55 protein-coding genes and 1 other RNA gene (2 of these 56 only partly in view) are annotated in these 54654 nt (G+C 64.6%); 34 read left to right on the top strand and 22 right to left on the bottom strand.

The genetic code is table 11. From position 1 onward, the window contains the following. From D7325_RS16785 to yacG, 4 genes are all read left to right on the top strand, one after another. A protein-coding gene (locus D7325_RS16785) for a type II secretion system F family protein (protein WP_120997601.1) crosses the window boundary here: on the top strand, positions 1 to 622 show its 3' portion. It extends 596 nt beyond the left edge of the window; only the last 622 of its 1218 coding nucleotides appear in the window; the start codon falls outside the window, past its left edge; it ends in the stop codon at positions 620 to 622. Positions 623 to 624: 2 nt separating this feature from the next. Beyond that, a complete protein-coding gene (locus tag D7325_RS16790; RefSeq protein ID WP_120997602.1) occupies positions 625 to 1497 on the top strand; it encodes a prepilin peptidase in 873 nt (290 codons plus the stop codon). A 62-nt stretch (positions 1498 to 1559) separates the two neighbouring features. Next, positions 1560 to 2168 (top strand): dephospho-CoA kinase, encoded by a 609-nt coding sequence (gene coaE / locus D7325_RS16795; RefSeq protein WP_120997603.1) that lies wholly within the window; start codon positions 1560 to 1562, stop codon positions 2166 to 2168. Continuing rightward, positions 2168 to 2362, top strand: coding sequence for a DNA gyrase inhibitor YacG (yacG, locus tag D7325_RS16800; RefSeq protein ID WP_120997604.1), 195 nt, complete (start codon positions 2168 to 2170; stop codon positions 2360 to 2362). Before coaE ends, yacG begins: the two co-directional genes overlap by 1 nt. An 11-nt stretch (positions 2363 to 2373) precedes the next feature. Here yacG and D7325_RS16805 read toward each other — a convergent pair whose 3' ends face one another. Further along, positions 2374 to 3048 carry an energy-coupling factor ABC transporter permease gene (locus D7325_RS16805; protein ID WP_120997605.1) on the bottom strand — a complete coding sequence of 225 codons (675 nt, stop codon included), beginning with the start codon at positions 3046 to 3048 and terminating at the stop codon, positions 2374 to 2376. A gap of 59 nt (positions 3049 to 3107) precedes the next feature. After that, entirely contained in the window at positions 3108 to 4145 is a 1038-nt protein-coding gene (locus D7325_RS16810; RefSeq protein ID WP_120997606.1) for an NADP(H)-dependent aldo-keto reductase, read from the bottom strand. 332 nt (positions 4146 to 4477) lie between these two features. Between D7325_RS16810 and rplM the strand changes: the two genes are divergently transcribed. The 7 genes from rplM (at position 4478) to D7325_RS16845 (ending at position 9342) form a co-directional block, all read left to right on the top strand. Continuing rightward, a complete protein-coding gene (rplM, locus tag D7325_RS16815) occupies positions 4478 to 4906 on the top strand; it encodes a 50S ribosomal protein L13 (RefSeq protein ID WP_120997607.1) in 429 nt (142 codons plus the stop codon). A gap of 14 nt (positions 4907 to 4920) precedes the next feature. After that, positions 4921 to 5313, top strand: coding sequence for a 30S ribosomal protein S9 (gene rpsI / locus D7325_RS16820; RefSeq protein WP_120997608.1), 393 nt, complete (start codon positions 4921 to 4923; stop codon positions 5311 to 5313). A gap of 298 nt (positions 5314 to 5611) precedes the next feature. Next, on the top strand, positions 5612 to 6205 hold the full coding sequence (petA, locus tag D7325_RS16825; RefSeq protein WP_120997609.1) for a ubiquinol-cytochrome c reductase iron-sulfur subunit: 594 nt from the start codon (positions 5612 to 5614) through the stop codon (positions 6203 to 6205). Further along, positions 6205 to 7416 (top strand): cytochrome b, encoded by a 1212-nt coding sequence (locus D7325_RS16830; protein ID WP_120997610.1) that lies wholly within the window; start codon positions 6205 to 6207, stop codon positions 7414 to 7416. The genes petA and D7325_RS16830 overlap by 1 nt, the downstream gene beginning before the upstream one ends. Further along, positions 7416 to 8198 (top strand): cytochrome c1, encoded by a 783-nt coding sequence (locus D7325_RS16835; protein ID WP_120997611.1) that lies wholly within the window; start codon positions 7416 to 7418, stop codon positions 8196 to 8198. Before D7325_RS16830 ends, D7325_RS16835 begins: the two co-directional genes overlap by 1 nt. 113 nt (positions 8199 to 8311) lie before the next feature. Then, positions 8312 to 8929: a glutathione S-transferase N-terminal domain-containing protein gene (locus D7325_RS16840; protein WP_120997612.1), complete on the top strand. Its 618-nt coding sequence runs from the start codon at positions 8312 to 8314 to the stop codon at positions 8927 to 8929. 14 nt (positions 8930 to 8943) lie between these two features. Continuing rightward, positions 8944 to 9342, top strand: coding sequence for a ClpXP protease specificity-enhancing factor (locus D7325_RS16845; protein WP_120997613.1), 399 nt, complete (start codon positions 8944 to 8946; stop codon positions 9340 to 9342). Between the two features lie 16 nt (positions 9343 to 9358). On the opposite strand, the gene D7325_RS16850 is transcribed toward D7325_RS16845, so the two are convergent. The 4 genes from D7325_RS16850 to D7325_RS16865 all read right to left on the bottom strand — a co-directional run bounded on the left by D7325_RS16850 (position 9359) and on the right by D7325_RS16865 (position 12800). Then, positions 9359 to 9940: a BON domain-containing protein gene (locus D7325_RS16850; protein ID WP_120997614.1), complete on the bottom strand. Its 582-nt coding sequence runs from the start codon at positions 9938 to 9940 to the stop codon at positions 9359 to 9361. Continuing rightward, a complete protein-coding gene (locus D7325_RS16855; RefSeq protein WP_120997615.1) occupies positions 9937 to 10530 on the bottom strand; it encodes a phosphoheptose isomerase in 594 nt (197 codons plus the stop codon). The genes D7325_RS16850 and D7325_RS16855 overlap by 4 nt, the downstream gene beginning before the upstream one ends. An 85-nt stretch (positions 10531 to 10615) precedes the next feature. Next, entirely contained in the window at positions 10616 to 10984 is a 369-nt protein-coding gene (locus D7325_RS16860; protein ID WP_120997616.1) for a YraN family protein, read from the bottom strand. Next, on the bottom strand, positions 10971 to 12800 hold the full coding sequence (locus D7325_RS16865) for a penicillin-binding protein activator (RefSeq protein ID WP_120997617.1): 1830 nt from the start codon (positions 12798 to 12800) through the stop codon (positions 10971 to 10973). Before D7325_RS16865 ends, D7325_RS16860 begins: the two co-directional genes overlap by 14 nt. A 90-nt stretch (positions 12801 to 12890) precedes the next feature. Here D7325_RS16865 and rsmI point away from each other — a divergent pair, with 90 nt between their 5' ends. The 18 genes from rsmI to lpxC all read left to right on the top strand — a co-directional run bounded on the left by rsmI (position 12891) and on the right by lpxC (position 32222). Then, positions 12891 to 13784 (top strand): 16S rRNA (cytidine(1402)-2'-O)-methyltransferase, encoded by an 894-nt coding sequence (rsmI, locus tag D7325_RS16870; protein WP_120997618.1) that lies wholly within the window; start codon positions 12891 to 12893, stop codon positions 13782 to 13784. 56 nt (positions 13785 to 13840) lie between these two features. After that, positions 13841 to 14196: RNase P RNA component class A (rnpB, locus tag D7325_RS16875), an RNA gene on the top strand. A gap of 302 nt (positions 14197 to 14498) precedes the next feature. Further along, positions 14499 to 14954: a division/cell wall cluster transcriptional repressor MraZ gene (gene mraZ, locus D7325_RS16880; protein WP_120997619.1), complete on the top strand. Its 456-nt coding sequence runs from the start codon at positions 14499 to 14501 to the stop codon at positions 14952 to 14954. Then, positions 14951 to 15898, top strand: a complete 948-nt coding sequence (gene rsmH, locus D7325_RS16885; RefSeq protein ID WP_120997620.1) for a 16S rRNA (cytosine(1402)-N(4))-methyltransferase RsmH — start codon at positions 14951 to 14953, stop codon at positions 15896 to 15898. The genes mraZ and rsmH overlap by 4 nt, the downstream gene beginning before the upstream one ends. After that, positions 15895 to 16182, top strand: a complete 288-nt coding sequence (gene ftsL, locus D7325_RS16890; protein ID WP_120997621.1) for a cell division protein FtsL — start codon at positions 15895 to 15897, stop codon at positions 16180 to 16182. Before rsmH ends, ftsL begins: the two co-directional genes overlap by 4 nt. Next, positions 16179 to 17915 carry a peptidoglycan D,D-transpeptidase FtsI family protein gene (locus tag D7325_RS16895; protein WP_120997622.1) on the top strand — a complete coding sequence of 579 codons (1737 nt, stop codon included), beginning with the start codon at positions 16179 to 16181 and terminating at the stop codon, positions 17913 to 17915. Before ftsL ends, D7325_RS16895 begins: the two co-directional genes overlap by 4 nt. After that, the gene (locus D7325_RS16900) at positions 17915 to 19378 is read left to right on the top strand and encodes a UDP-N-acetylmuramoyl-L-alanyl-D-glutamate--2,6-diaminopimelate ligase (RefSeq protein ID WP_120997623.1); all 1464 of its coding nucleotides are present in this window, start codon (positions 17915 to 17917) and stop codon (positions 19376 to 19378) included. Before D7325_RS16895 ends, D7325_RS16900 begins: the two co-directional genes overlap by 1 nt. Continuing rightward, complete coding sequence (locus D7325_RS16905; RefSeq protein WP_120997624.1) at positions 19371 to 20744, top strand: UDP-N-acetylmuramoyl-tripeptide--D-alanyl-D-alanine ligase; 1374 nt, start codon at positions 19371 to 19373, stop codon at positions 20742 to 20744. The genes D7325_RS16900 and D7325_RS16905 overlap by 8 nt, the downstream gene beginning before the upstream one ends. Next, complete coding sequence (mraY, locus tag D7325_RS16910) at positions 20744 to 21826, top strand: phospho-N-acetylmuramoyl-pentapeptide-transferase (RefSeq protein WP_120997625.1); 1083 nt, start codon at positions 20744 to 20746, stop codon at positions 21824 to 21826. Before D7325_RS16905 ends, mraY begins: the two co-directional genes overlap by 1 nt. Positions 21827 to 21832: 6 nt before the next feature. Further along, positions 21833 to 23176 (top strand): UDP-N-acetylmuramoyl-L-alanine--D-glutamate ligase, encoded by a 1344-nt coding sequence (gene murD, locus D7325_RS16915; RefSeq protein ID WP_120997626.1) that lies wholly within the window; start codon positions 21833 to 21835, stop codon positions 23174 to 23176. After that, positions 23176 to 24390 carry a putative lipid II flippase FtsW gene (gene ftsW, locus D7325_RS16920; RefSeq protein ID WP_120997688.1) on the top strand — a complete coding sequence of 405 codons (1215 nt, stop codon included), beginning with the start codon at positions 23176 to 23178 and terminating at the stop codon, positions 24388 to 24390. Before murD ends, ftsW begins: the two co-directional genes overlap by 1 nt. After that, entirely contained in the window at positions 24380 to 25450 is a 1071-nt protein-coding gene (gene murG / locus D7325_RS16925) for an undecaprenyldiphospho-muramoylpentapeptide beta-N-acetylglucosaminyltransferase (RefSeq protein ID WP_120997627.1), read from the top strand. Before ftsW ends, murG begins: the two co-directional genes overlap by 11 nt. Further along, on the top strand, positions 25443 to 26897 hold the full coding sequence (gene murC, locus D7325_RS16930) for a UDP-N-acetylmuramate--L-alanine ligase (protein ID WP_120997628.1): 1455 nt from the start codon (positions 25443 to 25445) through the stop codon (positions 26895 to 26897). The genes murG and murC overlap by 8 nt, the downstream gene beginning before the upstream one ends. Continuing rightward, positions 26897 to 27841 carry a D-alanine--D-alanine ligase gene (locus D7325_RS16935; protein ID WP_120997629.1) on the top strand — a complete coding sequence of 315 codons (945 nt, stop codon included), beginning with the start codon at positions 26897 to 26899 and terminating at the stop codon, positions 27839 to 27841. Before murC ends, D7325_RS16935 begins: the two co-directional genes overlap by 1 nt. A 1-nt stretch (position 27842) precedes the next feature. Further along, positions 27843 to 28703, top strand: coding sequence for a cell division protein FtsQ/DivIB (locus D7325_RS16940; RefSeq protein ID WP_120997630.1), 861 nt, complete (start codon positions 27843 to 27845; stop codon positions 28701 to 28703). A 13-nt stretch (positions 28704 to 28716) separates the two neighbouring features. Then, positions 28717 to 29964 carry a cell division protein FtsA gene (gene ftsA, locus D7325_RS16945; protein ID WP_120997631.1) on the top strand — a complete coding sequence of 416 codons (1248 nt, stop codon included), beginning with the start codon at positions 28717 to 28719 and terminating at the stop codon, positions 29962 to 29964. Between the two features lie 48 nt (positions 29965 to 30012). After that, positions 30013 to 31197: a cell division protein FtsZ gene (gene ftsZ / locus D7325_RS16950; protein ID WP_120997632.1), complete on the top strand. Its 1185-nt coding sequence runs from the start codon at positions 30013 to 30015 to the stop codon at positions 31195 to 31197. A gap of 113 nt (positions 31198 to 31310) precedes the next feature. Then, entirely contained in the window at positions 31311 to 32222 is a 912-nt protein-coding gene (gene lpxC / locus D7325_RS16955; RefSeq protein WP_120997633.1) for a UDP-3-O-acyl-N-acetylglucosamine deacetylase, read from the top strand. Between the two features lie 65 nt (positions 32223 to 32287). Here lpxC and D7325_RS16960 read toward each other — a convergent pair whose 3' ends face one another. Beyond that, positions 32288 to 32821 (bottom strand): ferritin-like domain-containing protein, encoded by a 534-nt coding sequence (locus D7325_RS16960; RefSeq protein WP_120997634.1) that lies wholly within the window; start codon positions 32819 to 32821, stop codon positions 32288 to 32290. 91 nt (positions 32822 to 32912) lie between these two features. Continuing rightward, entirely contained in the window at positions 32913 to 33302 is a 390-nt protein-coding gene (locus tag D7325_RS16965) for a Rho termination factor N-terminal domain-containing protein (protein WP_120997635.1), read from the bottom strand. Positions 33303 to 33641: 339 nt separating this feature from the next. Here D7325_RS16965 and rfbD point away from each other — a divergent pair, with 339 nt between their 5' ends. Both rfbD and D7325_RS16975 read left to right on the top strand, forming a co-directional pair. Continuing rightward, positions 33642 to 34565: a dTDP-4-dehydrorhamnose reductase gene (gene rfbD / locus D7325_RS16970; RefSeq protein ID WP_120997636.1), complete on the top strand. Its 924-nt coding sequence runs from the start codon at positions 33642 to 33644 to the stop codon at positions 34563 to 34565. Between the two features lie 128 nt (positions 34566 to 34693). Next, positions 34694 to 35596 carry an AEC family transporter gene (locus D7325_RS16975; RefSeq protein WP_120997637.1) on the top strand — a complete coding sequence of 301 codons (903 nt, stop codon included), beginning with the start codon at positions 34694 to 34696 and terminating at the stop codon, positions 35594 to 35596. A 180-nt stretch (positions 35597 to 35776) separates the two neighbouring features. On the opposite strand, the gene D7325_RS16980 is transcribed toward D7325_RS16975, so the two are convergent. Both D7325_RS16980 and D7325_RS16985 read right to left on the bottom strand, forming a co-directional pair. Next, the gene (locus D7325_RS16980) at positions 35777 to 36499 is read right to left on the bottom strand and encodes a VC0807 family protein (RefSeq protein ID WP_120997689.1); all 723 of its coding nucleotides are present in this window, start codon (positions 36497 to 36499) and stop codon (positions 35777 to 35779) included. A gap of 76 nt (positions 36500 to 36575) precedes the next feature. Then, positions 36576 to 37523, bottom strand: a complete 948-nt coding sequence (locus D7325_RS16985; RefSeq protein WP_120997638.1) for a lysylphosphatidylglycerol synthase transmembrane domain-containing protein — start codon at positions 37521 to 37523, stop codon at positions 36576 to 36578. Positions 37524 to 37708: 185 nt separating this feature from the next. Between D7325_RS16985 and D7325_RS16990 the strand changes: the two genes are divergently transcribed. Further along, positions 37709 to 38974 carry a cytochrome P450 gene (locus tag D7325_RS16990; protein ID WP_120997639.1) on the top strand — a complete coding sequence of 422 codons (1266 nt, stop codon included), beginning with the start codon at positions 37709 to 37711 and terminating at the stop codon, positions 38972 to 38974. On the opposite strand, the gene D7325_RS16995 is transcribed toward D7325_RS16990, so the two are convergent. The 12 genes from D7325_RS16995 to D7325_RS17050 form a co-directional block, all read right to left on the bottom strand. Then, complete coding sequence (locus D7325_RS16995; protein WP_120997640.1) at positions 38971 to 41739, bottom strand: hybrid sensor histidine kinase/response regulator; 2769 nt, start codon at positions 41737 to 41739, stop codon at positions 38971 to 38973. The two genes, D7325_RS16990 and D7325_RS16995, sit on opposite strands and share 4 nt — an antisense overlap. 114 nt (positions 41740 to 41853) lie before the next feature. Beyond that, entirely contained in the window at positions 41854 to 43143 is a 1290-nt protein-coding gene (gene purD / locus D7325_RS17000) for a phosphoribosylamine--glycine ligase (protein ID WP_120997641.1), read from the bottom strand. Positions 43144 to 43220: 77 nt separating this feature from the next. Then, positions 43221 to 44825, bottom strand: a complete 1605-nt coding sequence (gene purH, locus D7325_RS17005) for a bifunctional phosphoribosylaminoimidazolecarboxamide formyltransferase/IMP cyclohydrolase (RefSeq protein WP_120997642.1) — start codon at positions 44823 to 44825, stop codon at positions 43221 to 43223. Positions 44826 to 44895: 70 nt separating this feature from the next. Continuing rightward, positions 44896 to 45213 carry a DNA-binding transcriptional regulator Fis gene (fis, locus tag D7325_RS17010; RefSeq protein WP_120997643.1) on the bottom strand — a complete coding sequence of 106 codons (318 nt, stop codon included), beginning with the start codon at positions 45211 to 45213 and terminating at the stop codon, positions 44896 to 44898. Then, on the bottom strand, positions 45210 to 46223 hold the full coding sequence (gene dusB, locus D7325_RS17015) for a tRNA dihydrouridine synthase DusB (RefSeq protein ID WP_120997644.1): 1014 nt from the start codon (positions 46221 to 46223) through the stop codon (positions 45210 to 45212). Before dusB ends, fis begins: the two co-directional genes overlap by 4 nt. Positions 46224 to 46370: 147 nt before the next feature. Beyond that, a complete protein-coding gene (locus tag D7325_RS17020) occupies positions 46371 to 47522 on the bottom strand; it encodes a DUF3426 domain-containing protein (RefSeq protein ID WP_120997645.1) in 1152 nt (383 codons plus the stop codon). 64 nt (positions 47523 to 47586) lie between these two features. Next, a complete protein-coding gene (prmA, locus tag D7325_RS17025) occupies positions 47587 to 48468 on the bottom strand; it encodes a 50S ribosomal protein L11 methyltransferase (protein ID WP_120997646.1) in 882 nt (293 codons plus the stop codon). Positions 48469 to 48573: 105 nt separating this feature from the next. Beyond that, the gene (accC, locus tag D7325_RS17030) at positions 48574 to 49923 is read right to left on the bottom strand and encodes an acetyl-CoA carboxylase biotin carboxylase subunit (protein ID WP_120997647.1); all 1350 of its coding nucleotides are present in this window, start codon (positions 49921 to 49923) and stop codon (positions 48574 to 48576) included. A gap of 17 nt (positions 49924 to 49940) precedes the next feature. Then, positions 49941 to 50405: an acetyl-CoA carboxylase biotin carboxyl carrier protein gene (gene accB / locus D7325_RS17035; protein WP_120997648.1), complete on the bottom strand. Its 465-nt coding sequence runs from the start codon at positions 50403 to 50405 to the stop codon at positions 49941 to 49943. A gap of 83 nt (positions 50406 to 50488) precedes the next feature. After that, positions 50489 to 50932 (bottom strand): type II 3-dehydroquinate dehydratase, encoded by a 444-nt coding sequence (gene aroQ / locus D7325_RS17040; RefSeq protein WP_120997649.1) that lies wholly within the window; start codon positions 50930 to 50932, stop codon positions 50489 to 50491. Between the two features lie 173 nt (positions 50933 to 51105). Then, a complete protein-coding gene (locus D7325_RS17045; protein ID WP_120997650.1) occupies positions 51106 to 52896 on the bottom strand; it encodes a protein-disulfide reductase DsbD in 1791 nt (596 codons plus the stop codon). A gap of 62 nt (positions 52897 to 52958) precedes the next feature. Continuing rightward, positions 52959 to 53294, bottom strand: a complete 336-nt coding sequence (locus D7325_RS17050; RefSeq protein WP_120997651.1) for a Rieske (2Fe-2S) protein — start codon at positions 53292 to 53294, stop codon at positions 52959 to 52961. Positions 53295 to 53417: 123 nt separating this feature from the next. Here D7325_RS17050 and D7325_RS17055 point away from each other — a divergent pair, with 123 nt between their 5' ends. Next, a complete protein-coding gene (locus D7325_RS17055) occupies positions 53418 to 54464 on the top strand; it encodes a FecCD family ABC transporter permease (RefSeq protein WP_120997652.1) in 1047 nt (348 codons plus the stop codon). After that, positions 54458 to 54654 carry the beginning of a heme ABC transporter ATP-binding protein gene (locus D7325_RS17060; protein WP_120997653.1) on the top strand. It continues 571 nt past the right edge of the window, so 197 of the gene's 768 nt are visible here — the first part of the coding sequence; it begins with the start codon at positions 54458 to 54460; its stop codon lies off the right edge, out of view. The genes D7325_RS17055 and D7325_RS17060 overlap by 7 nt, the downstream gene beginning before the upstream one ends.

Below are 54654 nucleotides of genomic sequence, written 5' to 3' on the forward strand. Positions count from 1 at the left end.
GTTCGCCAACTTCGGTGCCGAGCTGCCGGCCTTTACGCTGATGGTTATCCATCTGTCCGAGCTGCTTCAGGAATGGTGGCTGATGGTGCTCGTGGGGCTTATCGGCGCGGGCTTCGCGTTCAGGCAGCTCCACCAGCGATCCGAGAAGTTTCGCAATTCGTTCGACCGTACGCTCCTGAAGCTGCCGATCGTGGGCGACATTCTCTACAAGTCCGCGGTCGCCCGTTTCGCGCGGACCTTGTCGACCACCTTTGCCGCGGGCGTCCCGCTGGTCGATGCGCTCGATTCGGTCGCCGGCGCCACCGGCAACGTGGTCTTCCGCACGGCGACCAACAAGATCAAGGGCGATGTCTCGAGTGGCATGCAGCTCAATTTCTCGATGCGCACGACCAACACCTTCCCGACGATGGCCGTGCAGATGACGGCCATTGGCGAGGAATCCGGCTCGCTGGACGAAATGTTGGCGAAGGTGGCGACCTTCTATGAGGACGAAGTGGACAACATGGTCGACGGCCTGACCGCTCTGATGGAGCCCATGATCATGGCGGTGCTGGGTGTGCTGGTTGGTGGCCTGATCATCGCGATGTACCTGCCGATCTTCCAGTTGGGGTCCGTGGTCTGACGATGTCGATTCCTCATTACCTGGCCAGCGCACCGCTGGCCTTTGTTTTATGTGTGGCCCTGCTTGGGTTGCTGGTCGGCAGCTTTCTCAATGTGGTGGTGTATCGCCTGCCGATCATGATGAAGCGTGACTGGCGCAAGCAGGCGCGCGAATACCTCGAGTTGCCTGCCGAGCCGGATGAGGCGGTGTTCAACCTGGTCCTGCCCAATTCGCGTTGCCCGTCCTGCGGTCATGCCATTCGGGCGTGGGAGAACATTCCGCTCGTGAGCTGGCTGATGCTTCGCGGGCGCTGTTCTTCCTGCAAGGCGCCCATCAGCACGCGTTACCCCATCGTCGAGCTGGTATGTGCGGTGCTGTCGGGGTATGTCGCTTGGCACTTCGGCATGGGTTGGCCGACGGCAGCGGTATTGCTGCTGACCTGGGGCTTGCTCGCCATGAGCCTCATCGATGCGGATCATCAGCTGCTGCCCGACGTGTTGGTGTTGCCGCTCTTGTGGCTGGGGTTGATCGTCAACGCCTTCGGCTTTTTCGCCTCGCTCGAAAACGCGCTCTGGGGCGCTGTAGCCGGCTATCTGAGTCTGTGGTCCGTCTATTGGCTGTTCCGGATGGTCACGGGCAAGGAGGGCATGGGGTACGGGGATTTCAAGCTGCTGGCGATGCTCGGCGCGTGGGGCGGCTGGCAGGTTTTGCCGCTGACGATCCTGCTGTCATCGCTCGTTGGTGCCATTCTGGGCACGATCATGCTGCGGCTGAGAAACGCCGACGGTGGAACGCCGATTCCTTTCGGTCCCTACCTGGCGATCGCCGGCTGGATCGCACTTCTCTGGGGCGATCAGATCACGGCGTCCTACCTGCAGTTTGCCGGGTTTCGCTAGCTGGGTTGCAATGGGGCGCCTGGGCGCGTTAGATGGCGCCTTTTAGGCTGGCTGCATTGCATATGAAACCTTGGGTTCTGGGGCTGACCGGCGGGATCGGCAGTGGCAAAAGCGCGGTTGCCACATGCTTTGCCGAGCTTGGCGTGCTTGCCGTCGATGCCGACCAGGTCGCCCGATTCGTGGTGGAGCCCGGCCAGCCGGCGCTGGCCGAGATCGCCGGTCGGTATGGTCCGGACATCCTGCTGGCCGATGGTCGTCTCGATCGTGCGGCGCTTCGGCAGCGCATTTTCCAATCGGCCGAAGAACGCAAGTGGCTCGAGCAGCTACTGCATCCTCTGATAGGTGCCGAAGTTTCGGCGCGACTTGCCCGGGCAGTTTCGCCCTACGCCATTCTCGAATCGCCATTGTTGATCGAATCGGGTCAGTTTCGAACGGTCGATCGCGTGCTGGTGGTCGATGCGCCGGAGGCTCTGCAACTGGCTCGTGCCATGTCGCGGGACGAGGCAGGGGAGGCGCAGATCGCCGCCATCATGCGGACCCAGGCCAGTCGGGACGAGCGGTTGAGACATGCCGACGACGTCCTGGTCAATGACGGTGACCTTGGCTCGCTGCGCGCGAAGGTCGAGCGCTTACATCGATTTTATTTGTCGCTGAAAGGAGAGGCTCGCTAATGCCGTTGCACGTTGAATGCCCTACTTGCGGCGCTCCGGTCGTCTGGGAAGCGCAAAGCAAGTTTCGACCCTTCTGCTCCCATCGGTGTCGCTTGATCGACCTGGGGGCCTGGGCGGCCGAAGAGCATCGGATCCCGGTCGAGGATGCGGTGCCCGATTGGGCGGACGACGAGTCCGGCCCGCAGAGCCACTGACCTACAACGACTCAGTCTTTCCAGGGTGCTTGCAGGTACCGGGTGCGATTGAAGGTTTCCAGCCACTCGGGCCTGAATACCACCAGCGCGGTGACGGCGGTGCCGTTGATGAAGGCCTCGGGGAACATGACGAGCCAGAGATAGCCCCAGAATTGCGACAGCCACGGGGGCATCGGGTAACGGTCATCAAGCAGCAACAGGCCGAGCGAGGCCAGCACGCAACCGAGCGCCGCCAATGCGGCCGGGAAGAATCCGGAGCAGAAGATATAGACGAACAGGTTTCGCGGCTGGGCGCGTTCGACGGCCAGGGCGCAGCATTCCGTCACGATGACCGGAATGAGCACCAGGACCAGGCCGTTGACGCCAATCGCCCAGAGGTCCTGATGACCCGTCGCGAAGAGACCCAATTGGGCAATGAAGGCCGCCAGGATCGCGAGCGGCCAGTCCAGCAGCAACGTGACGGCCGTCAAACCGATGAAGTGGAACGACAGCCCGGAGTCGAAATCGCGGCGGATCAGCCACAGCAGAAATATCGCCAGGGTCGCGCCGAATAGCAGGTGCTGGCGCCGCGTATCGCTGAAGAGTTCAAGCCAGGGCGTGCGCGAGGCCGCCCACGCCAGGGCGAGGGCATAGCAGATCCAGCCTGTCACGAGGCTGAGCGGTGAAAGCAGATGGTCGGCGATCACGGTAATCCCCAGGTGTCTCGGTTGAGACGTCTGTCAAAGCGGCAGGTTCGCCGCGTGCGTCAGGGAGCGGGATTAGGTTGGTCGGTGTGGATGGCTTCGATGGCTGCCAGCAGCGTTTCGGAGAGCTCCACATCAATGCTGGCCAGGTTCTCGTCGAGCTGTTCCAGCGAGGTGGCGCCGATGATGTTGCTGGTGACGAAGGGTTGGCGTGTTACGAAGGCCAAGGCCATCTGCGCCGGGCTTAGCCCATGCTCATGAGCGAGTGCTACGTAGCGCGCGCATGCGGCTTCCGCCTGCGGTTGGCTGTATCGCTTGAAGCGGCTGAACAGGCTGAGGCGAGCCCCTTCGGGGCGTGCGCCCTTGTCGTATTTGCCCGTCAGCATGCCGAATGCAAGCGGTGAGTAGGCCAGCAGACCGCATTGCTCACGGATGGCCATTTCCGCCAGTCCGATTTCGAAGGTGCGGTTGAGCAGGTTGTAGGGATTCTGAATGCTGGCGACGCGTGGCCAGCCACGCGTCTCGGCAAGTCGAAGGTAGGTCGCCAGGCCCCAGGGTGTTTCGTTCGATAGACCGATATGCCGAATCTTGCCGACCCGCACGAGGCCATCGAGCGCCTCGAGGGTGTCTTCAAGTGGCGTGAAGGACTCTTCGTTGTGCTGGTAGCCCAGTCGTCCGAAAAAGTTGGTGCTGCGTTCGGGCCAATGAAGCTGATAGAGATCGATATAGTCAGTGCCGAGGCGGCGCAGGCTGCCCTCGACGGCCTCCTGTAGTTGCCTGCGGTCAAACTTGGGATGGCCGTTGCGGATGTAGTCGATGCCGTTGCCTGGTCCGGCCGCCTTGGTGGCGAGGACCCACTCGTTGCGTGTGCCGCGATTGCGGAAATAGGCGCCGATGATGCGTTCGGTTGCCGTGTAGGTTTCCTGTCGCGGCGGAACGGGATACATCTCGGCGGTATCGACGAAGTTGATGCCGGCCGCCCTGGCGCGATCCATCTGGGCGAATGCCTCCGCCTCGTCGTTCTGCTCGCCCCACGTCATGGTGCCGAGGCAGAGCGCACTGACGGCAAGATCGGTTTGGCCAAGACGGCGCTTTTGCATAGGAACCTCCACGAACGATCGATGGCTAACGATAGCCGGCTAATGGATTTGGCGAAACCCTGGTGATGTCGGCCCGTCGCGCTGTTCAAAGCCATTGATTTGCAGGGATCGGTTGATTTTCTGGGGGAACAGGGCATAATCCCGCGGCTTCGACGGGTCGCCTAGCCCGTCGCTCAGGTAGGGGATGCCTAGCCTACCGAACTCGCCGTAGCGGACGCGCTGACCCGAGCCCCCGACAGTGTCTGTTTCCGGCCGTCCTGGCCTTGCTAGGGCAAGCACCATTCAGTAAGATTCGCCGTCTTATTTTCAGGCGGCCCCTGAGGCTATAACGAATGAAGACTTTTACTGCTAAACCGGAAACCGTAAAGCGCGACTGGTATGTCGTCGACGCTGCCGGTCAGACTCTGGGTCGTCTGGCCACCGAAATTGCCAGCCGCCTGCGTGGCAAGCACAAGCCTGAATACACTCCGCACGTGGACACTGGCGACTACATCGTCGTGATCAATGCCGAGCAGGTTCGTGTCACGGGTGCCAAGACCACTGACAAGATGTACTACTCGCACTCCGGGTTCCCGGGTGGGATCAAGTCGATCAACTTCGAAAAGCTGATCGCACGTGCTCCTGAGCGTGTCATCGAAACCGCGGTGAAGGGCATGCTGCCCAAGAATCCGCTGGGTCGCGACATGTATCGCAAGCTGAAGGTGTACAAGGGTGCCGCTCACCCGCATGCCGCTCAGCAGCCCCAAGAACTCAAGATTTAACGGAATAGTTCATTATGTCGGCGACTCAAAATTACGGCACTGGCCGTCGCAAGACTGCAACCGCTCGGGTGTTCCTGCGTCCGGGTACAGGCAAGATCTCTATCAACAACCGTAATCTCGATCAGTTCTTCGGTCGCGAAACGGCTCGCATGGTTGTCCGTCAGCCGCTCGAGCTGACCGAAACCACCGAGAAGTTCGATGTTTACGTGACCGTTCTGGGCGGCGGCGTGAGCGGACAGGCTGGGGCGATCCGTCACGGCATCACTCGCGCACTGATCGAATACGACGAGAGCTTCCGCAGCTCGCTGCGTCGCGCTGGTTATGTAACGCGCGATGCGCGTGAAGTTGAGCGTAAGAAAGTGGGCCTGCGTAAAGCGCGTAAGCGTCCGCAGTACTCCAAGCGTTAATCGCGATTGCGAAAAAAGCCCGGCCAATGCCGGGCTTTTTTTTGCGTTGTTTTCCGGTCGCCCAATGTCGGTGACGGCTGCCTGAATCGGCCGGCAATTTTGCAATCCATAATGCTCATGCGACAGCGTGTCGCGTGCGCAAGCCCTGTATCTGCGGGTCTCCCGGCCCTTTGTGTCAGGGTATTACCTTGTCAGAAAAGGGGGTTTTCTTTACCATTTGGCGAATTTTTTCGCGGCCTTTTTTCTAGTGGTACATGCCTGCAATGCGGGCCATAAGAAGCTGATGGGAGACGACTTAATGAGCAATGACGGCGTGAATGCTGGCCGGCGTCGCTTCCTGGTAGCCGCTACTTCGGTAGTGGGCGCTGCAGGAGCGGTGGGTGCCGCGGTCCCGTTCGTGGGGTCATGGTTCCCTAGTGCCAAGGCCAAGGCGGCCGGTGCACCGGTGAAGGTAAATATCAGCAAGATCGAGCCGGGCCAGCAGATGATCGCCGAATGGCGTGGTCAGCCGGTGTTCATCGTGCGCCGTACCGAGGAGACGCTGGCGAATCTGGAGAAGCTCGCCGACGTGGTCGCCGATCCGACCTCCGAGGCTTCGGTGCAGCCGTCCTACGTCGATCCTCGTGTTCGTTCCATCAAGCCTGAAATCCTCATTCTGGTAGGGCTCTGTACGCACCTCGGCTGCTCGCCGTCTTTCCGTCCCGAAGTGGCGCCTGCTGATCTCGGCCCCGATTGGCTCGGCGGTTATTTCTGCCCATGCCACGGTTCGAAATACGATCTGGCTGGCCGCGTTTACAAGGCGCAGCCTGCGCCATTGAATCTCCCGGTGCCGCCTCACATGTACGAGACCGACAACGTGGTGATCATCGGTGTTGATCAGGAGAGCGCATGATGAGCAAGTTCATGGAATGGGTTGACGCCCGCTTCCCCGCCACGAAGATGTGGGAAGACCACCTGAGCAAGTATTACGCGCCGAAGAATTTCAACGTTCTGTATTTCTTTGGTTCGCTCGCATTGCTCGTACTGGTCAACCAGATCATTACCGGCATCTGGCTGACCATGAGTTTCGAGCCGTCGGCCGAAGGTGCGTTCGCTTCCGTCGAATACATCATGCGTGATGTGGAGTTTGGCTGGATCATCCGATACCTGCACTCGACGGGCGCCTCTGCGTTCTTCGTCGTCGTGTATCTGCATATGTTCCGTGGCTTGCTCTATGGCTCCTACCAGAAGCCTCGCGAGTTGGTCTGGATCTTCGGCATGATGATCTACCTGGCCCTGATGGCCGAGGCCTTCATGGGCTATCTGTTGCCGTGGGGCCAGATGTCCTACTGGGGCGCCCAGGTGATCATCTCGTTGTTCGGTGCGATCCCGGTGATCGGTGAAGACCTCACCCAGTGGATTCGCGGCGACTACCTGATCTCGGGCATCACCCTGAACCGCTTCTTTGCGCTGCATGTGATCGCGCTGCCCATCGTCTTGCTTGGCCTGGTCGTGCTGCACATTCTCGCCTTGCATGAAGTAGGTTCGAACAACCCGCTGGGTGTGGACATCAAGAAGGCGAAGGATGAGACGGGCAAGCCGCTGGACGGCATTCCGTTCCACCCTTACTACACGGTCAAGGACATCGTCGGTGTCGTCGTCTTCCTGTTCGTGTTCTGTGCGATCGTGTTCTTCTTCCCGGAGATGGGCGGTTACTTCCTTGAGAAGCCCAACTTCGAGATGGCTAACCCGTTCAAGACCCCTGAACATATCGCGCCGGTCTGGTACTTCACGCCGTTCTACGCAATTCTGCGTGCCGTTCCCGACAAGCTTTTGGGTGTCATCGCGATGGGTGCGGCAATCGCTGTGCTGTTCGTGATCCCATGGCTGGATCGCAGCCCCGTCAAATCGATGCGCTACAAGGGCTGGATGAGCAAGCTGGCTTTGCTGGTCTTCTGCGTATCCTTCGTGATTCTCGGCGTTCTCGGCGTTCTGTCACCCACACCTGGTCGTACCTTGCTGTCGCAGGTGTGTACCGTACTGTACTTCGCCTACTTCATTCTGATGCCGTTCTATACAAGGCTCGAGAAGACCAAAGCAGTTCCGGAAAGGGTGATTGGCTGATGAAAAAACAATTGGCTGCATTAATACTGGCAGTGCTTCCGGCGTTCACCTTCGCCGCAGGCGGTCATGGTGTCGAGCTGGATCACGTGGAGATCGACCTGACCGACAAGGCCGCGATGCAGGACGGCCTGAGAACGTTCGCCAACTACTGCATGGGCTGCCATAGCGCCCAGTTCCAGCGGTACGAGCGCGTTGCTGACGATCTGGGCATCCCCCACGAAATCATGATGGAGAATGTCGTGTTCACCGGTGCGAAGATCGGTGATCACATGAAGATCGGCATGAAGCCGGAGGATGGCAAGACCTGGTTCGGTGCGGCGCCACCGGACCTGACCCTGGTTGCCCGGGTACGCGGTACCGATTGGCTGTACTCGTATCTGCGTGCGTTCTACGAGGATCCGACGCGTCCATACGGCGTCAACAATCGCGTGTTCCCGAACGTCGGCATGCCACACGTGCTCGCCCCGCTGCAGGGACGGCAGGTGGTGGGTTGCAAGCAGGTGCAAGTCGTCGAGGATGGACGCAAGCAGTTCGATCCTCTGACGGGAACGCCGATCACGCATGAAGCATGCGACCAGCTGACGGTGCTCCCGAATACGGGAGAGCTGTCCGAGGCGGAGTACGACGAGAAGGTCAAGAATCTGGTTACCTTCCTTGCCTACTCGGCCAATCCGGTCAAGCTCGAAAGCCAGCGCATCGGCACCTATGTGCTGCTGTTCCTTGCCTTCTTCTTCGTATTCGCCTATTTGCTCAAGCGCGAATACTGGAAGGACGTGCACTAACGTACTTCGGTGTCATAAACACGCGCCCAACTGGGCGCGTGTTTTTTTATCGCCAAATCAATGTCCAATCCCTGGCTGGGGTCCCCCCGTTGCCACCATCGAGGAGGTCCTGCGTGGCAGCCGTGAATTGCCTGCGTTGCTACTCCGATCCAGCCGACCATTATTCGCATCGGATTCGTTTGGCCCTTGCCGAAAAGGGTGTGGCCGTCGATATCGTGGATGTCGACCCGTCAGTTGTTTCTCCACGCCTGGCGGAGCTCAACCCCTATTCGACCTTGCCAACCCTGGTGGATCGCGACCTCGTGCTCTACGAGCCGACCGTCGTGATGGAGTATCTCGAAGAACGTTATCCGCATCCGGCGTTACTGCCGGCCTATCCCGTAGCGCGTGCCAATACGAGGTTGCTGGCGCACAGGGTTCAGCGCGATTGGTGCTCCCTCGTCGACCGAATCCAGTCGATGCGCAAGGGGGAGTCTGCGGCCGCGCAGGCGCGAAAGGAGCTGCGCGAAAGCCTGAGTGGTGTGGCGCCCCTGTTCGCGGAGAAACCGTTTTTCCTGAGCGATGAGGTCAGTCTGATCGATTGTTGCCTCTTGCCTATTCTGTGGCGTTTGCCGAGTCTAGGAATCGAGTTGCCCAAAGGCGCCAAGCCGCTCCTCGATTACATGGAGCGCAACTTCGTCCGTGAGCCGTTTCAGGCCAGTCTTTCATCTGCAGAGCGCGCGATGCGCTAAGAGAGGTCCGCCGCATGATTTCCAGTCGTCCCTATCTCGTGCGAGCCCTTTATGAGTGGATCGTGGACAACGACTGCACGCCGCATCTGTTGGTCGATGCGGAATATCCCGGTGTCCAGGTCCCCGACGGCTTCGCAACGGAGGGGCAGATCGTGCTGAACGTATCGCCCAGTGCCGTCCGTGCGCTCGAAATGAAGAACGAGGCGGTAAGCTTCGAGGGTCGATTTGGCGGCGTTTCGCATTCGCTGCATATCCCGTCATCCGCCGTCATGGCGATTTATGCGCGGGAAAACGGGCAGGGGATGGTGTTTGAGACGGAGACTTCGCCGCCGTCGGGCGATCATCCGGGTGGAGCGGAGGGCGAGGGTGCCTCCAAGCCGGCCGGGCGGCCGAGCCTGAAGGTCGTCAAATAGCGGAAGCGGCCTGGCGTCAGTCGATGTACTCGAAGAGTTTGACGATGCGCTGAACGCCGCCGACGCTTTGGGCGATCGATGCGGCGCGGTTGCCTTCTTCCTGCGTCACCAAACCCATCAGGTAGACGATGCCGTTTTCGGTGATGACCTTGATGCGGCTGCCCGGTACGGTGCTGTCGGCCAGCATCTGCGCCTTGATCTTGGTCGTTAGCCAGGTGTCGTTGCTGCGAGCCAGTGCCGATGACGGCGGCAGCACCTGAAGCTCGTTATGGACGCGCTTCACCCGTTGGATCGTACTGGCCACCTTGGCGGCGAGGTCCTTGAGTTCCTGGCGGGGAACCTGGCCGGTCAGCAGCACGACGCCGTTGTAACTGGCGACCACGATATGAGCGTTCTGATCGAGATCGGGATGGGCCTTGGCGATGTTGACCGCGGCCTTGGTCTCGATCAGCGAATCATCGATCTTGCTGCCGATCGTCCGGGTTCCCTGGTTTTGGTCGAGCGGGGCGTCTCGCGTCGCAGTCAATACGGAGCTGCAGCCGGTCAGGGCCAGTAGCGCCGCGACGATCGGGACGAGCGCAAGTTTCAACGGTTTCATTCCTCCCCTCCGAAAAGCTGGTTATCGATCAGGTCGCACAGGCAGTGAATGGTCAGGAGGTGAACCTCCTGGATGCGCGCGGTGCTCTTGGCGGGAACGCGGATCTCGACGTCTTCCGGTAGCAGGAGCGAGGCCATCCCGCCGCCGTTCCGGCCTGTGAGGGCGACGACCGCCATCTCTCGATCGTGGGCCGCCTGGATCGCCTGTATGACGTTGGCCGAGTTGCCACTGGTCGAGATGGCGAGCAGGACGTCACCCGGTCGTCCGAGCGCGCGTATTTGCTTGGAGAAAATCTCGTTGTAGCTGTAATCGTTGGCGATCGAGGTCACGGTCGAGCTATCGGTCGTCAGCGCGATAGCGGGAAGGCTCGGGCGCTCGCGCTCGAAGCGATTCAGCAGCTCCGAGGAAAAATGCTGTGCATCGCCCGCCGATCCACCATTACCACAGGTGAGAATCTTGCCTTCGGACAGAAGCGCGTTGACCATCACCTGGCCCGCCTGCTCGATGAAGGGGGCGAGTACGTTCATCGATTGCTGCTTGGTTTCGATACTGGCTTGGAAGAGCTGTCGAATTCGGGATTGCATATCCATCGTCGGAATAACCCTGTCAGTAGGCGACTGTTGGAACGGATGCGGATGCTGGCGTCTGCCGTGCGCCTCGGGGATTGCCGCCGCGTTAGCTATCGAACGCGTTCTTGATCCACTCGATGGCGGGGTGCTCGGCGATTGGGCCGATAGCGATGACATCGAAGCGACAAGGGCTTTTCGACCAGCGTTTCTCCTGCTGTAGAAAACATTCGGCCGTGTTGATCAGCTTGTGCTGTTTGCGGCGGTCGATGCTGGCAGCCGCCCCGCCCCAGGCGGAGTGGCTGCGGTAGCGAACTTCGACGAATACTACTGTATCGCCATCAAGCATGACCAGATCGAGCTCGCCGGTGCGGGCGAGCCAGTTTCTGGCGATCAGCCGCAGCCCGGCGATTTTCAGGTGCGATAGCGCATGGTCTTCAGCTGTACGACCCTTGCTTTGCCGGTCACCGAACAACATCGACCGTATCCGCTTGCAGCGGTACTGCTTGGCCGTTGCGGAACTGAGCCCACGGCAGATCGCGTTCGACGCGGCGGCCCGGTGTCAGGCTAAGGCTGCCCGACAGGCCATCCAGCTCACTTTCCGGAATGGCGACGAGTTGAGGAAGGCGTGAGGCGAGCAGGTAGGCATCGGCACCCATCGCATAGAGTCGACCCAGGCTGCCGACGGCCGCAGGCCATTGAGCGACTGCCGCCTGTCGCAGCGAATTCTGCGCATCGAGCAGCCAAGGAGTCTCGGCGAAGTAAACGCCCTCGAGGTCCAGGTACTGACTGCGGTTGTCGTTCGCAGCGTGGAGGTGCGAGGTCCCGTAGACGGGGAGGTCTGCAGCGTACTGGAACACAAGGGTCGGCTTGACCTGCTGGGCCTGTTGTGGCGTCGCGGCGAGGAAGAGGAAGTCGGCGTCGCGGCGACGCGACGGCTGGGTATCGAGTTCCTGGCCGGTGGTGGATTCGAGTCGATCGGTCCGTGCCTCGCTGGCGCGCAGGTCAAGCAATTCGGCGATCTGACCGGCCAGTTCGACGGGTTCCGCCAGCGGTTCGGCTGCGATCACGGTTCCCCCCAGCCGGGTCCACTCTTGCTGAAATGCATCAAGGACGCGTGCCCCCCAATCGCCGCGCGGGGCCAGCGCGATCGCGTTACGGTGGCCATCGGCCCAAGCCTGGCGGGCGGCATCACGCGCCTCGTCCTCGGCGGCCAGCCCGAACTGATAGAGCTGCTCGGGGGTGTTTTGGCCGGTATCGCCGTAATTCAGCGCCAGCGTCGGAATCGGCAGCGACGGCCGCTCCGCGAGCTGTTTGACCAGCTCCTTTTCCAGCGGACCGACAACGAGCTGCACCTTGGCGGCTTCGGCGTCACGATAGAAGGCATCCAGCGACGTCAGCCGGCTGCTGTCATACAGCGTGATCTTGGGGAGCGGCTGCACGCCCTGGTCGCGTGCCTGGTAATGCGCGGCCAAAAACCCATCCCTGAGCGCCCGCGCGACGCCTGCCAGCTGTCCGTTCAGCGGCAACAGCAGTGCGATGTGGTTGAGTGGCTCCGCGGCGAGTTCGAGCAGCTTGGCGAGCGGCTCGGGAAGGGTTTTCGCTGCTGGGTGATTGGGATGTTGCTGCCGCCAGGTATTGATGGCGCTCTGCTGCACGCTCAGGGTGCCGGCTTGTTGCACGGTCGCCGCGAGGTTGAGCCAGCCGGCAAGGTCCGCCTCGGCACCAGCCAGATGGGATTGCGGGTCGGGCAGTGCCGAGGCCAGCGCCCAGATGGCTTCATGATTGGCGGTCGCCTGGCTGCCGCCGAGCAGCGGAGCGATGAAAATGCGCTCGCGCAGCGCCTCTATCGGCTGGCCGGCGGCTTCGAGGGCCTTTGCGCGGGTTAGTTGGGAGCGCACTTGTTGCTCTACCGGCAGCTCGGATAGCCGCGCGAACGCCGGATGGTCGAAGGCAGCGACCGCTTGTTCCGGCTTGCCGTCAGCCAGTGCGAGCTCGGCGCCAAGTGTCTGGAAGAATATCTGCTGGGCCGGCGGCAGCTGGGTGACGTCGACCTGGCCGAGGATGTCTCGTGCGTGGGCCAGATCGCCGCGCTGGTAGGCCTGGTCGGCGGCGGCCAGGCGCAAAAGCGCTGCCTCCTCGGGTTCGCTCGTGGCGGCCTGCTCGAGCAACTGCTGAATCGTTGCCTGCGGCGTGCGAGGCAGCTCGCCCAGCGTCGAGGACGGCGAGCTGGCGCACGCTGCGAGAAGAGTCGCCAGGAAAACGATAAGGAATGGGCGCAAGCAAGCCGGCATTGACTGATTCCTGAGGCTGAGACAGATCGGGTTGATTGTACCCATGGCGCCAGGCAGTGGCGCGCAGTCGGGATGATGAAACGGGCTACAATGCGCGTTTTGCGCGAAGGTATCGCTGTGACTGTATCCGACACCGTGAATTCCAGCTTCGGTACGCTCTTCGTCGTGGCGACGCCGATTGGGAATCTCGACGACATCACGGCCCGGGCGTTGCGCATTCTGGGCGAGGTGTCGCTCATCGCGGCCGAAGATACCCGCCATTCGGCGCGCCTTCTCCAGCACTTCGGAATCGGCACGCCACTGGCCGCCTGTCACGAGCACAACGAGCGCGCCGACGGCGGCCGTTTTCTCGCGCGCCTGGCTGCGGGAGAAGACATCGCGTTGATTTCCGATGCCGGGACCCCCTTGATTTCAGATCCCGGTTTTCACCTGGTCAGGCAGGCCAGGGCCGCGGGTGTGCGGGTGACTCCGGTGCCAGGTGCCTGTGCAGCGGTGGCGGCCCTGTCGGCCGCCGGCCTGCCGTCGGATCGCTTCAGCTTCGAGGGCTTCCTGCCCGCCAAGCGTGCGGGCCGTCGCACGCGGCTGGAAACATTGCGCGAAGAGGCGCGGACGATGGTGTTCTACGAAGCCCCCCACCGCATCCTTGAATGCTTGCAGGACATGGCGGAGTTGTTTGGTGCGGAGCGCCAGGCCGTGCTGGCTCGGGAAATCACCAAGACATTCGAGACGATAAAAGGCCTGCCGCTGGCTGAATTGGCCCTCTGGGTCTCGCAGGACGAGAACCAGCAGCGCGGTGAGTGCGTCGTGCTGGTCGCCGGCCATCAGCCCTCATCCGAGGATGAGCTCGATGCCGAGGCGATCAAGGTTCTCGATCTCTTGCTCGCCGAGCTGCCGATCAAGCGAGCCGCCGCACTGGCGGCGCAGATCACGGGGGCGCGCAAGAACCGGCTCTACGAGCTGGCGCTGTCGCGTAAACCGCAGTAACCGGCGTCACCGCGAGGGTTGCTGCCTGTGGATGAGGTCTCTATCCTGTGCGCCGGAGAGTCGATCGGACAGTCGCTGTTTCCTTCGTTCGCGAAGGGAAGGGAGGAAAGTCCGGGCTCCGCAGGGCAGAGTGCCAGGTAACGCCTGGGAGGCGCGAGCCTACGGAAAGTGCCACAGAAAATAACCGCCTAAGCGCTTCGGCGCCGGTAAGGGTGAAAAGGTGCGGTAAGAGCGCACCGCACGGCTGGCAACAGTCCGTGGCTAGGTAAACCCCACTCGGAGCAAGACCAAATAGGGATCCATTGGCGTGGCCCGCGCTGGATCCGGGTAGGTTGCTAGAGGCGGCCAGTGATGGTCGTCGTAGAGGAATGGCTGTCCTCGACAGAACCCGGCTTACAGATCGACTCTCCGACCCCTTCTTTTTTTCTGCTTACCCCGTCGCGTTAGCACAAAACAATCTTTCTCTTAAGGTTTCACTTTAAGTGTGTGCTGCTAGTGCAGGCGCCAGCTTGCAAGTTGTTCGGCGTAACCCTCCTTCCGCTGCCTCCGTTCGTCAAAAACATCGCTAAATCACCGTCGGATAAGGCTTTTCCACCCCCCGTGGCGCCTTGACGGTGTCGTGGGCGCATTTCTATAGTGTGCCCCAGTGGCATGAAGTGGTGAAAAGTGGGTCGTTATGGGCATGGATAGCTAGTTTTCAGGGGAAGCGCAGCCGTGTTTCGCGGAGCAAACGCCATCAGTCTCGACGCCAAAGGGCGCCTCGCGATGCCGAGTCGGTATCGCGATGAGCTCGTTTCGCGTTGCGATGGCCAGCTCATCATCACGATCGATGCCGTCGATCGCTGCCTCTGCATCTATCCGCTGTCCGAATGGGAAGTCATCGAAGCCAAGTTGCGTCAGTTGCCGTCGTTCAGCGAAGAGGCCCGTCGCCTGCAGCGTGTGCTGATCGGCAACGCGGTCGATCTGGAGCTGGATGGCAGCGGCCGGTTGCTGGTGCCGCCGCGGTTGCGGGAATACGCCGGCCTCGATAAGCGGGCAATGCTCGTTGGCCAACTGAACAAATTTCAATTGTGGAACGAGGACGACTGGAACGCGCTTGCCGAGGCGGACCTAGCGGCCATCAAACAACCCGGCGGTCTGCCGGACGAACTGCGCGACCTTATTCTGTGAATCCGAACAGCGAGCTGGCCCATGTCACCGTATTGCTCGACGAAGCCGTCGATGCGCTCGAGGTGCGTCCGGATGGTCGCTATATGGATGGAACCTTCGGTCGAGGAGGGCACAGCCGGCTATTGTTGCGCAGGCTCGGACCTGAAGGGCGCTTGCTGGGATTCGACAAGGACCCGCAAGCCATCGAGACGGGTGAAACGCTGGCGGCCGAAGACGGCCGCTTCGTTATTGTGCAACGCAGCTTTGCCGAGCTGGCCGACGAAGCGCGCCAGCGCGGTTGGATGGGCACGGTAAGCGGCGTGCTGCTGGATCTCGGCGTGTCTTCACCGCAGCTGGACGATCCCTTGCGGGGTTTCAGCTTCACCCATGACGGTCCGCTGGACATGCGGATGGACCCGTCGCGCGGCGTCAGCGTGGCCGAGTGGCTTGCCGGCGCGAGCGAGGACGAAATCACCCACGTCTTGCAGACCTATGGCGAAGAGCGTTTTGCGCGGCGCATGGCCCGGGCGGTTATCCAGCGTCGCGCCGAGCGGCCGTTCGAGCGCACGACCGACCTGTCCGCCGTGCTGGCCCAGGCGAATCCGGCCTGGGAAAAGGGCAAAAACCCGGCGACTCGCGCCTTTCAGGGGCTGCGCATCTTCATCAACGACGAACTGGGCGATCTCGAGCGGGGCCTGGAGGCCGCGCTCGACGTGCTCGACGTGGGCGGGCGGCTGGCGGTCATCAGTTTCCATTCGCTGGAGGATCGTATCGTCAAGCAATTCATGCGGCGCCACGCCAAAGGCGAAGCGGACAAGCTGCCGCGCGATCTGCCGATCATCCCGCCTGCGTTCCAGCCGCGCCTGAAGCTCCTTGGCAAGCCTCGGTATGCCTCGGCCGACGAGGTGAAAGGCAATCCGCGGGCGCGCAGCGCCGTGATGCGCGTTGCGGAGAAGTTGGCATGAAAGCCGCCGCAAGCCTGCCGCGCGGAGCGCTGCTCATGCTGGTTCTGTTCCTGATCGTCCTGGTGTCGGCGATCGGCGTCGCCTATGTCGCGCACTGGAACCGTCAGTTGCTCAACGAGCTGTATTCGGAGCTCAGCACGCGCGACAAGGCGCAGGCCGAATGGGGCCGGCTGATTCTCGAGCAGAGCACCTGGACCGCGCATAGCCGAATCGAAACGCTCGCCCGCGAACAGCTTGGGATGCACGTTCCGCAACCGGCGGACGTCAGGCTGGTGGCGCCATGATCCGTCTTGAAGGCGCGCTTTATCCGTGGCGTTTCCGGGTCGTGCTGGCGCTGCTGGCGGCAATGGTCGGCGCGATCGGCTGGCGCATCGTGGACCTGCAGGTCATCGATCAGGATTTCCTCAAGGAGCAGGGCGATGCGCGCAGCGTGCGGCATATCCCGATCCCGGCACACCGCGGCCTGATGACAGACCGTAACGGCGAGCCGCTGGCCGTCAGTACGCCGGTGAAAACGCTGTGGGCCAATCCGAAGGAGCTGCTTGGCGCCAAGGCGCGCCTGCCGGAGCTGGCCAACGCGCTGGACACCGATCTGGCGGCGCTGTCGAAGCGCCTCGAACAGCAAGCCGAACGGGAGTTCATGTACCTGGAGCGTGGACTGACGCCGGAACAGGGCGAGCAGGTGCTGGCTCTTGGCATCCCCGGCGTTTACGGCCTCGAGGAGTTTCGTCGGTTCTACCCGGCGGGCGAAGTCGCGGCTCACGTGGTCGGCTTCACGGATATCGACGATCGCGGGCGGGAGGGCATGGAGCTCTCCTACGATGAATGGCTGGCGGGCGTGCCGGGCAAGCGGCAGGTGTTGAAGGATCGCCGGGGGCGGCTGATCAAGGATGTCCAGGTCGTCAAGAATGCCAAGGCCGGCAAGCCGTTGGCCCTGTCGATCGACCTGCGGCTGCAATACCTGGCGCATCGCGAGCTGCGAAACGCGCTCGCCGAATTCGGCGCCAAGGCCGGCAGCCTCGTCATGGTCGACGTGAAGACCGGCGAAGTGTTGGCGATGGTCAACCACCCGACGTACAACCCGAACAACCGTAGCAACCTGCAACCGGCCGCAATGCGCAACCGGGCCATGATCGACGTGTTCGAGCCAGGCTCGACGATGAAGCCCTTCTCCATGAGCGCCGCCTTGGCGAGCGGTCGCTGGCAGCCGGACGACAAGGTCGACGTGCATCCGGGTTGGCTGCGCATCGGTCGCTACACCATTCGTGACGTTTCGCGCGTGAAAGATGGCGTGCTGGACCTGACCGGCATTCTCATCAAGTCGAGCAACGTCGGCATGAGCAAGATCGCCTTCGATATCGGCGGCGAGGCCATCTATTCGGTCATGCAGCGTGTCGGCCTGGGGCAAGGCACGGGGCTCGGCTTTCCCGGTGAACGGGTCGGAAAGCTGCCCAACCACCGCGAATGGCGTAAGGCGGAGACGGCCACGCTGTCTTACGGCTACGGCCTGTCGGTGACCGCGGTTCAACTGGCCCATGCCTACTCCGTGCTCGCCAACGACGGGCAGAGCGTGCCGCTTTCGCTCTTGCGCCTGGAGAACGCGCCGGAGCCTACCCAGGTGATGTCCAAGGACGTCGCCGAGACGCTGCAAGGCATGCTGCAACAAGTGGTCGAAGCGCCCGGCGGCGTCTATCGGGCCCAGGTACCCGGCTATCACGTGGCCGGCAAGAGCGGCACGGCACGCAAGGCGTCGGTCGGCTCCAAGGGTTACACCGAACATGCCTATCGCTCGATGTTCGCCGGCTTCGCCCCGATGAGCGATCCGCGCATCGCGCTGGTCGTGGTCATCGATGAACCGAGCAAGGGCGGCTACTACGGTGGTCTGGTCTCGGCGCCGGTGTTCTCGAAGGTGATGGCGGGTGCGCTGCGCTTGATGAACATCGCGCCCGACAACCTGCCCCCGCCGGCCGAGACGCAAACGGTCGCACTGCCGGAAGCCAAAGGAGGGCGCAGCTGATGCCGATGCCGCTGAATCAGTTGCTGCCGCAAGCGGAAAGCGACGTGTTGATCCGGGAACTGACGCTGGATAGCCGCAAGGTCAGGCCGGGCGATCTGTTCCTGGCGGTGCCCGGCACCCAGCAGGACGGCCGCGTGCATATTGCCGACGCCCTGGCACGCGGGGCCGCTGCCGTCGCCTACGAAGCCGAAGGGGCGGACGTCCCGCGTGACGACGTGGCCGCGCTGATACCGGTGCGCCGGTTGGCAGGCCAGCTGTCGGCGATCGCTGGCCGCTTCTATGGTGAGCCGAGCCGTAGCTTGCGGCTCGTCGGCGTGACCGGAACCAACGGAAAGACCAGCGTAAGCCAGCTTGTCGCCCAGGCGCTGGGCCAGCTCGGCGAGCGCTGCGGCATCATCGGCACGCTTGGCACCGGGTTCTATGGCGAACTCGCACAAGGGCGTCACACCACGCCGGATGCCATAGGCGTCCAGGCGACGCTCGCCGGCCTGAAAGCCGAGGGCGCGCGCGCGGTGGCCATGGAGGTGTCTTCGCACGGTCTCGAGCAGGGCCGCGTCGCGGCGCTCAATTTCATGGTCGCGGTGTTCACCAACCTCTCGCGCGACCATCTCGATTATCACGGCACCATGCAAGCCTACGCCGCGGCCAAGAGCCGGTTGTTCGAAATGCCCGGCTTGCGCGCCCGGGTCATCAACCTCGACGACGCCTTCGGCCGCGAGCTGGCCGGTCGCGATGCCGAGGGACGGCTGATCACCTACAGCCTCGAGCGGACCGACGCGCATTTCCACTGCACCGCCATCACGCTCGGCGACGATGGCATCCAGGCCCGCCTGGTGACGCCGCAGGGCGAGCGCGCCTTGCGCAGCCGCCTGATCGGTCGCTTCAACCTGAGCAACGTACTGGCCGCTGTATGCGCCTTGATCGGAATGGGCTATCCGCAGGACGAAATCCTCGCGGTTCTGCCCGCCCTGCAGGGCCCCGAGGGGCGCATGCAGCGGCTCGGCGGAGAGGGCAAGCCGCTCGTCGTCATCGACTATGCGCATACCCCCGACGCCCTCGACAAGGTGTTGCAGGCGCTGCGGCCGCATGTCCAGCGCGAGCTGCGCTGCGTGTTCGGGTGTGGCGGCGATCGTGATCGCGGCAAGCGACCGCTCATGGGCGCCGTAGCCGAGCGCCTGGCTGATCGTCTGTTCATCACCGACGACAATCCGCGCGGCGAACGGCCCGCCAGCATCCTGGACGACATCCGCGCAGGCCTCTCCAGCCCGGCGGACGCCCGGCTCGTCGAAGGGCGCGCCCAGGCCATCGCCGAAGCGATCGGCACCGCGGCTGCCGGTGATGTGGTGCTGCTCGCTGGAAAGGGTCACGAGGACTATCAGGAGGTCGAGGGCGTGAGGCATCCGTTTTCCGATATCGAAGAGGCCCGTCGGGCGCTCGCGTCCTGGGGGAAGGACCATGCTTGAAGCCTGGCAGCTCAGCCATGTCGCCGGCCCGCTCGGTGGCCGTTTGGCCGGTACCGATGCCACGTTCACGGCGGTCGGAACGGACAGCCGGACCGTTCGCCCGGGCGACCTGTTCGTCGCCCTGACGGGGCCGCGCTTCGATGGCCATGACTATCTGGCCGACGTCGCGAGCAAGGGCGCGGTAGCGGCGCTGGTCGAGCGCGCCTGCCCGGAGGTCGCCATCGCGCAGCTGGTGGTGCCGGATACGCGCGTGGCGCTCGGCCAGTTGGGTGCGTTGAATCGCGATGCGTTCGCCGGGTCGATCGCCGCCATCACCGGCTCGAGTGGCAAGACCAGCGTGAAGGAACTGCTGGCGAGCATCCTGCGCGCTGCATTTGGCGAGCGGACGGTACTCGCGACGCGTGGCAATCTGAACAACGAGCTCGGCGTGCCCCTGACGTTGCTCGAGCTTGCGCCAACGCACCGCGCGGCGGTGATCGAACTCGGCGCATCACGCGTTGGCGAGATCGCCTACACCGTCGGGCTGACCCGCCCGCACGTGGCGCTCATCAATAACGCCGGTAGCGCCCACGTCGGCGAATTCGGCGGGCCGGAGAAGATCGTCGAAGCCAAGGGCGAGATTCTCGACGGCCTGGCCGCCGATGGCGTCGCGGTGTTGAACCGGGATGACCCGGCGTTCGATACCTGGAAAGCCCGCGCGGGCGGCCGAAAGCTCGTGAGCTTCGGCCTGGAGAGCCCGCTGGCCGACTTCTACGCCGGGTCCATCGCCTATGACCTGCGCGGCTGCCCGAACTTCACGCTCATGGGCTCGGCCGGCTCCGCGCGCGTCCAGCTCAACCTGCTGGGTCGGCACAACGTCGCCAATGCGCTGGCCGCGGCCGCCGCCGCCCATGCGCTGAACGTGTCGATCGACCATATCGTCAGCGGGCTCGAGTCGCTCCAGCCTGTCAAAGGGCGTGCCGTGGCCGAGATGACAGCCGGTGGCGTGCGCCTGATCGATGACAGCTACAACGCCAATCCCGCTTCGATGTGCGCAGCGGTCGATGTGCTCGCCGGATTCACCGGGCGCCGCGTGTTGGCGCTGGGCGACATGGGCGAACTGGGTGAATGGGCCGAGCAGGGCCACCGTGACGTCGGCGCCTACGCCACGGGCAAGGTCGATGCGCTCTATGCCGTCGGTCCGCTGATGCGCCATGCGGTCGAGGCGTTCGGAGCCGGCGGTCGCCATTTCACCGATCAATCGATGCTGATCGCCGCGCTCCAAGCCGAGCGGGGCGCTACCACCATTCTCGTCAAAGGCTCTCGGAGCGCTGCCATGGACAAGGTCGTTGCCGCCCTGCGCACGCCAGTCGCGGAGAAAGACTGATGCTCTTGTTGCTGGCCGGTTACCTACAGCAATTTCACACCGGGTTCTCGGTGTTCCAGTACCTGACCCTGCGCGGCATTCTCGGCGTGCTGACGGCGCTCGCGTTGGCGCTCTGCCTCGGCCCCTGGATGATCCGCACGCTCCAGATTCGCCAGATCGGCCAGGCCGTCCGCAATGACGGCCCGCAATCGCATCTGTCGAAAAAGGGCACGCCGACGATGGGCGGCGCGCTCATCCTCTCCGCGATCACCATCAGCACCTTGCTCTGGGCCGACCTGTCCAACCGCTACGTCTGGGTGGTGCTGGCGGTGACGCTGCTGTTCGGCGCCATCGGCTGGGTCGACGACTACCGCAAGGTGATCGAGAAGAACTCGCGGGGCCTTCCGAGTCGCTGGAAATACTTCTGGCAATCGGTGTTCGGCCTGGCGGCAGCCATCTTCCTTTATATGACCGCCGAGGCACCGGTCGAGACGACCTTCATCGTGCCGCTGCTCAAGACCGTGGAAGTCCAGCTCGGCCTTGGGTTCATCGTGCTGACCTACTTCGTGATCGTCGGATCGAGCAATGCGGTCAACCTCACCGACGGCCTCGACGGCCTGGCCATTCTGCCGACGGTGATGGTCGGCGGTGCGCTCGGCATCTTCTGTTACCTGTCCGGCAACGCCAATTTCTCGGACTACCTGCTGATCCCGTACGTCGCCGGCGCGGGCGAGCTGATCGTTTTCTGCGGCGCCCTGATCGGCGCCGGGCTGGGCTTCCTCTGGTTCAACACCTACCCGGCGCAGGTCTTCATGGGCGATGTCGGCGCGCTGGCGCTGGGCGCGGCACTGGGCACCATCGCCGTGATCGTCCGCCAGGAGATCGTGCTGTTCATCATGGGCGGCGTCTTCGTCATGGAGACCCTCTCGGTGATGATCCAGGTCGCGTCGTTCAAGCTGACCGGCAAGCGCGTGTTCCGTATGGCGCCGATCCACCACCATTTCGAACTCAAGGGCTGGCCTGAGCCGCGCGTGATCGTCCGTTTCTGGATCATCACCGTGATTCTCGTCCTGGTCGGCCTTGCCACCCTGAAGCTGAGGTAACAGAGCGTGCTGATCGCATCCGACCAGTTCCGCATCGTCGTCGGGCTCGGCAAGAGCGGGATGTCGCTGGTTCGCCATCTGGCGGATCGCGGCTTGCCGTTCGCCGTGGCCGACACGCGTGCGAATCCGCCGGAACTGGCGACCCTGCGGCGTGATTTTCCGCAGGTCGAGGTTCGGTGCGGCGAGCTGGATGCCGACTTCCTGGCGCGTGCATCGGAGCTTCTGGTCAGCCCGGGGCTGGCGCTCAGCACGCGCGCGATCGCCGAGGCGGCCGCGCGCGGCGTGGCGATTTCAGGCGACATTCAGTTGTTCGCGCGCTTGGCCAAGGCGCCGATCGTGGCGATCACCGGCTCCAACGCCAAGAGCACCGTGACGACACTGGTCGGCGAGATGGCGCGTGCCGCCGGACGCCGGGTCGCGGTTGGCGGCAACCTCGGCACGCCGGCGCTGGATCTGCTGGCCGACGACGTCGAGCTGTATGTCGTCGAGCTATCGAGCTTCCAGCTGGAAACCACCGAGCTGCTGAATGCCGAAGTCGCGACCTGCCTGAACATCAGTGAAGACCACATGGATCGCTACAGCGGCTTGCCGGCCTACCATCAGGCCAAGCACCGCATCTTCCGCGGTGCGCGGCAGGTGGTGATCAACCGCGACGATCGGCTCAGCCGCCCGTTGCTCAGCGAGGAGGTGCCGGTCTGGTCGTTCGGTCTGGGCAAGCCGGATTTTCGCGGCTTCGGCCTGATCCAGGAGGGTGGCGAAGCTCACCTGGCGTTCCAGTTCGAGCCCTTGATGCCGGCGCGCGCCCTGCGCATGCGCGGCGCGCATAACCAGAGCAATGCCCTGGCCGCGCTCGCACTCGGCCATGCCGTCGGCCTGCCGTTCGAGCCCATGCTGGAAACGCTGCGCACCTTCGCTGGCCTGCCGCATCGCTGCCAGTGGGTGGGCGAGCACCAGGGCGTCGCCTTTTACGATGACTCCAAGGCCACCAACGTCGGTGCCGCGCTTGCGGCGATCGAGGGGTTGGGTGCCGATATCGCCGGCCGCCTGGTGCTGATCGCCGGCGGTGATGGCAAGGGTGCCGATTTCGCTCCGCTGCAGCCGGCGGTGTCGCGTCATTGCCGCGCGCTGGTGCTGCTCGGTCGCGACGCGGACAAGCTGGAGCGCGCGCTCGCCGGCGCGGCCCCGGTGATTCGCGTGGCCACCCTCGAGGAGGCCGTTCGTGCAGCTGCCGAGCAGGCGCAACCCGGCGATGCCGTGCTGCTGTCCCCGGCCTGCGCGAGCCTGGACATGTTCGCCAACTTCGAAGAACGCGGCCGGTTGTTCGCGGCGGCGGTGGGAGAGCTCGCATGATGCTTCGTGCGCTGCTGACTCGCCCGTCGCCCCTGTTCGGTCATCGCGGCATCGATCTGGATTTCCCGATGCTTGCCGGTTGCCTCGGCCTGCTCGGTCTCGGGTTGGTGATGATCACCTCCGCGTCGTCGGAAGTGGCGGCGGTCAATGCCGGGACGCCGCTGTATCACATGATTCGTCACCTCATCTATATCGCCCTGGGCCTGGCCGCCGCCGGCATCGTGCTGCTGGTGCCGCTCAAGACCTGGCAGCAGTTCGACTGGGCGCTTCTGCTCGGCGCCGTGGCGCTGCTGATCCTGGTGCTGATTCCGGGCATTGGCCGCGAGGTGAACGGATCGAGCCGCTGGATCGGCTTCGGCGCCTTCAACGTCCAGCCGTCGGAGCTGGCCAAGCTGTTCGTGGTCGTCTACCTCTCGGGGTACCTGGTGCGCCGACAGGCTGAAGTCCGCGAAAGCTGGGCCGGCTTCTTCAAGCCCTTCGTGGTGCTCATTCCCATGGCCGGGTTGCTGCTGCTCGAGCCGGACTTCGGCGCCACCGTGGTGATGATGGGGTCGGCTGCCGCGATGCTGTTCCTGGGTGGCGTGGGCTTGTTCCGTTTCGGCCTGATGGTCGTCCTCGCGGTGGGTGCGGTGTTCGTGCTGGTGCAGACCCAGGAGTACCGCCTGCAGCGCCTGATCACCTTCACCGATCCCTGGGCCGACCAGTATGGCGCGGGTTACCAGCTGACCCAGGCGCTGATCGCCTTCGGGCGCGGCGAATGGTTCGGCGTCGGGCTGGGCAACAGTGTGCAGAAGCAGTTCTACCTGCCCGAAGCACACACCGATTTCGTCTTTTCGGTGCTCGCTGAAGAGCTCGGCATGGTGGGTGCGCTGGCGACCGTGGCGCTCTTCGCCTTCGTTGGCGTGCGGGCCCTCTACATCGGCCTCTGGGCGGAGAAGGCCCGGCTGTTCTTTGGCGCCTATGTCGCCTGGGGCTTGGCGTTCCTGTGGATCGGCCAGTTCCTGATCAACATCGGCGTGAACATCGGCTTGCTGCCGACCAAGGGGCTGACCCTGCCGTTCCTAAGTTATGGCGGCAGCTCGCTGGTCATTACCTGCGTCAGCATGGCGTTGCTGCTGCGTATCGAATGGGAAAGCCGCGCGACGCTTGGCAGCGAAGATGCCGACTTCGCCGAGGCCGATTTCCTCGACGAGGAGCCAGCCCATGCGCGGTAACGTTCTGATCATGGCCGGTGGAACCGGCGGGCATGTGTTCCCGGCGCTGGCCTGTGCCAAGGAGTTCACGGCGCGCGGCTATACCGTGCATTGGCTCGGAACGGCCCGTGGGATCGAGGCGGAGCTGGTACCGGCGGCTGGTCTCATTCTGCACACCATCGGTATGACGGGCGTGCGTGGCAAAGGCGTCGCGGCGCTGATCAAGGCGCCGATGACACTGCTGATGTCGCTGCGCGAGGCGCAGAAGGTGCTCCGTGAGGTGCGTCCGGTCTGCGTGCTTGGGCTTGGCGGCTATGTCACCGGGCCTGGCGGTCTGGCGGCGAAGCTGGCGGGTATTCCGCTGGTGATCCATGAGCAGAACGCGGTGGCGGGTACGGCCAATCGCCTGCTCGCACCCTTGGCGGCGCGTGTGTGCGAAGCCTTCCCGGACACCTTCAAGCCCGGCGCCAAGCGGCTGACTACCGGCAATCCCGTTCGGGAAGAGCTGTTCCTCGAGACGCCGCGCGAGCCGCTTGCCGGTCGCCGGCCGCGCCTGCTGGTGCTGGGGGGCAGCCTGGGCGCCGAGCCGTTGAACAAGCTGCTCCCTGCCGCGCTGGGCCGGCTGGACGCGGCGCTGCGGCCGGAGGTTTTCCATCAGGCCGGCAAGTTGCACGCCGAGCTGACCGAGCAGCGTTATGCCGACGCGCAGGTCGCCGCGCAGGTCGCGCCGTTCATCACCGACATGGCTCGCGCCTACGCCTGGGCCGATCTCGTGGTCTGCCGGGCAGGTGCCCTGACCGTGAGCGAGATCGCCGCCGCTGGCCTGCCGGCCTTCCTGGTGCCGCTGCCGCATGCCATCGACGATCACCAGACACAGAACGCCAGGTACCTCGCCTCGGAAGGTGCGGCCATCGTGCTGCCGCAGGCCACGACCGACGAGACGATCCTGGCCACGGAGCTTAGCGAACTGATGAAACACCCGGAGAAACTCAAGACCATGGGCGCCATCGCCCGCCGCCTCGCGCATCCGGACGCGACGCGTCGAGTGGTCGACATCTGCCAGGAGGTGGCGCATGGCTAAGTCGCCCGCCGCGGTCAAGGCCGAAGTACGGCGCATGCGCCGCATCCGCCGTATCCATTTCGTCGGCATCGGCGGCGTCGGCATGTGCGGCATCGCCGAGGTGCTGCTGAACCTCGGCTATGAAGTGTCCGGCTCCGATCTCAAATCATCGGCCACCACCGAGCGGCTGGAGAGCTTCGGCGCAACCGTGCACCTCGGGCACAGCGCCGACAATGTCGAGGGCGCAGACGTGCTGGTCGTCTCGAGCGCGGTCAATGCCTCCAATCCCGAGGTCGCCGCGGCGCTCGAGCAACGTATTCCGGTGGTCCCGCGCGCTGAAATGCTGGCCGAGCTGATGCGCTACCGCCATGGCATCGCGGTGGCTGGCACCCACGGCAAGACCACCACCACCAGCCTGCTGGCATCGGTGTTCGCCGCCGGCGGGCTGGACCCGACCTTCGTCATCGGCGGGCGACTCAACGCGGCCGGCACCAACGCGCAACTTGGCAGCAGTCGCTACCTGATCGCCGAAGCGGACGAGAGCGACGCCAGCTTCCTGCATCTGCAGCCGATGGTGGCGGTCGTCACCAACATCGACGCCGATCACATGAGCACGTACGGCGGCGACTTCGGCAAGCTGAAGAAGACCTTCGTCGAGTTCCTGCACAACCTGCCGTTCTATGGCCTGGCCGTGCTCTGCGTCGACGATCCGGTCGTCCGTGAGCTGCTGCCGCAGATCGGCCGGCCGACGACCACGTACGGCTTCAGCGAAGACGCCGATATCCGCGCCATCAACGTGCGCCAGGAAGGCATGCGCACCTATTTCACGGTGCTGCGGCCCGGCCAGGCACCGCTCGATGTCTCGGTGAACATGCCTGGCGACCACAACGTCCTCAATGCCCTGGCCACCATCGCCATCGCCGGCGACGAAGGCATTGCCGACGAGGCCATCGTCCAGGGGCTGTCGGGCTTCCAGGGCGTGGGTCGCCGCTTCCAGGTGTATGGCGAATTGCCGGTCGAGGGTGGCAGCGCCATGCTGGTCGACGACTACGGCCACCACCCGCGAGAAGTCGCGGCGGTGATCAAGGCGATTCGCGGCGGCTGGCCCGAGCGCCGCCTGGTGATGGTGTACCAACCACATCGCTTCAGCCGCACGCGCGATCTCTACGAAGACTTCGTCCAGGTGCTGGCCGATGCCAACGTGCTGCTGCTGATGGAGGTCTACCCCGCCGGCGAAGATCCGGTGCCGGGCGCGGACAGCCGCAACCTCTGCCATAGCATTCGCCAGCGCGGCCAGCTCGACCCGATCTACGTCGAGCGCGGCGCCGATCTGGCGCCGGTCCTGCGTCCGCTGCTACGCGCCGGCGACATCCTGTTGTGCCAGGGTGCCGGTGACATCGGCGGCCTGGCGCCGCAGCTGCTCAAGAACCCCCTGTTTGGCAGCGAACGCGCTGCGAGGAAAGGCTGATGGACGCGCTGAAATCCACTCGCGATCCCCAGGCATTCGGCCGCGTCGCCGTGCTGTTCGGCGGGCACAGCGCCGAGCGCGAGGTGTCGCTCAAATCCGGCGCGGCGGTGCTCGAAGCGCTGCATGCGGCCAAGGTCGACGCCTTTGGCATCGATGTCGGCGATGACTTTCTCGTGCGGCTGACCCAGGAACGGATCGACCGTGCCTTCATCGTGCTGCACGGGCGCGGCGGCGAGGACGGCAGCATGCAGGGCCTGCTCGAGTGCGCGGGCATTCCCTACACCGGCAGCGGCGTACTGGCTTCGGCGCTGGCGATGGACAAGCTGCGCACCAAGCAGGTCTGGCAGAGCCTCGGCCTGCCGACTCCGCGCCATGCCGTGCTGGCGAGCGAGGCCGATTGCAAGGCCGCGGCCGAGGCGCTCGGCTTCCCGCTGATCGTCAAACCGGCGCATGAGGGCTCCAGCATCGGCATGGCGAAGGTGGAAGGGCTCGCCGAACTGATCGCGGCCTGGCGGGCAGCGAGCGCCTATGACGCGCAGGTGCTGGTCGAGCAATGGATCCAGGGCCCGGAGTTCACGGTCGCCATGCTGCGCGGGCAGATACTGCCGCCGATCGGCCTGGGCACGCCGCACACCTTCTACGACTACGACGCGAAGTACCTGGCGTCGGATACGCAGTACCGCATTCCCTGCGGGTTGGACGAGGCCAAGCGGCTCGAACTCGAGTCGCTGTCAGCGCGCGCCTGCGAGGCGGTTGGCGTTCAGGGGTGGGCACGGGTCGATGTCATGCAGGACGCCGAAGGGCGGTTCTGGCTGCTCGAGGTGAACACGGTGCCGGGCATGACCGACCACAGCCTGGTGCCGATGGCGGCCCGTGCGGCCGGTCTGGATTTCCCGCAGCTGGCCCTGGCGATTCTCGAAGACAGCCTCGAGGCAAGGGTCTGACATGGGCGCCATGCTTCGTCATTCGCAACCGCTGGGTCGCACACCGCTGCGCAAGCCGACCGCGCCGCGCGGGGCCAGCCGTCCGGTGGTCCGCGAGCCGCTGTCGGCACGCCTTCCGCGGCCGAGCCTCGCTGGCATCAAGCGCTTCGCCTGGCCGGTGCTGCTGGCAGGGCTCGTGATCGGCGGTTACGAGCTCGGCAAATACCTGTTGCCCTATGCCGACCGGCCGATCAGCAAGATCAGCGTTCAGGGCGAGCTGGCCTATGTCACGCGCGATTCGGTGCAGGCGCACATTGCACCGTTCGTCGAGGCGAGCTTCTTTACGGTTGATCTTGACGGCCTTCGCCACGATCTGGAGCAGATGCCCTGGATCGCGCATGCGCAGGTCCGGCGTGTGTGGCCGGACCAGATCGTCATCCGGCTGGACGAGCAATTACCCATCGCCCGCTGGGGTGAGGAGTCGCTTTTGAATAACAAAGGCCAGGCATTCGCGCCGAATGAACTGACCAATTATGAACACCTGCCGCAACTGCAAGGTCCGAAGCGGGCCCAGCAGCGGGTCATGCAGCAGTACCAGATGCTGAGTCAGATGCTGCGCCCGCTGGGGTTCTCCATTGCCCGCCTGGAATTGCGCGACCGAGGAAGCTGGTTCCTGACCACCGATCGCGGCATCGAGCTGCTGCTGGGACGCGATCGCCTCGTCGACAAGATCCGTCGCTTCGGCGCCATCTACGAAAAAGCGCTCAAGGACCAGGTGGACAACATCGCCCGGGTCGACCTGCGCTACCCCAACGGCCTGGCCGTTGGCTGGCGCGAGCCGATCCCGGCGGCGCCGGAAACCACCGTCGCCGCCAAGAATTGAGGACAGAGAAGACATGGCAAGCGTGCAAAGCGGCAAGATGATCGTCGGTCTGGACATCGGCACCTCCAAGGTGGTGGCGCTGGTGGGCGAGGTGACCGCCGATGGCGAGTTGGAGATCGTAGGTATCGGTACCCACCCGTCCCGCGGCCTGAAGAAAGGCGTCGTGGTCAACATCGAATCGACGGTGCAGTCGATCCAGCGCGCCATCGAGGAAGCGCAGCTGATGGCCGGTTGCCGTATCCACTCGGCGTTCGTCGGCCTCGCTGGCAATCACATCCGCAGCCTGAACTCGCACGGCATCGTCGCCATTCGCGATCGCGAAGTGAGCACCGCCGACCTCGAGCGCGTACTCGATGCCGCTCAGGCGGTCGCCATCCCGTCGGACCAGCGTGTGCTGCACACCCTGCCCCAGGATTACGTGATCGATAACCAGGAGGGCGTGCGCGAGCCGCTCGGCATGTCCGGCGTACGGCTCGAGGCGAAGGTGCATGTGGTGACCTGTGCGGTGAATGCCGCGCAGAACATCGAGAAATGCGTGCGCCGGTGCGGGCTCGAGGTCGACGACATCATCCTCGAGCAGCTCGCCTCGGCGCATGCGGTGCTCACCGACGACGAGAAGGAGCTGGGCGTCTGCCTGGTGGACATCGGCGGGGGTACCACCGATATCTGCATCTTCACCGAGGGTGCCATTCGCCACACGGCGGTGATTCCGATCGCCGGTGATCAGGTGACCAACGACATCGCCATGGCCTTGCGCACGCCGACCCAGTACGCCGAAGAAATCAAGATCCGCTACGCCTGCGCGCTGGCGAAGCTGGCAGGCGCCGGCGAGACGATCAAGGTACCGAGCGTCGGTGACCGTCCGCCGCGTGAACTGTCCCGTCAGGCGCTCGCCGAAGTCGTCGAGCCGCGCTACGACGAACTGTTCACCCTGATCCAGGCCGAGCTGCGTCGCAGCGGTTACGAAGATCTGATCCCGGCGGGCATCGTGCTCACCGGCGGCACGGCCAAGATGGAAGGCGCGATTGACCTCGCCGAGGAAATCTTCCACATGCCGGTTCGCCTGGGCGCACCGCAAAACATCAAGGGCCTGACCGATGTGGTCCGCAACCCGATCTATTCAACCGGTGTCGGCCTGCTGCTGTATGGGCTGCACAAGCAATCCGACGGCATCTCGCTGTCCGGTTCGAGCCAGTACGGCGACGAAACCAAACCATCTGTCCTGGAACGGCTGAAAGGCTGGGTCCAGGGCAATTTCTGAGCACCACGCAGTAACCAAAACTAGAAAGTACTGAAAGGAGAGAGGGAAATGTTCGAGCTCGTAGATCAGACCCCGCAAAGCGCAGTGATCAAGGTCATCGGCGTTGGCGGAGGCGGCGGCAATGCCGTCAACCACATGGTGCGCAACAGCGTGGAAGGCGTTGAATTCATCTGCGCCAACACCGATGCCCAGGCCTTGAAAAAGGTCGAGGTACGCACCGTATTGCAGCTGGGTTCCGGCATCACCAAGGGTCTGGGTGCCGGTACCAATCCTGAAATCGGCCGTCAGGCCGCCATGGAAGACCGCGAGCGCATCGCCGAAGTGCTGCAGGGCGCCGACATGGTCTTCATCACCACCGGCATGGGTGGCGGTACCGGCACCGGCGCGGCGCCGATCATCGCCTCGGTCGCCAAGGAAATGGGCATTCTCACCGTCGCCGTGGTGACCCGTCCGTTCCCCTTCGAAGGCCGCCGCCGCATGCAGGTCGCCGACGAGGGTATCCGCGCGCTGTCCGAGTGCGTCGACTCGCTGATCACCATCCCCAACGAGAAGCTGCTGACCATCCTCGGCAAGGAAGCGAGCCTGCTGTCCGCCTTCGCCAAGGCTGACGATGTACTGGCAGGCGCCGTGCGCGGCATCTCCGACATCATGCAGCGTCCGGGCCTGATGAACGTCGACTTCGCCGACGTGAAGACCGTCATGGGCGAAATGGGCATGGCCATGATGGGCACCGGCTGCGCCAGCGGTCCGAACCGTGCGCGCGAAGCCACCGAGGCGGCCATTCGCAACCCGCTGCTCGAGGACGTCAATCTGCAAGGCGCCCGCGGCATCCTGGTCAACATCACCGCGGGCCTGGACCTGTCGCTGGGCGAATACGCCGCAGTCGGCGAGATCATCGAGGCGTTCGCATCCGAGCATGCGACGGTCAAGGTTGGTGCAGTCATCGACGCGGACATGCGTGACGAGCTGCATGTGACGGTGGTCGCCACAGGTCTCAACTCGCGTACCGACAAGCCCGTCAAGGTGGTGGATAACACCGTCCAGCCGGCCCCGGTTGCCGTTCCGGCGGCGGCCGCGAAGACCGAGCAGGCGGCCGTCAACTACCGCGACCTGGAGCGTCCGACCGTGATGCGCAACCAGGGCCACGGCACGGCGGCGGCAACCAAGATGAACCCCCAGGAAGACCTGGATTACCTCGATATCCCGGCCTTCCTGCGTCGTCAGGCTGATTGAGCGAGGTAATCAAAGGGATAGCTGTGATTTGTATTCAGTAAAGGGGGCATCTGCTATGATCGCCCTCAATTGTTGAAAACAATTCGCAACTAGTGCTATAGCGAAGTTAAGCCATGATCAGACAACGCACCTTGAAAAACACCATCCGCGCGACCGGCGTGGGCCTGCATTCGGGCGAGAAGGTTTACCTCACGCTCAAGCCCGCACCGGTCGATACGGGGATCGTGTTCTGCCGCACGGACCTGCAGCCGCCGGTCGAGATTCCCGCGCGCGCCGAAAACGTCGGGGAAACCACGATGTCGACGACGCTGGTCAACGGTGACGTCAAGGTCGATACCGTCGAGCATCTGCTGTCGGCGATGGCCGGGCTGGGCATCGACAATGCCTACGTCGAGCTTTCCGCCTCGGAAGTGCCGATCATGGATGGCAGCGCAGGCCCTTTCGTGTTCCTGATTCAATCGGCCGGCTTGCAGGAGCAGGAAGCCCACAAGAAGTTCATTCGCATCAAGCGGGAAGTCACCGTCGAGGAAGGCGACAAGCGCGCCACGTTCCTTCCTTTCGATGGCTTCAAGGTGACGTTCGAGATCGATTTCGATCACCCTGTTTTCAAGGGTCGAACCCAGAATGCCAGCGTCGACTTTTCCAGCACGTCGTTCGTGAAGGAAGTCAGCCGCGCGCGGACCTTCGGTTTCATGCGTGACATCGAGTTCCTGCGTTCGCACAACCTGGCCCTGGGTGGCAGCGTCGACAACGCGATCGTCGTGGACGAGAACCGCGTGCTCAACGAGGACGGCCTCCGGTATGAGGACGAGTTCGTCAAGCACAAGATTCTCGACGCCATCGGCGATCTGTATCTGCTGGGCAATAGCCTGATCGGCGAATTCCGCGGCTTCAAATCTGGTCACGCCCTGAACAATCGTCTGCTTCGTACCTTGATGGAGCAGCGCGATGCCTGGGAAGTGGTGACCTTTGACGACCCACAGACCGCACCGATCTCCTATATGCGCCCGGTAGCGGCCGGCTAGCAGTAACTCTCCTTTCCTGTTTCAAGGCCACCTTCGGGTGGCCTTTTTTTCATGCGGGTTTCGACTCAGGCCATGCCGTCGAGCAGGCCTGCCATGTCGTCGGCGTGCTCTTCTTCCTGGGCGAGGATGTCTTCGAAGATCCGCCGGGTGGTCGGGTCCTTGTCGCCGAGGTACTGGACGATCTCACGGTAACTGTCGATTGCGATCCGCTCGGAGACCAGGTTCTCGAACACCATGTCGCGCAGGCCGTTGCCTTCGGCGTATTGCGCGTGCGCGCGTTCGGTGAGCGTGTCTGGGTTGAAATCCGGCTCGCCACCGAGTTGGACGATCCGCTCGGCGAGGCGATCGGCGTGTTCCTGCTCCTCGTTGGCGTGTTCGAGGAATTCATCGGCGGCCACGCTCGATTTCAGACCGGTCGCCATGTAGTAGTGGCGCTTGTAGCGCAGATAGCAGACCAGTTCGGTCGCCAAGGCCTCGTTCAGCAGCTGGATCACCATGTCCCGGTCAGCCGAGTAACTTTCGGTCACGGCACCGTTCTCGACGTGTTGGCGCGCTCGATCGCGCAGGGTTTTTTTGTCGCTCAGTTGTACGTAACTCATCAGGGTTTCCTCATTTCTTATAGGGGCAGCGGCCCGGCGGCAGGGCCGGCCGCTAGCTGTGATCGATGCCGCGGGAGAAAGGTTTCATCGCTCAGCGCAACGCCTTCACCAGCTCGTCCTTGCGCATTTTCGAGCGACCCGAAATGTCCCGTTGCCGGGCAAGCTTCATCAGGTCGTCCTTGGTCATGTCGTTCAGATCGTCATCGTCGGCGCGCGCAGATGAACGATTCTGCGGATGACCCTCGCGGGCTGCGGCGGCGCGCTGGGCGGAGTCCTCGCGGTCGGCTTTCTTGGCAGCGGGGCTTTTCTTGCGCCCGGACCCGCCAGGTCGCTCACCGCCGCCCGACTGCTTGTTGACCGTCGCCCAGGCACGAGCCTCGGCCTCTTCTTCCGGAACACCCTTGTGTTCGTAGCTTTCCTCGATATGGGCGGCTTTGCGCTGCTGCTTGTCGGTGTACTTGGATTTGTCGCCGCGGGGCATGGGACTGTTCTCCTGGCTGCGATTGATGCTCTGTCGACTGTGAGCAGGTCGGCGGGTTCGATCGTAGGGTCGAACGGCGCTGCGCCAGCGAACCGGCAACTTGTAATCAAATGTGGCGGAAGGGGAACAAAACGATCGTTGTCGGGCCTGAACGGAGCTGGCATGCCACCAGCCAATGTGCGGGTTACCATGTGGCGGCCTTTTCCTTGCAATGTGACGGCCCGCTGCATGACGGGGAGGCCGCGGTGGCAAGGTTTCCAAAGGGGTACGACCGATGCTGCCGTCGTAGGCAGCCCTGCCGTTTGCGGGTGCATCGAATCATCAAAGAGGCTTGAAAGAATGCGAATCCTTGTCTGCGGCGCGAACGGCCAGGTCGGTCGAGAAATCGTCGACCGTGCGGCTGCCGCTGGCGTCGATGTGCTGGCAACGACCCGTCAGACCTTCGATATCACCCAGCCCCGGCAGGTCGAGAGCCTCTTCGAGCGCGAGCGGCCCGAGCTCGTGATCAACGCCGCGGCCTTCACGCACGTCGACAACGCGGAAACCCATTCCAAGGAAGCCTACGCCATCAACCGCGACGGCCCCGCCTGCCTGGCCAGGCTTTGTGCGCAGGCGGATGTGCCGCTGTTCCACCTGTCGACCGACTACGTGTTCGCCGGGGACGCGAACGTCCCCTACAAGGAGTCCGACCCGACCGGGCCCACCGGCGTCTACGGCGCCAGTAAGCTCGCGGGCGAGCAAAGGATCCAGGCCGCCTGTCCGCATCACCTGATCCTGCGCACGAGCTGGGTCTACGGCGTGCATGGGCACAACTTCGTCAAGACCATGTTGCGCCTGGGCGCACAGCGCCGCGCGCTGTCGGTCGTTGCCGATCAGGTTGGCTGTCCGACGCATGCCGGCAGCATCGCCGACGTGCTGCTGACGCTCGCCCGCCGTTATCGCGAAGAGGGCCGGCTTGCGTGGGGGCTCTACCACTACAGCGGGACGCCAGCCTGTTCCTGGTACGACTTCGCCAACGAGATATTCGACCAGGGGCATGCGCAGGGCTTGCTCGCCGTGAAGCCCTCGGTGTCTCCGATCAACACCGACCAATACCCGACCCCGGCCCGGCGCCCGGCCTGGTCGGTCATGGATTGCAGCCTGTTCGAGAATACCTTCGGCCTTCAGCCGGACGACTGGCGCAGCAGCCTGGCGTCCGTGGTCGCCGAGCTGGGCAGGCAGGCAGCGGAAGATCGGGGCGCTCCCAAGCGTTCACATGCCTGAGTACCCAGCCCGAAAGCGGCTCTAACGCGTTTTTGGCTTCGCTGTAAGCGGGGCGATGACGGAGTATCCTTGCGCGCGTTCGACCAGGGCGCGGAAATCACTCCAAGCCCGCCGAGGGAGTGATCTGCATGCTGGTGATTCAAGCGATTCTGCCCATCTTCGGGCTGATCGTGCTCGGCTACCTGATGGGCAGACGCCAATGGCTGGCGGAGGAGGCGGCGGCCGGGCTGGCGGCGGTGACCTTCAAGCTGTTCATGCCGGCCATTCTATTCACCGGCATCGCCAAGGCCGACCTGGGTGACGGCCTGTCGCCGATGTTGCTGATCGGGTATTTCGGGCCGGTCTTTCTGGTTTTCATCGGCATCAACCTGATTGCGCACCGTGGCTGTCGGCGTGCCACCCCGCTGGGGCTCACGGCGTCCTATTCGAACAACGTGCTGGTCGGCATTCCGATCGTGACGACGCTGCTGGGGTCGCACAGCCTGGTGTATGTGTTCGCCATCCTGGTCTTTCACAGCCTGATCCTGTTTTCCACGCAGAGCTTCTACGCGGCGTTTGGCTCGCATGAGCGCGTCGACCCGCGGGCGCTGCTGCGCAACCTGGCCAATCCCCTGATCGTCGGGCTGTTGGCCGGCGCGCTGCTGAACGTTTCCGGGCGGTCGCTACCCGAGCCGCTTTGGCGCATGGCTGGCTGGCTCGCCCAGGCTGCGCTGCCCTGTGCGCTGATCGTGCTCGGCCTGAGCCTGTCGCGCTATCGGCTGCGCCCGAGCACGACGGTGATGGGGCTGACCCTGGTGAAGCTGGGGCTCTTCCCATTGCTGGTCTGGTGGCTGGCCCTGCGATTGCCCGGTCTGGATCCGGAAGCACAGGCCGTATTGGTGGTGCTGGCGGCCTGTCCAAGCGGGGTGAACGTGCTGGCCTTCGTGAAGCACCCGGACGACAGCCGTGTGGTCAGCTCGACGGTGTTTCTCTCCACTGTCCTGGCGGTCATCACCTTGCCACTCTGGCTGTTCGTCACGGGCGCCCAGTGACAGCGTGAGACGCCGCTCGGCGGGAGCTGGCGAACGTCCGGCAGACCCTGCCTGTCCACCATAAAGGTGGATGTTCGGAGTTCGATATGACCAGGTTTCTCGATGGCACCGCCGGCGTGGTCACCATCATCGGTGTGATCATGGCCGTGGCGGTGTACCAGATCTTCTTCTGACGGCGCTTCAGTGCTGCCGCTGACCGTGTCCCGGGTGCGCGAGGATGTCTTCCAGCCGCAGCCCGGTCATGCCGTGGATGGTGCGCCAGAGGAAATAGAAGATCGCGACCATCATCAGCGTGCTGGGTATGGCGATCATCGGGTAGCTCAGCAGCGTCATGCGTCCGAGTTCGGCATTGAAGGCTTCGCTGCCGGCCGGGCTGACCACGATCCAGCGCGCCAGGCCGTAATTCATCGCCGATGAGAAGAAGAAGGTGCCGCTCAGCCAGAGCGTCGCGCGCTGCAGGCGGGTTTCGAACTGCTCGGACAGGCCGCGCTGCTCCAGTTGTTCCTGGATTCGCGCGACATTCAGGACCTTGGGGTTGTAGAGCAGCGTGCGAATGAGCGGGTACCGCGTGCGCGTCGAGATCAGCACCGCGAGGCCGAGAACGCCGGGAACGGCGGCTTCCTTGATGGCCAGCCACTGGGTGTCCAGCTTGAGCAGGCCGATGCCGCCCGTCAGCAGTACGCTGACCAGCCCGAGCAGCGCGATCCAGTTGAGCTTGCGGTTGCGTACCAGCTCCAGCAGGCCCCAGCCCAGCGGAAAGGCAAGTGCCAGCAGGAGGGCGCCGTCGGCACCCAGCCGTGCCTCGCCGCTCAGCTTCATCAGGATGACGGAGGGAATGGCGATACTGATGATCAGGTCCAGCAGGGGATGGGCTTGGCGGTCGGGTGAGTCGGGCTGGGTCATGGAACGGGCTTCGAATTGCGGTGCAGCATGATCGCCTGATGGGGCGCCCATGGCCAGAGGCGTTTCGTCGGTCCGCTCATCGGCTCCGTGCGCGGCGGCGACCCAGCGACCACTGGCCGGCCTCGAAGCCGAGGACGACCAGGATGGCGAGCGCGAAGGGCAGGAGCAGGTACAGCGCGCGAAAGACGATCAGCGCCGCAAGGACATCGGCGGTCTTGAGTTCCGGCATTGCCGCGAGGAAGGTCACCTCCAGCACCCCCAGCCCGCCTGGCGCATGGGACAGCAGCGCCAGCGAGAACGAGGCGAGGAACACGCCCAGCACGATCAGGTAGCCGGGGTTGTTCTCGTTCGGCAGCGCGAAATAGATGATTGCGGCGGCGCAGGCCAGTTCGAGCGGACCCGCCGCCAGCTGGCGGGCGATGGTCGCGAGCTTCGGGCATTCGATCGACCATTTGCCGAGTCGCCAGGGCGCGCGACGGTGCCAGGCCATCCCGACATACAGGGCCACTAGCATCAGCAACGCGGCACCGAGCCCGCGACCCAGCCAGGGGTCGATCTCGACGACACGGCTGAGCACGGTCGGCTTGGTCAGCAGCACCACGCCGGCCAGCAACACGGTGCCGAGCACGAAGGTCAGCGAGCAGAACACGATCAGCACGCCGATCTCGTGAGGCGTCAGGCCCTTGCTGCGGTAGGCGCGGTAGCGCACCACCGCGCCGGAAAACACCGAGGCGCCAATGTTGTGCGCCAACGCGTAGGTGGTGAACGAGCAGAGGGTGATGAACCACCAGGAGATGTGCTTGCCCAGGTGATTCATCGCGATCCGGTCATACCAGGCCAGGGCAACATAGGCGCCGAGTGTCGCCAGGCCGGCCAGCAACCAGTCGCCGGTGCCGATGGCTTCCAGGCTTTCGGTCAGCTCGGCGAGCGACAGGTTGCGAACCTCGTGATACAGCAAGTAGCTGGACAGCAGCACTGCCGCAAGGCCGACCAAGGTCCATGCGACATCGCTCCGTTTCATCATCAATGGGGGCTCCTTGGCCTCGGCTACGTGGCGGTATCGACGGATCGATGCGGCCACTCCACGTTACATCGGCAGCCATAGGATCGATTTGTTCACTCTCAACCGTCACCGGTCGTTTCCGGCCACGGCACCCGGCGGGCGCCGTATGGTCCCACAGCCAGAGACCTGACCCAAGAGAGCCGACCATGCGCCCTATCCCTGAGGACGATCGCCTCGACAGCTCACTGGCGCTGATGCGCGAGGGCTATGGCTTCATACGGAGTCGATGCGAGCGTCTCGAAAGCCCCGTCTTCCGCACGCGCCTGCTGCTGCAGGACACGCTCTGTCTCAGCGGGACGGAGGCCGCCCGGCTGTTCTACGACGAATCCCGGTTCGTGCGTGCCCACGCGGCGCCGCGGCTGCTGAAGAAAACGCTCTTCGGCGTCGGTGGCGTACAGGGGCTCGATGGGGAGGCGCATCGTCGACGCAAGGCGCTGTTCCTCGCAGTGCTCGACGAGGCGCAGGTGGCGGCGTTGGTGGCGATCGCGCGGCGGCACTGGTTGCGGGCGATCGAGCAGTGGTCTGACGGCCGTCGCATCGTGCTGCTCGAGGCCGTGCAATTGATCCTTACCCGCGCCGTCTGTGAGTGGGCCGCGGTGCCGCTGGCGGCCGACGAGGCACAGGCGCGGTGTCAGCAGCTGGCGGCCATGATCGACGGTGCCGGGGGTGTCGCAGCCCGGCATTGGCAAGCACGACGGGCGCGCCGCGAGGCCGAGGCCTGGGCCGCCTCGTTGATCGAGGCGGTCAGGTCCGGACGGCTTGCGGTGGATTCGACCTGCGCGCTGGCAAGGGTCGCCTCGTATACCGAGCTGGACGGCGATCGCTTGCCGGACGGCATCGCCGCGGTCGAGTTGTTGAACCTGCTGAGGCCGACGGTGGCGGTCGCCCGTTTCATTCTCTACGCGGCGCTCGAGCTGCATGAGCGGCCCGAGTGGCATGAACGTCTTCGCCAGGACGAAGGCATGATCGAGCCGTTCGCGCAGGAGGTCAGGCGCCTGTACGCCTTCTTCCCCTTCGTGGCGGCGCGCGTTCGCGATGACTTCGAGTGGAATGGCTTCGCGTTTCCCAAGGGTACTCGCGTGCTGCTCGACCTATTCGGGACCAACCGCGACGCACGTACCTGGACGTCGCCGGATCGGTTCGATCCGGAGCGCTTCCTTGACTGGAACGGCGACCCCTACAGCCTCGTCACGCAGGGCGGCGCCGACGCACGGCAGCAGCACCGGTGTCCTGGCGAACGGCTGGCGATCGAGTTGCTCAAGGACGGGCTGCGGATCCTGACGCGCGAGATGAGCTACCGGGTGCCGCCCCAGGACCTGAGGCTGGATCCCGGACGGATGCCGGCCGAGCCGCCGAGTCGCTTGGTTCTGGATCGTGTGGAGCGCTGTGCCGGTTCTGAACCGGCGCGCTAGGCGTCCGGGTGCAGGGCTTCCTTCGCCGCGACCCAGTACTCGATGAGCTCGCGCAGCTGGTTGAGTTCGACGGGCTTGGACATGTGCCCGTCCATGCCGGCCTTGCGCGCGCGCTCCTTGTGCTCGCTCATGATGTGCGCGGTAAGCGCGACGACCGGCGTGCGCGGACGACCCTCGGCCGCCTCCCAGGCACGCAGGCGCTCGGTCGCCAGAAAGCCGTCCATGACGGGCATTTCGCAGTCCATCAGCACCAAGTCATAGGGGTGCCGCTTGATGGCCTGGATGGCCTCCTCGCCGTTGCTGGCGGTATCGGCCTGCAGGTTGAGTTTTTTCAGCATGCCGCGGATGACCTTGGTCGAAACGCTGTTGTCCTCTGCAACCAGGATGCGGAAGCCGTCGGGGACCCGAAGCGTATCGGCCGGCGCGGTGCTGCCGATGGGGGCGCCGACCGTGTGACCGGCCAGTTCCTCGGCGAGGGTCGTCTTGAGGGTGTAGCCGGCCACAGGCTTTGTCAGAACGCGCTTGATGCCGGCATTGCGCGCATTGATCTTGCCCGGCGCCGAGCTCATCCCGGTCAGCATGATGAGCAGCGCGTCATGCGGCAGGTTGAGGTCTTCCTTGATCTTCATGGCCAGCTGCAAGCCGGTCATGCCGGGCATGTCCTGGTCGAGCAGCACGACATCGAAATACTCGCCCAGGTGCGCCCGTGTACGCATCAGCGCAAGCGCCTCGCGGCCGGACGGTGCGGTGCTGACCTGCATGCCCCAGCCGGCGCACTGCTGGAGCAGGACCTTGCGGCAGGTTTCGTTATCGTCGACCACCAGCAACCGCGCGCCGCGCAGCGGGCGGTCGAGATCGGCGGCGCTCGGCAGCACGTAGTGGCCTTCCAGCGGCAGTGTCAGCCAGAGGGTGTTACCGACCCCCTCGGATGCCGGCCGCTCGACGCCGAGTTCGCCGTGCATCAGGTGCACCAACTGTCGGGCAATGATCAACCCCAGCCGGCCGCCGAGCTGGGACGCCGCCAGGAAGTCGCGGCTTTCGAGCGCAGTGTCGCGCTCCTCGATCTCCAGCGGCTCGCCATTGTCCTGCACGCGCAGGGTCAGACGGCCTGACTGGAAGGTCGCCGACAGCAGCACTTCGCCGTTCTCGGTCTGCCGGAAGGCGCTTTCCAGCAGCCCGACCAAGGCCTGTCGCAAGCGCGTCGGATCGCCGCTGACGACCTGCGGAACCTGCGGTTGGATCAGGCTGATGAGCTCCACATGCTGCTGCTCGGCCCGGGTACGGAACATGTCGAGGCATTCGCTCAGCAGCGCGTGCAGGTCGAATTGCACATCCTCGATTTCTATTTGCCCGGATTCGAGCTTGGAAACGTCGAGGATCTCGTTGATGAGGTTCAGAAGCTCATTGCCGGAGCTGTGAATGGTCTGGACGTAGTCACGCTGCTTGGCCGACAGCGACGTGCCCAGCAGCAGTTCGGTCATGCCCAGCACGCCGTTCATGGGCGTGCGGATCTCGTGGCTGATGCGGGCGAGGAAGTCCGCTTTCGTCCGGTTCTCGGCCGAATTGACCGCCGCGGCGGTGAAGCGCGACTGGGTTTCCGCGCGAATGTGCCGCTGCCGCTCGACCAGCGCGAAGCTGAGGATCAGCCCGCTGACGGTAGCTACGCTGAATACGCCACTGACCAGCCAGCCGGGATGGAGTTGATCGGCACCGAACAGAACCGGCAGGAAGAAGCCGAAGCCGCCGTTGAACAACAGCATGCCCGCGATCACCAGCCGTGCCGGCGTGTAGCCCCGGCGCCAGTGGTGGAGCGCCAGGAGCGGGACGGTGAGGGTCGTCATCAGCACCAGGGCATAGATCAGCCAGCTCTTCCAAACCGATGGGAAGAGCACGATCGAAAGCATGGTCACGCTGATCGCACCGATCTCTGCGGCGAACAGCACGCGCATCCAGAGCGACCACCTGCGGAAGAAGCTGGCGGCGAATCCAAGCAGGGTCAGTGCGGCGAGCAGCGCTGAGACGTCGGCGATCAGCGACTGGCTGTAGCCCAACCGGGGGAACCAGACCGCCAGCATGCCAAGATTGGCCGCCGCGCACCCGAGCAGCGCGGCATGCGCAAGACCGAGCCAGGCATAGGGCGCACTGAAGGTGTAGGCGAAGCGCAGGAAGCAGTGGATGGCCAGGAGGGCGAGGGCGCCCAGTAGCGCCCCGAAGAGATAGGCGGGCTTTTCCTGGGCGACCAGTTCGGCCTCGTCGATGACGTCGAACCACACCATCAGCGGATGGTTGGACTGCATGCGTATGTAGGCTTCCCTGGGTTCGGCGTCGTTGGGCAGGGAAAACAGATAGGCACGCGCCGGCAGCGGTCTCGAGCTGAGCGAGTGCTGCTCTCCGGTACGGACGTGCTCCCGGACGCGGCCGTCCTGGAGGAGGTAGTAATCCAGTTGCTGCACGCGAGGCGCGAAGATCCACAGCCAATGCGGCGCCCGGTAGCCGGGCATGTTCACGTGCAGCCAGATGGCCTTGTCGTCGGCGGGTGCGGTGAAGGCGTGCTTGTCGACGCGCTGGAACAGATGGCGCTGCTCGAGCACCTCGGCAAGCGAGAGTTCACCCGATTCGTCGATCAGCATCCGCCAGGTGGATGCCGCACTCGACGCGCGCCCCTCGCTGGCAAGCGGGCGCGGCAGACCGTCCTGTGCGGCGGCGTCGAGCGTCGGCAGGAACAGGCCGAAGATGAATGCCAGGGCGATCCGAAGCCGGCGCACGCGTGAAGTCCTTTCGGGTGTGTTACGCCGGATTATAGCCACGGCCCTGATACGCATCGCTGCGAAAAGACGGTCGATCATCGGCCTTTCCACAATACGTACCAAGGCGTGTCATCAGCTGTGAGCCTGTTCGCGTGCGATCGCCCGGTAGCCGATGTCGCGGCGGTAGAAACAGCCGCTCCAGCCGATCTGCTCGGCCAGCGCGTAGGCGTTGCGCTGCGCCTCGCCGACGCTATGGCCGAGGGCGGTCGCGCAGAGCACCCGGCCGCCCGCGGTCACCACCTCGGCATTGGCCAGCGCCGTCCCGGCATGGAAGACCTTGCCCGGCAGGCGCGCCGCCGCGTCGAGCCCGCCGATCGGCTGGCCCTTGGCGTAGTCGCCCGGATAGCCGCCGGCTGCCAGCACCACGCCCAGGCTTGGGCGTGCATCCCAGCGGGCCTCGACCTTGTCGAGGGCTTCGGCGAGCGCGGCTTCGACCAGCAGCACGAGGCTGGACTCGAGGCGCAGCATGATCGGCTGGGTTTCCGGATCGCCGAACCGGCAGTTGAACTCGATCACCTTGGGCGCGCCCTGCGCATCGATCATCAGGCCGGCATAAAGGAAGCCCGTATAGCGGTTGCCCTCTGCGGCCATGCCGCGAACGGTGGGGTAGATGACCTCGGCCATGATGCGCTCATGGACCTCGGGCGTTACCACCGGGGCGGGCGAGTAGGCGCCCATGCCACCTGTGTTCGGGCCGGTGTCACCATCGCCGACGCGCTTGTGGTCCTGGCTGGTGGCCATCGGTAGCACGTTGGCGCCGTCGACCATGACAATGAAGCTTGCTTCCTCGCCGTCGAGGAATTCCTCGATCACCACGCGTGCCCCGGCGTCGCCGAACGCGTTGCCGGAGAGCATGTCACGCACGGCGGCTTCGGCTTCGGCAAGGGTCATCGCGACGATGACGCCCTTGCCCGCCGCCAGCCCGTCTGCCTTGATGACGATCGGTGCGCCTTTTTCGCGCAGGTAGGCCAGTGCCGGTTCGACCTCGGTGAAGTTCCGATAATCGGCGGTGGGGATGGCATGACGCGCGAGGAAATCCTTGGTGAACGCCTTGGAGCCCTCCAGTTGGGCGGCGGCGGCGGTGGGGCCGAAGATGGCCAGGCCGCGCGAGCGGAACAGGTCCACCACGCCCTTCACCAGCGGGGCCTCGGGGCCAACGATGGTCAGCTGCGCGTGCTGCTCGGCGAAGTCGGCCAGCTGCTCCAGGGCCACCACGTCGATGGGGACGTTCTCGCACTTGGCCTCGGTCGCGGTGCCCGCGTTGCCCGGCGCGACGAAAACCTTGGCGACGCGGGGGTCCTGGGCAACCTTCCAGGCCAGCGCGTGCTCGCGGCCGCCGCTGCCGATGATCAATACGTTCATGACTCGATTCTCTTGTCGGAAAGCCTGAAGTGGAGCCGAAGGCGCAGGACCTGGCTTCCGGCTTCAGGCTTGCAGCCTTAGTGTCGGAAGTGGCGCATGCCGGTGAAGACCATCGCGATACCGGCCTCGTCGGCGGCGGCGATCACCTCGTTGTCGCGCATCGAACCGCCTGGCTGGATGACCGCGGTGATGCCTGCCTGCGCCGCGTTGTCGATACCGTCGCGGAAGGGGAAGAAGGCGTCCGACGCCATCACCGCGCCTTGCACCTGCAGGCCGGCATGTTCGGCCTTGATCGCGGCGATACGAGCCGAATTGACGCGGCTCATCTGGCCGGCGCCGACACCGACGGTCTGGCGATTCTTCGCATAGACGATGGCGTTCGACTTGACGAACTTGGCCACCTTCCAGGCAAAGATGAGGTCGTGGATTTCCTGCTCGGTCGGCGCACGTCGCGTCACGACCTTCAGGTCCGCCTCGGTGACCATCGCAATGTCACGACTCTGTATCAGCAAGCCGCCGTTGACACGCTTGAAGTCCCAGCCCGGCGTCCGCGAGGCCGGCCACTGGCCGCACTCGAGCAGCCGCACATTGGCCTTGCTGGCGACGGCCTCGCGGGCCTCGGCGCTGATGGTCGGTGCGATGATGACCTCGACGAACTGCCGCTCGACGATCGCGCGGGCAGTGTCGCCGTCCAGCTCGCGGTTGAACGCGATGATGCCGCCGAACGCCGATTCGCTGTCGGTGGCGTAGGCCAGCTCGTACGCCTTGCGGATGCCACCTTCGTTCTCCGGCACCACGGCGACGCCGCAGGGGTTGGCGTGCTTGACGATGACGCAGGCCGGTTTGACGAACGTCTTCACGCATTCCAGCGCGGCGTCGGTGTCGGCCACGTTGTTGAACGACAGTTCCTTGCCTTGCAATTGGCGGGCCGTGGCGACGCAGGCCTCGGTCGGGTTCTCGATGTAGAACGCCGCTTGCTGGTGCGGGTTTTCGCCATAGCGCATGTCCTGCGCCTTGACGAACTGCAGCGAGTAGGTGTGCGGAAACAGGCTGCGGTTTTCGGTCGACAGCGACTCGGCGCCCTGGTCGATCCCGCCGAGGTAGTTGGCGATCATGCCGTCATAGGCGGCAGTGTGTTCGAACGCCTTGAGCGCCAGGTCGAAGCGCTGGGCGTAGGTCAGGCCGCCGGCCTGAAGGTTGTCGATGATCGCCGAGTAATCGTCCGAATTGACGACGATGGCCACGTCCTTATGGTTCTTCGCGGCGCTTCGAACCATGGTCGGGCCACCGATGTCGATGTTCTCGATCGCGTCGGGCAGGGTGCAGCCTGGCTTCGCGACGGTCGCGGCGAAGGGGTAGAGGTTCACCGCGACCAGGTCGATGGGCTTGATGTCGTGCGCGGCCATGACGTCGCCATCGCGATCGCGACGGCCGAGGATCCCGCCGTGGATCTTCGGGTGCAGCGTTTTGACGCGGCCATCCATCATTTCCGGGAAGCCCGTGTAGTCTGCCACTTCGACGGCGTCGATCCCTTGTTCGCGGAGCAGCTTGTAGGTGCCGCCCGTGGAGAGGATTTCCACGCCGAGCGCGCTGAGGGCACGGGCGAAATCGACGACGCCGGTCTTGTCGGAGACACTGATGAGGGCGCGGCGGACGGGTAGGCGGGTGGTCTGGTCGGTCATTGGCGATTCCACAGGGTGCGAGACTGGCTCAGGGCGGGCGCTCGGTGGCGAGCGACGGGCCTGCTTGGTGTCAGAGGAGGTCGTACTGCTTGAGCTTCTTGCGCAGGGTGCCCCGATTGAGGCCCAGCAGCTCGGAGGCTTTGGTCTGGTTGCCCTTGACGTGGCGCATCACCGTTTCGAGCAGCGGCGCCTCCACTTCGGAAAGCACCAGGTTGTAGACGTCGGTGACCTCGGCGCCTTCGAGGTGCGCGAAGTAGTTGCAGAGTGCCTTCTCGACGCTGCCGCGCAGGGTCTGTCCCTCTTCGCTGGGCGTGTTCAGGTGCTGCTTGAGGTTGATGTTGTCGCTCACGGACGTGATTCCATTTGCAAAAGTCTCGGTGATCGTCATGCGGCCACCCCCTCCCCATCCCTTGCATGAAGGTTCGAACGGCATTCGGCGAAGAACGCACGAACGCTCGCGTGTTGTCCGTCCTTGTCATCCAGACGGTTGAAAGTGCTACGAAACGCGGTGCCGCCGGGTGTGGCGGCGAGGTACCAGCCGACATGCTTGCGCGCGATGCGCACGCCCATGTCGTCGCCGTAGAAGTCGTGCAGCGCGTCGAGGTGCTCGAGCAGGACGGCTTCGCACTCGTCCAGCGCCGGCCCGGGCAGCGTGGCGCCGGTGGCCAGGTAATGATCGATTTCGCGGAAAATCCAGGGCCGGCCTTGCGCGGCGCGGCCGATGAGCAGGCCGTCGGCACCTGTGTAGGCGAGCACGTCGGCGGCCTTGCGGGGCGAGTCGATGTCGCCGTTGGCGAAGACCGGAATGCCGATCGCCTGCTTGATCTCGGCAATGGTGTCGTACTCGGCCTCGCCCTTGTACAGGTCGGCCCGCGTCCGACCGTGGACGGCCAACGCTTGAATGCCGGCGTCTTCCGCAATGCGTGCGACGGTGACGCCGTTGCGGTTATCTCGATCCCACCCGGTACGGATCTTCAGGGTGACCGGCACCTCGACCGCCTTCACCACGGCGTCCAGGATCGCGCCGACGAGTTGCTCATCCTTCATCAGCGCCGATCCGGCGGCCTTGTTGCAGACCTTCTTGGCCGGGCAGCCCATGTTGATGTCGATGATCTGCGCGCCGAGTTCGACGTTCCGCCGCGCCGCTTCGGCCAGCATCTGCGGATCGCCGCCGGCTATCTGCACGGAGCGGGGCTCCGGATCGCCCTCGTGCGGCAGGCGCAGGCGTGACTTGCGGCTGTTCCACAGGCGCACGTCGCTGGTCACCATTTCCGAGACGACCAGCCCGGCGCCGAGGCGGCGGCAGAGCTGGCGAAAGGGCAGGTCGGTCACCCCGGCCATGGGCGCGAGGACTAACCGGTTGGGCAGGGTATAGGGGCCGATGCGTACCGCTGACATGTAGATTCCCTTGCTGGAGCCTGCTTGTTAGGTCGATCGGGACTGCTGAAAAAGGGTGGGCATGATACCCGCTCCGCATGACCGGTTAAAGGTCGTTCTGAACAAATTATGAACAGCTGCGGCGTTAGCACACTTGGTTTGGTTGGGTCATTCGGGCGAATGGAAGCTCAGGCTGTAGTTCACCGCGTTCTCGCCCGGATCGAGGATCTCGATCGAGATGTGGATCGGTGTCTGCGGCGGCATCTCGGCCTCGCCGGCCATTTCGCCGGCGAGGTATTCGCTGGGGCGAAACCGCCGACTGGCCAGCAGCTTGCCGTTCAGGTCGGCGAAGCGCAGCTCCAGCGCCGGGAAGGGCTGGGCGAAAGGCGCGCGGTTATAGAGGATGGCGTCAACCGTCAGCGCACCCTCGAAGTCGGGGTGGCTGCGTACCATCAGGTTGCTGCTCTTGATCGCGTCGATGTCGATCTCGGGCGGCAGTTCGCAGCCGAGGCTCGGGCACAGGCGTTCGAGCCAGGGGCGGTATTCGGCCTGGCGGGCAAGCGCCTCGAAGTTGTAGGCAACGTATTGCACGACGAGTGCGAGCGTGGCCAGCAGGATGGCGAGCATCCAGCCCAGGCGGCGACCCCAGCGTCTGGGTTGCGGTTGCCAATCGAGTCGTAGAGGGTCGTCCTCCAGCTCGAACAGCGGATCGGCGCGCAGATCCGGCTCCCGGCGAGCGGTCGTTTCCTCGGGTTCGGCGCGCAACGCGCCAAGGCTGGGCTCGTCGCGGTGCGTGAAGGGCGTCGGCGGCCGCTCGCGAAGCGAGGGTTCGGTCAGCGGTGCGGGTGCGAAACCTGCATCGCCCGGCGCGGGTGAGAATTTGACCGGTTCGGCTGGATGGTCTTCATCCTGTTCGGATTGCAGCAGCCGTTCAGCCCAGCTTTCATCGATGCTGTCGGCCGGCTCGACGAGGCCGTGACGGCGCCTGAGCGCGGAGCTGCGTTTCTCCTGGTGCTCCAGTCGCGCCAGTTCGGCATCGAGATCGAGGTGGTCGAGATCGAGCTCCATGTCCGCCGACGCGAACGAGGGGGCTTCCCCGGCCAGTCGTTGCGCGACCACGGCCGGCGACGAGGATGAGCGATCCGCATCGAGTGGACCGGCCGTCGGCGCGAGGTCGGCGGCGGTCTTGAGGTGCAGGCCGGCGTCGAAGACCTTGCGGCATGACCCGCAGCGCACGATGCCATTGGCCGCGCCCAACTGAGTCGGGTTGACCCTGAACGTGGTGCGGCACTGGGGGCATTGGGTGATGAAGCTGGTCATGCGCAGGTCCGGCGAAAAATGCCCGCTAGTCTAACCGAAGCTCCGGGCGAGGGCAGCGAAGGCGTCAGCCTCGACGCACGCCGCTGATCCGTACCCAGCCTTCCTTTTCGGCGGTGGGGTCGAGGTCGAACGAATCCGCATAGGCGCGGCGCACATCCTCGGCCTGCTCGGCGAGGATGCCTGACAGCGCGATGCGGCCGCCGGGCTGGACGAGGCTCGTCAGCTGCGGGGCGAGTTCGACCAGCGGTCCGGCAAGGATATTGGCCACCAATACCGGTGCGGCAGTTGGCGGCATCGCCTCGGGCAGGTGGAGCGCCAGGCGATCGGCGGCGATATGGTTGCGCTCGGCATTGTCGCGCGACGCCTCGAGGGCCTGCGGATCGATGTCCGTTCCGGTGGCGCGTGCGGCCCCCAGGAGCAGCCCGGCGATGGCCAGAATGCCGGAGCCGCAGCCGAAGTCGATCAGGTGCAGACCATCGAGGTCCTGGCCATCCAGCCATTCGAGGCACAAGGCCGTGGTCGGATGGGTGCCCGTGCCGAAGGCGAGGCCCGGGTCCAGCAACAGGTTGACCGCTTCAGGCTCGGGCGCCGAATGCCAGCTCGGCACGATCCATAGGCGTCGTCCGAAACGCATCGGATGAAAGTTGTCCATCCAGCTGCGTTCCCAGTCCTGGTCCTCGATGCGTTCCAGCTGGTGGTCGGGCAGCTCGCCGCCGGTCAGCAATACGAGATGGGCAAGCAGGTTGTCTTCGTCGACATCCGCCTCGAACAGCGCGAGCAGGTGGGTATGCGTCCACAGCGGGGTGGTGCCGAGGTCGGGCTCGAAGATCGGTTGGTCTTCGGCGTCCATGAAGGTGACGGACACCGCGCCGACGCCAAGCAGTGCGTCTTCGTAGCGCTCGGCCTGTTCCGGCGTGATGGCGAGGCGGAGTTGCAGCCAGGGCATGAAAAAACCTCATGTAAAAACGGCTGAAGGCCGGACGAAAGGCGGCGAGCTTGCCCGCTTTTTCGTCCGGCCTCCAGCCTTCGGCGCTCTGTCGTTCGCGCGGAGTCAGTGCTTGTCCATACCCAGTTTCTTTTCCAGGTAATGGATGTTCACGCCGCCCTTGCAGAAGCCTTCGTCGCGCACCAGGTCCCGGTGCAGCGGGACGTTGGTCTTGATGCCGTCGACCACGATTTCCTCGAGGGCGTTGCGCATGCGTGCGAGCGCCTCGTCGCGGCTGTTGCCGTAGGCGATGACCTTGCCGATCAGCGAATCGTAGTTCGGCGGGACGGCGTAGCCGCTGTACAGGTGGGAATCCACCCGAATGCCGTTACCGCCTGGTGCGTGGAAGTGCTTCACCTTGCCGGGGCTGGGCATGAAGGTCTTCGGGTCCTCGGCGTTGATCCGGCATTCCAGCGCATGGCCGCGGATGACGACATCCTTCTGCGTATATGACAGCTTGTTGCCCGCCGCGATGCTGAGCATTTCCTTGACGATGTCGATGCCGGTGACCATTTCGGTGACCGGGTGCTCGACCTGAACACGGGTGTTCATCTCGATGAAGTAGAAGCGGCCGTCTTCGTAGAGGAACTCGAAGGTGCCGGCGCCCCGGTAACCGATCTCGACGCAGGCATCGACGCAGCGCTGGAGCACTTCGGCGCGGGCCTTTTCGTCGATGTAGGGGGCGGGCGCTTCTTCCAGCACCTTCTGGTGACGGCGCTGCAACGAGCAGTCGCGATCGCCCAGGTGAATGGCATTGCCCTGGCCATCGGACAGCACCTGGACTTCCACGTGGCGCGGATTGCCGAGGAACTTCTCGAGGTAAACCATCGGATTGCCGAACGCGGCACCGGCTTCGGTGCGGGTCAGCTTGGCCGACTTGATCAGGTCTTCTTCCTTGTGCACCACGCGCATGCCGCGACCACCGCCGCCGCCAGCGGCCTTGATGATCACCGGATAGCCGACTTCACGGGCAATGCGCAGCGCTTCGTCTTCGTCTTCCGGCAGCGGGCCGTCGGAACCGGGCACCACGGGCACGCCCGCCTTGATCATGGCGTCCTTGGCCGAGACCTTGTCGCCCATCAGGCGAATGGTATCGGCCCTGGGGCCGACGAAGGCGAAGCCGGATTTCTCGACCTGTTCGGCGAAATCGGCGTTTTCCGCGAGGAAGCCGTAGCCCGGGTGGATCGCCGTGGCGCCCGTGACTTCGGCCGCCGCAATGATCGACGGGATGTGCAGGTAGGAGTTCGTCGCCTGTGCCGGGCCGATGCAGACGGACTCGTCGGCCAGCGCCAGGTGCATCAGCTCGCGGTCGGCGGTCGAGTGCACCGCGACGGTCTTGATCCCGAGCTCCTTGCAGGCGCGCAGGATGCGCAGGGCGATTTCGCCGCGGTTGGCGATCAGTACTTTTTCCAACATCGCAGGCTCTCCGCGGTTCAAACGATGGTGAACAGCGGCTGGTCGAATTCGACCGGCTGACCATTCTCCACGAGGATCGATTCGACGGTGCCGCTGGTTTCGGCCTCGATGTGGTTCATCATCTTCATGGCTTCGACGATGCAGAGGATGTCGCCTTTCTTCACGGTCTGGCCGACATCGACGAAGACCTTCGCCGTCGGCGAGGACGCGCGGTAGAAGGTGCCGACCATGGGCGAGCGCACCACGGTGCCGTTCAGCTTCGCCTCGGCCGGGGCGGCGGCTTCAGTGCTGCTGGCGGGGGCGGCGGCCGGCGCGGCCGGTGCCGGTGCGGGAGCGGCCTGTGCGTAGATCGGCTGGTGCATGGCCGTCTGCTTGCTATGCCGGCTGATGCGTACCGATTCTTCGCCTTCGTGGATTTCCAGTTCGTCGATGCCCGACTCTTCCAGCAGCTCGATCAGTTTTTTGACTTTGCGAATATCCATGAAGCTTTGACTCCGATAGAGGGCGATGACTGTGTTTCGTCGTTGTTGTGACCGGCCGGCGCGTTCGGGCCGTCCAGTGCGAGTCAGGCGGTGGCCAGGTGCTCCAGGGCGGCATCCAGTGCCAGTCGGTAGCCACTGGCGCCCAGGCCACAGATCACCCCTACCGCGACGTCGGAAAAGTAGGAGTGATGCCGGAACGGCTCGCGCTTGTGCACGTTGGACAGGTGCACTTCGATGAATGGGATGCTCACGGCCAGCAACGCGTCACGTATCGCGACGCTGGTGTGGGTGAAGGCGGCCGGATTGATCAGGATGAAGTCCACCCCTTCGCTGCGTGCGGCGTGGATGCGTTCGATCAGCTCGTGCTCGGCGTTGGACTGGAAGTGCGACAGGCGATGGCCTGCCTGCTGGGCCTGGTGGTCGAGCAGCTGGTTGATGTCGGCCAGCGTGGTCGCGCCGTAGACGCCGGGCTCACGCGTGCCGAGCAGGTTCAGGTTCGGGCCGTGGAGGACGAGGACGGACGCCATGGGTGTTCCTTCTTGTAGTCACGCAAGCGTTGTAGCCATGCCAGCGAGGGTCGGCCGGGAGCCGAAAAAGAAGGCGACTATGCCGCAACCCTGGCCTGACTGTCCAGTCATGTGCCGTTCGACGTAAATCCCTGCACGATTTGCGACGATCCGAGAAGTCGGCCCGGCCCGGACTAGAGCGTGGCGCGCGCCTGCTGCAGGCGGTCGAGAAACGCCGGCGCTTCGATTTCACCAACCACACGCAGGTTTTCGCGCTCGTTGCCCTGCGTATCGAAGAAGAGGATCGCCGGTGGACCGAACAGCGCGAACCGGTCCAGCAGCGCGCGCTGTTCGGCGTTGCTTTCGGTGATGTCGAAGCGGATGAGGTGGTAATCCCCCAGGCGCTGGGCAACCTCCGGCTGGGCGAAGACTTCGCGTTCGATGACCTTGCAGCTGATGCACCAGTCGGCATACCAGTCCAGCAGGGCCGGTTTCCCGGCCTGACTGGCAGCGAGCAGCTGGGCGTCGAGCTCCGCCGGCGTATCGACGTCCTGCCATTGCGCGGGCGCTGCGCTCGTCGTCTGGCCAGCCGCGGCCAGTGGCAGCGGCCGGAGTGGGTCCGATGCGCCCTGCAAGGCGCCGATCCAGGCGACGATGCCGTAGGTCAGCAGAGCCAGGCCGACCAGTTGCGCGAGCCGGCCGGGCGCCGCCTTGGGCACGAGTTCGAGAGTGCCGATGAACACCGCGACGCCCACCGCCAGGGTGCCCCACAACGCCAGCGCCACCGGGCCGGGCAGTACGCGTTCCAGCATCCACACGGCGACGGCCAGCAGCATCACGCCGAACAGGTTGCGCACGGTCAGCATCCAGGGGCCGCTACGCGGCAGCAGTGCGCCGCCACCGGTGGCGAAAAGCACCAGCGGCGTGCCCATGCCCAGGCCGAGCGCGAGCAGTTTCAAGCCGCCGCCCAGCGCATCGCCACTGGCGCTTATATAGAGAAGAGCGCCGGCCAGCGGGGCGGACACGCAGGGCGAGACCAGCAGGCTGGATACCAGCCCCATCAGCGCGGCGCCCGCAAAGGAACCGCCTTGCGCGCGATTGGCCAGGCGATCGAGCCGGCCGCTCAGGGCGCTGGGCAGGCGCAGTTCGAACACCCCGAACATCGCCAGGGCGAAGGCGGCGAAAAACAGCGCGAAAGGCACCAGTACCCACGGCGACTGCAATCGCGCCTGGATATTCAGTTCCGCACCGAACAGCCCCATCAGCGCGCCCAGCACCGCGAAGCCGGCGGCCATCGGCAGGACGTAGGCCAGCGACAAGGCCAGGCTGCGCAAGCCGCCCGGCTGGCCGCGCAGCACGACGCCCGAAAGGATCGGCAGCATGGGCAGTACGCAGGGGGTGAAGGTCAGGCCCAGCCCGGCGAGGAAGAACAGTGCGATTTCCCGCCAGGACAGCGGCAGCGGCGTGTCGCTCGCAGGCGCCGGGGCATCGGCGGTGGCGGGTGTGCCGTCGCCGATCGACAATTGCTCGGTTTCCGGCGGATAGCACAGCCCTTGGTCGGCGCAGCCCTGGTAGGTCACGCGCAGAGTGAACGGCGCCTTCGATGGGTTATCGATCGGCAGCCTGATATCCACCACGCCGTAGTACACCACCACGTCCCCGAAATATTCGTCGGTCTTCTGCTCGCCTGGCGGCAGCTGCGGTTCGCCGACGGTGACGCCGGGCGTCGGGCTGACGAACTGGAAGCGGTGCTGATAAAGGTAGTAGCCCGGCGCGGCGACGACGCGCAGGTGCACGCTGCCCGCACTGCTTTCGCTGACGCTCAAGCGGAAGGCTTCGCGGACGGGAAGGAAGTCCTGCGAGTTGTCCAGCGTGCCGCCGAGCGTCGGGCTGGGGCGGCTGTCGAACAGGCCGGCGTGGACGGGCAGGGCGATCAGCAGGAGAAGCGCGATCCATACGGCGCGCAACAATGAGGGGTGAGGCATGGCGGGCGGTACCGAATTCGTTGCCGGGCATGATAACCAAGCTCGCCCCTCGGTGCCCGGGTTCAACTGTCGCGGCGGATGTCGAGGGTGACCCATACGGCGCCGTCGCGCTCTTCGCAGGGCACCGATTGCAGCGACTCGCCGCTGCACGGGCCGGCCACGCATTCGCCGCTCTCGATCAGGAACAGCGCGCCATGGCGGGCACAGCGGATCAGGCTGCCGCTGTCGTCGAGAAACGCATCCGGTTGCCACTCCAGCGCCACCTGCTGGTGAGGGCAACGATTCAGGTAGACATGCACCTGGCGATGCCGACGCACGGCAAACAGCAGGACCTTGCCAAGCGTGAAGCCTCGGCTGGTGCCTTCCGGCAGCGAGGCGCTGTCGCACAAACGATTCATGAACACTCCGGTCGTGTCGGTTCCCTTGGCGCATGGGTGCGGGCGCAGGCCCGGCCGATTAAGGCTGGCGACGGTGGCGGTCGGCTCTTATCCTTCATCGCACCGCCGCCAGCCGTACCGCTCATGCCCGCCTACGCTCCTTCGCGACCCTTGCTCTATTTTCTGGCCAGCCTGCTGGTGCTGGCGTTCTGGCTGTCTCTGGTCGTCGGGCCGACGGGGATGGCCCTCGCCGATGCCTGGCGGGCGATCATGCACCTGCTGGGCGCGCCGGTCGACCTCGGCGAGGCACAGGCCCGCGCGGCCTTGATCATCGGTCAGATCAGGCTGCCGCGGGCGTTGCTGGCGGTAGGCGTCGGGGCGATCCTGGCGATGACCGGGGTCGCCATGCAGGGCCTGTTCCGCAATCCGCTCGCCGACCCGGCGCTGATCGGCGTCTCCAGCGGCGCCTCGCTGGGTGCGGCGGCCGCGATCGTCCTGCTGCCGCTGTTGGGCCAGCTGCCGGCCGGGCTGGAGCCGTACTGGCTGTCCATCTGCGCCTTTCTTGGCGGGTTGGCGATCACCTCGATGGTCTATCGCCTCGGTCGTCGCGACGGACGTACCGATGTCGCCACCATGCTGCTGGCCGGGATCGCGCTGACCGCCCTGGCAGGCGCCTGCATCGGGCTGCTGACCTACCTCGCCGATGACACAGCGCTGCGCTCGCTCATGTTCTGGAACCTCGGCAGCCTGGGCGGCGCGACACTGCCGCGGGTGTGGCCGGTGCTGGCGGTGGGCCTGGCGCTGGTGCTTTGGCTGCCGCGCCGGGCGAATGCGCTCAACGTGCTGCTGCTCGGTGAGTCGGAAGCGCGCCACCTCGGCTTTCCGGTCGAAGCCATCAAGCGCGAGCTGGTGCTGTGCACGGCGCTGGGCGTCGGCGTCGCCGTGGCGGCGGTGGGCATGATCGGCTTCGTCGGCCTCATCGTTCCGCATCTGGTGCGGCTCGCGACTGGCCCGGACCACCGCACGCTGCTGCCGGCTTCGGCGCTGGCCGGTGGGGTGCTCCTGCTGCTGGCCGATCTGCTCGCCCGTGTGCCGCTGGCGCCTGCCGAGCTGCCGATCGGACTGGTGACCGCCTTGCTCGGTGCGCCGTTCTTTCTCTGGTTGCTGGCGCGCAGGGCTGACCGATGCTGACTGCGCGGGGGTTGACCATCCTGCGCGGTGGCCGCCGGGCGCTCGATGGCGTCGAGCTGGCGGTGCCGCCGGGCCAGGTGCTCGCCGTGCTCGGGCCCAACGGTGCCGGCAAGAGTACGTTGATCGACGCGCTGACCGGCGAACTGGCACCCAGCGCCGGTGAAGTCGCGCTGCACGGCCAGCCGCTGCC

This window comes from Stutzerimonas urumqiensis (genome assembly GCF_003640395.1).
Lineage (GTDB): Bacteria > Pseudomonadota > Gammaproteobacteria > Pseudomonadales > Pseudomonadaceae > Stutzerimonas > Stutzerimonas urumqiensis.

What these genes read in the sequence shown, in the direction of transcription:
- purD (WP_120997641.1), bottom strand. Translation starts at nt 43,143, where the DNA reads ATGAACGTATTGATCATCGGCAGCGGCGGCCGCGAGCACGCGCTGGCC.
- D7325_RS16860 (WP_120997616.1), bottom strand. Translation starts at nt 10,984, where the DNA reads ATGTTGTTCGGTGACCGGCAAAGCAAGGGTCGTACAGCTGAAGACCAT.
- dusB (WP_120997644.1), bottom strand. Translation starts at nt 46,223, where the DNA reads ATGTCAGCGGTACGCATCGGCCCCTATACCCTGCCCAACCGGTTAGTC.
- D7325_RS16845 (WP_120997613.1), top strand. Translation starts at nt 8,944, where the DNA reads ATGATTTCCAGTCGTCCCTATCTCGTGCGAGCCCTTTATGAGTGGATC.
- rplM (WP_120997607.1), top strand. Translation starts at nt 4,478, where the DNA reads ATGAAGACTTTTACTGCTAAACCGGAAACCGTAAAGCGCGACTGGTAT.
- D7325_RS16790 (WP_120997602.1), top strand. Translation starts at nt 625, where the DNA reads ATGTCGATTCCTCATTACCTGGCCAGCGCACCGCTGGCCTTTGTTTTA.
- D7325_RS16905 (WP_120997624.1), top strand. Translation starts at nt 19,371, where the DNA reads ATGCTTGAAGCCTGGCAGCTCAGCCATGTCGCCGGCCCGCTCGGTGGC.
- D7325_RS17020 (WP_120997645.1), bottom strand. Translation starts at nt 47,522, where the DNA reads ATGACCAGCTTCATCACCCAATGCCCCCAGTGCCGCACCACGTTCAGG.
- ftsL (WP_120997621.1), top strand. Translation starts at nt 15,895, where the DNA reads ATGAAAGCCGCCGCAAGCCTGCCGCGCGGAGCGCTGCTCATGCTGGTT.
- rfbD (WP_120997636.1), top strand. Translation starts at nt 33,642, where the DNA reads ATGCGAATCCTTGTCTGCGGCGCGAACGGCCAGGTCGGTCGAGAAATC.
- D7325_RS17045 (WP_120997650.1), bottom strand. Translation starts at nt 52,896, where the DNA reads ATGCCTCACCCCTCATTGTTGCGCGCCGTATGGATCGCGCTTCTCCTG.
- D7325_RS16855 (WP_120997615.1), bottom strand. Translation starts at nt 10,530, where the DNA reads ATGGATATGCAATCCCGAATTCGACAGCTCTTCCAAGCCAGTATCGAA.
- D7325_RS16810 (WP_120997606.1), bottom strand. Translation starts at nt 4,145, where the DNA reads ATGCAAAAGCGCCGTCTTGGCCAAACCGATCTTGCCGTCAGTGCGCTC.
- murC (WP_120997628.1), top strand. Translation starts at nt 25,443, where the DNA reads ATGGCTAAGTCGCCCGCCGCGGTCAAGGCCGAAGTACGGCGCATGCGC.
- ftsW (WP_120997688.1), top strand. Translation starts at nt 23,176, where the DNA reads ATGCTTCGTGCGCTGCTGACTCGCCCGTCGCCCCTGTTCGGTCATCGC.
- lpxC (WP_120997633.1), top strand. Translation starts at nt 31,311, where the DNA reads ATGATCAGACAACGCACCTTGAAAAACACCATCCGCGCGACCGGCGTG.
- D7325_RS16895 (WP_120997622.1), top strand. Translation starts at nt 16,179, where the DNA reads ATGATCCGTCTTGAAGGCGCGCTTTATCCGTGGCGTTTCCGGGTCGTG.
- ftsZ (WP_120997632.1), top strand. Translation starts at nt 30,013, where the DNA reads ATGTTCGAGCTCGTAGATCAGACCCCGCAAAGCGCAGTGATCAAGGTC.
- D7325_RS17055 (WP_120997652.1), top strand. Translation starts at nt 53,418, where the DNA reads ATGCCCGCCTACGCTCCTTCGCGACCCTTGCTCTATTTTCTGGCCAGC.
- D7325_RS16900 (WP_120997623.1), top strand. Translation starts at nt 17,915, where the DNA reads ATGCCGATGCCGCTGAATCAGTTGCTGCCGCAAGCGGAAAGCGACGTG.
- D7325_RS16830 (WP_120997610.1), top strand. Translation starts at nt 6,205, where the DNA reads ATGAGCAAGTTCATGGAATGGGTTGACGCCCGCTTCCCCGCCACGAAG.
- ftsA (WP_120997631.1), top strand. Translation starts at nt 28,717, where the DNA reads ATGGCAAGCGTGCAAAGCGGCAAGATGATCGTCGGTCTGGACATCGGC.
- rpsI (WP_120997608.1), top strand. Translation starts at nt 4,921, where the DNA reads ATGTCGGCGACTCAAAATTACGGCACTGGCCGTCGCAAGACTGCAACC.
- aroQ (WP_120997649.1), bottom strand. Translation starts at nt 50,932, where the DNA reads ATGGCGTCCGTCCTCGTCCTCCACGGCCCGAACCTGAACCTGCTCGGC.
- D7325_RS16960 (WP_120997634.1), bottom strand. Translation starts at nt 32,821, where the DNA reads ATGAGTTACGTACAACTGAGCGACAAAAAAACCCTGCGCGATCGAGCG.
- petA (WP_120997609.1), top strand. Translation starts at nt 5,612, where the DNA reads ATGAGCAATGACGGCGTGAATGCTGGCCGGCGTCGCTTCCTGGTAGCC.
- D7325_RS16865 (WP_120997617.1), bottom strand. Translation starts at nt 12,800, where the DNA reads ATGCCGGCTTGCTTGCGCCCATTCCTTATCGTTTTCCTGGCGACTCTT.
- accB (WP_120997648.1), bottom strand. Translation starts at nt 50,405, where the DNA reads ATGGATATTCGCAAAGTCAAAAAACTGATCGAGCTGCTGGAAGAGTCG.
- coaE (WP_120997603.1), top strand. Translation starts at nt 1,560, where the DNA reads ATGAAACCTTGGGTTCTGGGGCTGACCGGCGGGATCGGCAGTGGCAAA.
- D7325_RS16850 (WP_120997614.1), bottom strand. Translation starts at nt 9,940, where the DNA reads ATGAAACCGTTGAAACTTGCGCTCGTCCCGATCGTCGCGGCGCTACTG.
- D7325_RS16835 (WP_120997611.1), top strand. Translation starts at nt 7,416, where the DNA reads ATGAAAAAACAATTGGCTGCATTAATACTGGCAGTGCTTCCGGCGTTC.
- mraY (WP_120997625.1), top strand. Translation starts at nt 20,744, where the DNA reads ATGCTCTTGTTGCTGGCCGGTTACCTACAGCAATTTCACACCGGGTTC.
- accC (WP_120997647.1), bottom strand. Translation starts at nt 49,923, where the DNA reads ATGTTGGAAAAAGTACTGATCGCCAACCGCGGCGAAATCGCCCTGCGC.
- rsmI (WP_120997618.1), top strand. Translation starts at nt 12,891, where the DNA reads ATGCGCGTTTTGCGCGAAGGTATCGCTGTGACTGTATCCGACACCGTG.
- D7325_RS16985 (WP_120997638.1), bottom strand. Translation starts at nt 37,523, where the DNA reads ATGATGAAACGGAGCGATGTCGCATGGACCTTGGTCGGCCTTGCGGCA.
- fis (WP_120997643.1), bottom strand. Translation starts at nt 45,213, where the DNA reads ATGACGATCACCGAGACTTTTGCAAATGGAATCACGTCCGTGAGCGAC.
- purH (WP_120997642.1), bottom strand. Translation starts at nt 44,825, where the DNA reads ATGACCGACCAGACCACCCGCCTACCCGTCCGCCGCGCCCTCATCAGT.
- D7325_RS16965 (WP_120997635.1), bottom strand. Translation starts at nt 33,302, where the DNA reads ATGCCCCGCGGCGACAAATCCAAGTACACCGACAAGCAGCAGCGCAAA.
- murG (WP_120997627.1), top strand. Translation starts at nt 24,380, where the DNA reads ATGCGCGGTAACGTTCTGATCATGGCCGGTGGAACCGGCGGGCATGTG.
- D7325_RS17050 (WP_120997651.1), bottom strand. Translation starts at nt 53,294, where the DNA reads ATGAATCGTTTGTGCGACAGCGCCTCGCTGCCGGAAGGCACCAGCCGA.
- D7325_RS16935 (WP_120997629.1), top strand. Translation starts at nt 26,897, where the DNA reads ATGGACGCGCTGAAATCCACTCGCGATCCCCAGGCATTCGGCCGCGTC.
- D7325_RS16990 (WP_120997639.1), top strand. Translation starts at nt 37,709, where the DNA reads ATGCGCCCTATCCCTGAGGACGATCGCCTCGACAGCTCACTGGCGCTG.
- yacG (WP_120997604.1), top strand. Translation starts at nt 2,168, where the DNA reads ATGCCGTTGCACGTTGAATGCCCTACTTGCGGCGCTCCGGTCGTCTGG.
- D7325_RS16980 (WP_120997689.1), bottom strand. Translation starts at nt 36,499, where the DNA reads ATGACCCAGCCCGACTCACCCGACCGCCAAGCCCATCCCCTGCTGGAC.
- D7325_RS16975 (WP_120997637.1), top strand. Translation starts at nt 34,694, where the DNA reads ATGCTGGTGATTCAAGCGATTCTGCCCATCTTCGGGCTGATCGTGCTC.
- D7325_RS16940 (WP_120997630.1), top strand. Translation starts at nt 27,843, where the DNA reads ATGGGCGCCATGCTTCGTCATTCGCAACCGCTGGGTCGCACACCGCTG.
- prmA (WP_120997646.1), bottom strand. Translation starts at nt 48,468, where the DNA reads ATGCCCTGGCTGCAACTCCGCCTCGCCATCACGCCGGAACAGGCCGAG.